Source organism: uncultured Microscilla sp. (genome assembly GCF_947493425.1).
In the GTDB taxonomy this organism is placed as follows: domain Bacteria; phylum Bacteroidota; class Bacteroidia; order Cytophagales; family Microscillaceae; genus Microscilla.
In genome coordinates this window covers 1-57,671 of sequence record NZ_CANLRP010000034.1, presented here as the reverse complement: position 1 = coordinate 57,671, position 57,671 = coordinate 1, and the positions used below count along the sequence as shown (strand labels likewise).

Here is a 57,671-nt window from a genome sequence, read left to right as displayed (position 1 = left end):
CATTGACCCTCAGGCAAACCTGTCGCAGTCGGTAGGTATAGAAGAGCCTCCCAAAAATATTTACCACGCATTGTGTGAAGGTGAAGTGTTACCTGTGCACAAAATAGCTACAGGACTCAACATCATTCCGGCAGACCTTGATTTGTCAGGGGCAGAAGTAAAACTCATTACAGAAGTAAATGGGTATTTTAAACTAAGAAACGCACTGGCAACTATAGCAAAAGATTATGATTTTATTCTAATCGACTGCCCCCCTTCTTTGGGTATTCTCACTGCCAACGCAATGATAGCTGCCAACGAAGTACTTATCGTGGTTCAATCGCAATACCTTGCCATCAAAGGCCTTGACACTATTATAGAATTGATAGAGGAGCTACGTCAAAACCTAAATCCAGCACTGGGACTTATGGGGCTACTGCTTACTCAAGTAAATCGTACAGTGGTAAGTAGAACCATTGTAGAGAAAGTTCAAACCGAATATCCCGATGCAGCTTTTCAAACCGTTATCAGGCAAAACGTGGCAGTGGTAGAGTCGTCTACTCATCGACAAGATATTTTTTCTTACGATAAAACCTGTGCTGCTGCCGAAGATTATTTAAACCTTTCAAAGGAGGTCATTAATGGCTAAAAGAGATAAACTGGCAAACCTATTAAGTGGAGCCGTAAAACAAAAAAGCGAAAGTGAGTCGCAGATAAAAGCAAAGATTCACATTGAGGATGAATTCAGGGATTTGATTCCTCCACTCAAGGAAGATGAATTTGCCCAACTTGCCCAAAACATCGCAGAGGAAGGGTGTCGTGAACCTTTGGTGGTATGGAAAGTACCCCATGACGCTGATGACGAACTTGCTGGAAAGTATGTACTTATTGACGGGCATAATCGCCATAAAATATGTACTACTTATAATGTAGACTTTAAGATTCATCTGGTACAATTCAAAACCAGGTTTGAAGCGCGAAACTGGATGATCAATAATCAACTAGGACGACGAAACCTTAGTAAAGAACAACAAGCCTTTTTACGTGGGTCGCGTTATAACTCTGAGAAATCGCAAGGGCAACGCACTGACCTAAGTAACAGTGAACAACCCAAAGAGTCTACCGCAAAGCGTATTGCTAAAGAATACAATGTAGATGAAAAAACGATTCGTCGTGACGCTAAGTTTGCCGAGGGGATGGACATTATTGGCAAATCAAACCCTGAACTGAAGCAAGAAATACTGAAGGGCAAAGTAAAAGTAAATAAGAGCCATGTACAAAAGCTGGGCGAAGTAGCCAAAGACTCTGATGAGGTACCCATACTTAGTGTAGAAGATATCTATAAAAGAGCTACCGAAATAGAAGAAGGCAAAGAAGAGCAAGCTTATCAAACCAAAGATGTACCTACGCCTCAGTATACTAACGAACAAATAAATGCTCAAATAGAACACTACCATGCCAGTATAAAAAAAGCATTGGAAGTAGCCATCAAAAATCGTGATCGGCTCGCTTTATCAAAAATCAAAGCCGACCTTAATCAACTAGAAAAGCTTTTGCTCAATAATTAAAGAGGTTCATTATCTCTTTGGTAAAAAACCGTTACTTTTGCAACATCATCATTAACTTTTAGAAGATTTGTATAAACAATTTGTCAGACCTGTTTTATTCCGTTTTGATGCCGAAAAAGTGCATCATACTACTTTTAAAATGATTAAGTGGGCATTTAAAATCCCTGGACTTTCTCACTTAATACGGAAACGGTATACGTATGAAAGCCCTGCTTTGGAGAAAGAACTGTTTGGGCTCACTTTTAAAAACCCGATAGGGTTGGCAGCAGGTTTCGACAAAAATGCCGTTTTGATTCAGGAAATGGCCAACTTTGGTTTTGGGTTTATTGAGATAGGCACGCTTACTCCTAAAGCTCAGGAGGGCAATCCCAAACCCCGATTATTTAGACTAAAAAAAGACCAGGCGATTATCAACCGGATGGGCTTTAACAATGATGGAGTAAGTACTGCCATTGGTCATTTGAAAAAACGTCCGGCAAATATTTTAGTGGGGGGTAATATTGGCAAAAATAAAGTAACTCCCAACGAAGAAGCAATCAGTGATTATGAAAAATGCTTTGATGCTTTATTCGATTATGTTGATTATTTTGTGGTAAATGTAAGCTCTCCCAATACGCCTAACTTAAGAGCATTACAGGATAAAGAACCACTGACCAAGCTTTTGGTAACATTACAAAATAAGAACAAACAAAAACCTCAAACCAAACCTATTTTACTTAAAATTGCTCCTGACTTGAGCAATGAACAACTTGACGAAGTAGTAGACGTTTTATTGGATACTAAAATAGATGGACTCATTGCTACCAATACTACCATTGACCGTGGGGGGCTTCAAGCTGACAAAACAGAAATAGAAACTATTGGTGCAGGTGGCTTAAGTGGTAAACCACTAAAAGACCGGTCTACTGAAGTAATTAGGTATATCCATCAAAAATCAAAGGGGGCTTTCCCAATCATTGGTGTAGGAGGCATAGCATCTGCTGCCGATGCTATAGAAAAACTGGAAGCTGGCGCATCGCTGGTGCAAGTCTACTCTGGATTTATCTATGAAGGACCTGCATTAATCAAAAACATAAAAAAAGCATTGATCAAAATGCAATCTAACAAAGGCACTCAAAAATTGGTGGCGAGCAAATAATACCCGCTTGAATCAATGCCTTTTTACCAATTAAATTTGCATATAATATGGCAAAGACTGTCCGAGAAAATACATACAAAAGAAAAAACGATTCGGGGCGATTGAGTCAAAATGAGTTTATGCAGATCATAAGCTTACTACTCAAAAACAAAAATGTAAGATTTACCCTAGGTCTGTTTTTTCTATTGCTTGCTATGGCAATGTTTGGCGCGTTTACCTCTTATTTTTTAGGAGGAACGGGCAAAGCTGACCAAAGCTTGGTAGAAGCATTTTGGAATAATAAACTTGCCCAAAGTGGCGCTGAAGTACAAAACTGGCTAGGGCTTACCGGGGCAATTCTTGCCCACACTTTTGTATTCAAGGGGTTTGGCATTGCTGCCTATATATTAGTTGTGATCTCTTTTGTATTAGGCTGGCGCTTTCTTAACAATGTCACGCTTATTAGGCTTCCCCGCTTAATGCGTGTATCTATATTTTTTCTTATTTGGATTAGTACTTTGGTGGCGCTTGCCGACCGAAGCGCTTTTGTAAGTGGTGCCTGGGGCTTCGAAATTGCCCATACTTTTTTAATTCCACTGTTTAAATCATTCTTTTCTGTAGTCATTACTTTTGCTGTATTAGCCTGGTTTGTAGTAAAAACCTTCGCTTATGATGATTACAAAAAGTATGTGTCAACCAATAATGGCATTGTAAAAACAATTTCTGATGCAGCCAAAAGTGTGCGATATGAACGGGTAGAAAAGAATAAAAAAACAGTTGAAACCACAGAAGCAGGCAACAATGAAGACCACAAAGATTTATTTTCAGACGAGGGTATTATTCTGGAAGTAACCGATGATGACCCCACGCTGGATAAAACTAAACCTATAGAAAGGGTTACCAAAATCACTGAAGATCCAACAGAAGCTATCAAAAAAGAGCGGGCAAGCAAACTAAGAACCACCCGCATGCCTAAGGTAGACACTGAAGATTTATCAGAAGATAATGATGAGGTAGTTCCTGATATGCCTCCGTTCAAAAACCCTACAAGTGAAACACCTCTGGAAATGCCTAAAGAGGTATCACCGAAGCGTACTCGCCGAAGCACAGAGAAATTATCTAAAAGAAAAACGGGCAAACTTGACCTTGAGCTTACTGATGAATCGGCACCAGTAACTCCTCAAACACCCCCTCCTTCTATAGATAAGGTGACTGAAAAAGTAAACCCATTCTTTGAAAAGGCAATCCAAAAAGACATTAACTTTAAAGAGGAAGCAGAGCATAACCGGGAAACAAAAGAAGAAAAAAAGCTGGAAGCTTATGACCCTACTCTAGACCTTAGTACTTATAAGTTTCCTACGGCTGACTTGCTCAATGAGCTCCCTGAAATGAAGAGACAGGTGTCAAATGAAGAACTGGAAGCCAATAAAGATCGTATTGTAGAAACCTTAAGCAACTATGGCATTGGCATTTCTCAGATTAAGGCCACCATTGGTCCTACAGTAACTCTGTATGAAATTATACCAGAAGCGGGTGTTCGTATTTCTAAAATTAAAAACCTTGAAGATGACATTGCACTAAGTCTTGCTGCATTGGGCATACGTATTATTGCCCCTATTCCTGGCAAAGGAACGATTGGTATTGAAGTACCCAACAAAAGGCGTGAAGTGGTAACTATGCGCTCTATTATGGAAGACGATGCCTTCAAAAACACCAAAGCAAGTTTACCAATTGTATTGGGTAAAACCATTGAAAATAAGGTGTTCTTGGCTGACCTTGCCAAGATGCCCCATGTATTGATGGCTGGTGCTACTGGTCAAGGTAAGTCAGTAGGGTTGAATGTTTTTCTTGCTACATTGATCTACAAAAAACACCCCGCCGAACTCAAGTTTGTACTGATTGACCCTAAGAAGGTAGAATTGGCTCTTTTCACTGCCATCGAAAAACACTTTTTGGCAACACTTCCAGACTCAGAGGAGGCCATTATTACTGATAATCAAAAGGTGATTCATACCCTCAATTCGCTGTGTCTGGAAATGGACAATCGTTATAACCTGTTGAAAGATGCACTTTGTCGAAATATTAAAGAGTATAACCAAAAGTTTACCCAACGCAAACTCAACCCCAAAAAAGGGCACAAGTTTATGCCTTACATTGTGTTGGTAATAGATGAGTTGGCTGATTTGATGATGACCGCAGGAAAAGAAGTAGAACAACCCATTGCTCGTTTGGCTCAGTTGGCGCGTGCTATTGGCATACACTTGGTGGTAGCCACCCAACGTCCTTCTGTAAACGTTATTACAGGGGTGATCAAGGCTAACTTTCCTGCTCGTTTGTCGTTTAAAGTTACCTCTAAAATTGACTCCAGAACCATATTAGACGCTGGAGGAGCTGAGCAACTAGTAGGTATGGGTGATATGCTGTTTTCTATGGGAGCAGAAATGATTCGTCTGCAAGGGGCGTTTTTAGATACTCCAGAGGTAGAACGTGTTTGTAACTTTATTGGTGATCAACAGGGCTACCCTGAAGCTTATCAATTGCCTGAGTTTCATGGAGAAGACAATAAAGGGGGTGGTAGTACTGGCGGTTCAGTAGGCGATCGTGATGAATTGTTTGACGAAGCAGCCCGTATTATTGTAATGCATCAACAAGGGAGTACTTCGCTCCTGCAACGCCGTTTGAAACTTGGCTATAACCGTGCAGGCCGTTTGATTGATCAACTAGAACAAGCCGGAATTGTAGGTCCATTTGAAGGAAGTAAAGCGCGTGAAGTACTTATTCCTGACGAATACAGTCTCGAGCGTTTGCTTAATGAAATCAGCAATAACAGTTAATAAAAAAACACGAAGTATAATATAATTTACTAGAGTGGGTTTTATTATTAGCATGAAATTAAACTAAATAAAAAAATAAGTGTCTAATGACTAGTTAAACAATTAGACCAGACAACAACATAATAACAAAGATCATGAAATTGAAAGCTACGATATTTTTATTGACCATCGGGTTATTCACATTTACTAATTTATCCGCACAACAAGACGCCAAAGCAAAAAGTATTTTGGATGCAGTGAAAAACAGGTATGAAAACATGAAAGCATTTGGTGCTTCATTTAAATATTCGCTTAAAAGTTCCGCTGGTGTAACCGATAACTTTAATGGAAGCATAACTATAGCCAAAAAAATGTTTCGCCTGAAAGCCAGTGGGCAAGAAATAATGACTGATGGTAAAACTCAATGGACTTACTTAAAAGAAACCAATGAGGCCAATGTAACCGAATACGAGCCAGACGAAGGAATTACCCCTGATAAAATTTACACTATTTATAAGCAAGGTTTCAAATACAGACTGTTGCCTGCCGAAAGCAAAGGGTCTTATCATAGCATAGAAATGGTACCACAAGATCGTAAAAAGTACCAATTGGTAAAGCTTAAACTAAGAGTAAAAAAAGCTGATAATACTATTATGGGTTGGGAAACTTATGAAAATAATGGTAACAGATATGTATATACGATATTGAAGTTTATAGAGCATAAAAATGGGATATCAAAAAGTTATTTTCAGTTTAACCCTAAGCAATACCCTGGGGTAGAGCTAAACGATTTGAGATAAACAACAATACTACTTGGTGTTGTAAGGGTAAGGAGGTAATCTTCTTACCCTTTTTCTTTGTCGTTTTTTGTTTCTGTGTTACAAGCTGTAACTTTGAGCTTGTAAACTAACGCGTTTTTACCATGACCAAAGAAGAACTTTACCAACAAATTCTCCAAAAACAATCTTACCTATGTGTAGGGCTCGACTCTGACATTGAAAAAATCCCTGCTCGGTTCAAATCTGAAACAGACCCTGTACTTGCTTTCAATAAATACATTATTGACCAAACGGCTGACTTTTGTGTAGGATACAAAATTAACACTGCTTTTTATGAAAGCAATGGAGCCGCAGGTTGGGAAACTATGCAAAAAACACTGGAACATATTCCTCAAAATATATTCACAATTGCTGACGCCAAGCGAGGCGATATTGGTAATACAGTAGACCAATATGCCAAGGCATTCTTCAAAACGCTTGATTTTAACTCCATTACAGTAGCACCATACATGGGAAAAGACTCTATAAGTCCATTTCTGGAATATGCACAAAAGTGGGTGATTTTACTGGCGTTAACCTCTAATCCTAGTAGTCAAGATTTTCAGTTTTTACCTATCAACCAAGATAAAAAAGCACTTTTCGAGGAAGTTCTCACCAAGTCGCAAGAGTGGACCAATGATGAGGCAATGATGTATGTAGTAGGAGCAACCCAAGCGAGTATGCTGCAAAAAATACGAAGCTTGGTTCCCAAACATTTTTTGTTAGTACCAGGAGTAGGAGCACAAGGAGGAAGTTTACAAGAAGTTTCAAAATATGGAATGAATTCTCAAATAGGATTATTGGTAAACTCCTCCCGTGGAATTATTTTTTCGGAAAATCCAAAAGAGGTAGCTCGTAAACTTCAGCAAGAAATGCAACAATACATTGAAGAATATCACAAAAAGTAGCCTAAATTAAAGGCTTTATCAAGGGGATAGATCAGTTCATAAAAAATTATTGCGAAATTATCGCCTTTATTTGGGTTAAAAATGCACTTTTTCACCCTTAAAATATAGCCCTACACTCTCTAAATACATTTTTTAGCTGATTTTACTACAGCACAAAAAAAGCAGGTTTTAGAAGAAAGAAAAAAAGAAAATAAACGAAAAAAACACGCAAAAACTACCTCTATAAGCTTTAAACAAGCTTTTCAGCCATATTTTCAAAAGTATCATTTCAACACCTATTTTTTAACGATTATGAACACTACTCAACAAACTCAAAAAAAACTCAATGAGCTCTTCTCTTACTATATCCAAGAGTTAGACCGTTATACAGACGAACAATTCGTATATAAGGAAACAGAAAGTACTTGGTCGTTGGCACAAATGTATCAACATATTTATACCGCCTCTACTTTTTTTGTATATAACATAAACAATTGTTTAAAACACAAAAAAGGAAGCCTTGAAGGAAAAAAAACTCAGATGGGAGAAATGCTTTATAAACATGGGGGGTTTCCTAAGCAAAAAATAAAGCAACCCAAAGAATGGACAAGTGGTGCACCAGAAGCTAAATCTCGTAACGAATGTAAGCAACAATGGACAACCTTGCTAAAACAACTCCAAGGCTTGGCAGCAGCTATTGCTGATGATAGTGACCACTACAAAGTCAAGCATGTTATTTTTGGTATGCTCAATTCACTAGAATGGTACCAACAAATAGAAATGCATACACGCCATCATTTACATCAAAAAAAGGAACTAGAGGCTTTTGTAAATATCAGTGTAAATGAATTTGCATATAAAAGCTCATAACGCTTTGCCGATTGGCACACAGTAATTTTAAATATGCATTATTATAATGCGTAAAGACTCATAAACATCAACCGAGAGTATATGATTTCTCAAAGACAACTTTTTTTAAACCACTTAGCACAAACCACCGATTTCCCTTTAATGCTGGAAATAGCCAGCGCATCAGGCATATATATGTATACTACTGATGGTCAAGCCATTATAGATTTAATATCGGGTATAGGAGTAAGCAATGTGGGACATTGCCACCCTAACGTAGTGAATGCCGTAAAAAAACAAGCAGAAACCTATATGCATTTGATGGTGTACGGAGAAGTAGTACAAACACCACAAAACCAATTGGCACAAGCCATTATAAATACCCTCCCCTCTTCTCTCGATAATATTTTTTTTATGAATTCGGGGAGTGAAGCCATAGAAGGAGCCATGAAACTTGCCAAACGTTATACAGGCAGGGCAGAGTTTGTAGCTTGTCATAATGCTTACCACGGTTCATCACACGGAGCAATGTCGGTAGGGGGCAGCGAAGAGTTCAAAACAAAATATCGTCCCTTGTTGCCAGGGATTCGTCATGTACAATTTGGCAATATTGATGACCTTCGTTATATCACTCCAAACACTGCTGCTTTTGTAGTAGAAACAGTGCAAGGAGAAGCAGGTATAAGGGTAGGCACAAAAGAATATTTTCAGGCATTGCGTCAGCGTTGTAACGAAACCGGAACATTGCTTATTCTTGATGAGATTCAAACAGGGTTTGGACGCACTGGAAAATTTTGGGGGTTTGAACATTACGACATCGTACCTGATATTATTACCTGCGCCAAAGGAATGGGAGGAGGAATGCCTATTAGTGCTTTTATAAGCTCAAAGGATAAGATGGCAGTATTCAAAAACAACCCTATTTTGGGGCATATCAGTACTTTTGGTGGTCATCCGGTAAGTTGTGCGGCCTCGCTTGCTACCATTCAAACCATCCAAGAAGAAGGCTTATTAGACGAAGTAGCACAAAAAGCTCACTTGTTTAAAACATTGCTGGTTCATCCCAAAATAAAACAGATAAGAAACAAAGGCCTACTAATGGCTGTAGAGTTTGAGTCGTTTGAGGTACTTAAACCAATTATAGATAAAGCCATGGAGCTAGGAGTGCTTACAGACTGGTTTCTCAACTGTGATAACTCTTTGCGCATAGCTCCACCTTTGATTATTACCGAAGAGCAGATAAGAGACGCCTGCAAACTATTGTTGCAAGCTATAGAAGAAGCTTAAAGCAAAAATCCCTTATTCTCTTTGCCGAAAATAAGGGATTTTACTTTTAAGACAGGTGAGCTATTATTACATCCGAAACCAAGGTCTTGAAGCTGCTCCAGCAAAAATACCGCCCACTATTAATACTATAGCAATAGTAAAAAAGATAAAGCTTGTTTTATGTTTTGCGGTAGAGTCAGTCAATTTCTTAGCCTTCGAACGACCTATTTGAGCTACTACCAAGCCAATAAGCATAATCAAAATATGCTCAACTGCCCAATAACGAACGGCTGAGTTTTTCATTGCTGCCCCAAAGTTTTTCATTGCACTTGTTGTAATAGGGCTTAGAAAAAAGTATAAAGTGAATCCCAATAAAGCCTGTAAGTGGATAAAACCCACAAAAGAAGCTGATAAAGCGTTATCGCCTTTGGTATAACTACCTTTGTTGAGCCAACCCATCAAAGATTTGAAAAGTACTACCACAGCAAGCACTAAAATAATGACACGAAGCCAGGAGTGTATAATTAGAACAGTATTGTACATAATAGATTTAGAGTCTTTTTTTATGCAGTAAATATAAAAGCTACGCTTTTCAGTTAATAATTTTCACAAGAATTATTGGGTGATAAACTCAAAGAAAGGAGAGAATGTTTGATTTACACAACAGGCTTTCAATAAAATCAATAGAAGTTTTTATTTAAAACCACAAAGAATATTGTATTTTTCCTATACATATATTGACTAACATACAGCTCTTATTTTGTATTAATTAAATATAAATAAATTATGTTAAATAATATTTTTAAAAGCAAAAACTAACTAAGAAAAGAGGTATGCAGTATAACAAAAAATAGTAGTAAACAAAAACACACAAAATCAAAACAAAATAATGTATCAAAGTTATAATTATAGTAAAAATTACTATAAACGAAGGGGTAAAAAGAATGACTATAAGTTATTCACAAGTTATCCACACACCAGCATGTGGATATGTGGATAACTTTGACTTATCCACATTTGTACTTAACAAACATGACAAATAACATTCAATTATACAATTTAAAGAATTTACCAAGGGAAGTTATTGTCCTCAGAAAATTTGATACACTTTCTATTTTCTGTAAATTTGTACTATACACGAATCCAATTATACTAACTTATGAATTTTGACCCTGTTGTAATTGCCATACCCATGTATTTTGGGTTAATGGGCTTAGAGCTACTTGTAGAACAATTCCAAAAAACTAAAAGATATCGTTTAAACGATGCCATTACTAACATCAGCTGTGGTATAGGACAGCAAGCAGTCAAAATATTTTTCCAACTCATTACTGTAGCCATTTACACCCTTATCTACGAAAACCTGGCTTTCTTTAAAGTTGAAAACACCGTATTAAATTATATAATCCTCTTTTTTGCCTGGGATTTTTGCTATTATTGGGCACACCGAATGAACCACGAAATCAACTTATTCTGGAGTGGGCACCAAGTACATCATCAAAGCGAAGATTACAACTTATCAGTAGCTTTACGCCAGAGTTGGTTCCAAATCTTTTTTACCTCTTTCTTCTTTTGGCCATTGGCATTGTTAGGCTTTGATCCTAGCGCAGTGGTGATTATATCAGGTTTTAACCTATTGTACCAGTTTTGGATTCATACTGAGGCCATTGGAAAAATGGGCTTTTTAGAATGGTTTATGAATACTCCCTCCCACCACAGGGTACACCACGGACGCAACCCCAAATACATAGATAAAAATCATGCAGGCACATTTATTATCTGGGATAGAATGTTTGGCACTTTTCAGGAAGAAGAAGAACAGCCTATTTATGGTATCACTACACCAGTAAACACTTGGAACCCTATTTTAGTAAACTTTACCCATTTTCAAGTCATTGGCAAACAACTCAAAGAAACTCCAGGTTTTATAAACAAACTTAAGGTGTTGTTTTACAAACCTGGCTGGCGCCCTGAAAGTATGGGAGGCATGCAGCACGCCCCAGAAGTAGACCGCAATCAATACCAAAAGTTTAACACCCAAACCCCTGCTATTGTCAATTGGTATGTGCTATTTCATTATGTCCTTACCCTGGCAGGTTCGGCTTATTTTATGTCTCAAATAGATAAGATGGATTGGATACTCAAAGGCATCGGAGTTGGTCTAACACTTTTTGCCATACTAACTCCGGGGGGGTTGTTTGAACGCAAAAACTGGGTAATACCTATAGAGTTTTCTCGCTTATTAATCACTTCATTAATTTTACTGTTTTTATTATATCAAACTCCACTGTTTGTTCCATTTTTAATAGGTTGTGCCACTATTTGCATTGTATCGGCTATATGGCTTATAAAAATAGCACATTGGTTTAAAAGTATACATCAACAACCAATTACACGCGCCAACCAAGCAATAATATCATAGTAAGAGCTAAAAAAAGCCTGTTTCTTGTCAGAAACAGGCTTCAATATTTATTCAATGCTGATAGTCAGCACTTTATTTTTTCTTAGCAATCACTTCTCCCTTAATAAATAATACAGTAGTGGGTTTTTCTGAGTTAGACATTACTGTAATCGTTTTACTAAAAGTTCCCATTGCTGCTGCATTATAACCTACTTTTATTTTTTTGGTTTGCCCTGGCATAATAGGAGTTTTAGGGTATTCAGAGGCAGTACATCCACAAGATGTTTGCACTTTAGTAATAATAATAGGAGCATTGCCACTATTTGTAAATTCAAACGCTGTTTTTACAGGCTTACCTTGCTCTATTTTACCAAAATCATGTATAGTTTTGCTCCATTTAAACTTAGGACCATCAACTTTATTTACAGTAGTGAAAGCAAAAACTCCGCTTACTACTACTGCAAGTGCTAAAAGAATAAATAGTTGTTTTTTCATTATAGTGTTTGAAATTCTTTTTTAAAATCTAAAATCAAAACGCATAAACTCTGTTTGAGTTGTAGTTTTGATACTGTAAAGTTACAAAATATAGCTTTTTTATTCGAAATTTTGACAATTAAATAATAACTACTACTTTTGTGGCGCGTGGCAGTGCGACTAGCTCCTTGTAACTCCCCCAGGGTCGGAAGACAGCAAGGGCATCCGGTTGTAGCAGTGCGATACTGTCATGCTTTTTTCTTCTCCCTTCTTTTCTCCTCTAAACAACCACCCATCATCACATATTTTTGTATATAATTGCCAACTATCTATGATAAAGCATTATACCTCTATATTACTATTGATTGTATTGATACTTTCAGGCTGCAAGTCAATACAAACACCCTCTTCACAAAAACAGTTTGGTATTTTCAAAGTATTAGACAACAACACAAGCGTAGAAATGAACGGAGAAGTTAACAGTCAATCGCTTACCAACTTTACTTCATTGATTACTGCTTACCCCAATATTACAATCATTCATATTAAAACTTGTGATGGTTCATCAGATGATGATATAAATTTGCAATTGTCTGCATTGGTTCACCAAAAAAAGATCAACACTCACATAGAGGATGGAGGTTTGGTAGCCTCTGGAGGTACTGATTTTTTTCTGGCAGGAGTAGAAAGAAGTAAAGGAAGTAATACCAAAATAGGCGTACATTCATGGGCAGGCAATGATCAAGAAGCCACTGACTTTCCTGAAGGGCATATTGAACATCAAAAATACATTAAATACTATGTATCTGTAGGCTTTAGTCAAACACAAGCTAAAAGCTTTTATTACTTTACAATTAAGGCTGCACCAGCGTCTTCTATACACTGGATGACAGACGCCGAAATTCAACAATATGGCATATTGACCAAATAAGTCACTAATAATCAAATATTTATTTTAAATTTTTGAAATTTCAAATTTTGCTTTACCTTTGCAGTGCAATGTGGGTACGACGGCTCCTTGTAACCCCCCAGGGTTGGAAAGCAGCAAGGGCATCAAGTCGTAGCCTCGTGACTCACTTGCTTTTTATCTCCCTTCCCCTTTTCTATAATCCCTATTTAAATTTTCAATTCATTACTTCTTTTTAATTAAAAACTTAAAGCTTTCAGGATAAATCATTCCTTAATTCAGGCTTTTGCTTAATTTTGCTTCCATTAACTACTTAAGGTTTCCAAATTAAGACCGTTTTCGTTGTATGAAGTTTTTTATAGATACTGCCAACCTGAAAGAGATTCAGGAGGCACAGGATTTAGGTGTTTTAGATGGTGTAACTACTAACCCTTCGCTTATGGCAAAAGAGGGGATCAGTGGGAAGCATAATGTAATGGCACATTACGCCAGAATTTGCGACATTGTAGATGGAGATGTAAGCGCAGAAGTAATAGCCACTGACTATGAAGGAATGGTAGCAGAAGGCGAAGAACTGGCCGCTATTCATCCCCGTATTGTGGTAAAAATACCTATGATTAAAGATGGGGTGCGTGCACTGAAATATTTTTCTAAGCAAGGCATCAAAACCAATTGTACTTTGGTATTTTCATCAGGACAAGCATTGCTTGCTGCCAAAGCTGGTGCTACTTATGTATCTCCTTTTATTGGCCGTTTAGACGATGTAAGTACTGATGGTTTACAATTGATAGACCAAATTGTACACATTTATAATACTTATGAATTTAACACTCAAGTATTGGCTGCTTCAGTTCGCCATACAATGCACCTTATCAAGTGCGCTGAGTTAGGCGCTGATGTAGCAACTTGCCCTTTAAATGTAATTTTGGGCCTATTAAAACATCCATTGACTGATATAGGCTTGAGCAAGTTTTTGGCAGACCATAAAAAAGCAGAGTCTACTGCCCAAAACGCTTAGGAATGGTGAGAAATTAAATTACCATTCTTGAGGTAGAAGTTTTGTTTTGAGACGAGGCTATTTTTTGCGCCCATAGCAGCGCTACGGGCAATAAAAATAACGAAGTATCAAGGCGAAAGATCACCTCTCAGAGTGTAAATTTATTTTTGAACAATTCCTTAGTTTTGCATAAAATATCCTAAATAATAAAAGCAGCCTGTAGATTTTCTATAGGTTGCTTTTGTTTTTTAGAAATAGCACTCAACTTGACTTTTAATATCTAGATGACCAACAAGGGGCAAAATAGCTGCATTTGCCTATAGACCAAAAGGCAAAACGAGACCATATAATTTACTCCTGTCCCAAAAATGCTTTATTTTTGATACAACAAACCTAAACAACTTATGTCATTCTTAGCTCCTGACAACATCATTGAAGTAAACAATGCCAACATTTACCAACAGGCATCCCTTGTACTTTCAGGTTTAAACTTTACCATACAGAAAGGGGAGTTTGTATACATTATAGGGAGAACAGGCACCGGAAAGAGCTCTTTATTGAAAACGTTGTATGCCGACTTGCCACTACGCAAAGGACAAGTACATGTGGCGGGTTTTGAGGTAAACCAGTTGCTTCACAGAGAGATACCCTTTCTCAGGCGTAAGCTAGGCATTGTTTTTCAGGATTTTCAACTACTCCCCGACCGCAACATTGCTGATAACCTGGCTTTTGTAATGAGAGCTACTGGCTGGAAAAACACCCAGAAAATACAACAACGCACTACTGAACTCTTACAACAAGTAGACTTGCCTGGAATCAACAAAAAATTTCCCCATCAACTCTCAGGAGGTGAACAACAACGGGTGGTGATTGCCCGTGCTTTGATCAATGAACCTATGGTACTCTTAGCTGACGAACCCACCGGAAACCTTGATCCTGATATGTCGGAAGAGATTCTGAAACTATTTCAAAGAATTAATAACAGTGGCACTGCTATACTCATGGCAACACACGACTATGAGGTACTAGAAAAATTTCCTGCCAGGGTATTAAAGTGCGCCAATGGGGTGATAGAAGACTTAAAAGTTTTTCCTTGAAAATTTCTTTCATTTTTACTGTTTATTAGACAACAAATGGGTTGGCTTTTATCGTTGACAAGGCACCAAACTTTATGTAAAGTTTTGCTATTTATTTTGGCAATACTACACCTGAAAGCATTTTTATGAAAAAAAATAAAATAAAGATTAAGTTTTGAAATTTTCTCTAAAATTTTTTATTTGCTGTATATTAGTATAGAAAATCTAATTTAAACCATCTTATAATGCTTAAATGGTTACGCAACTTGTTTGGTAGTAAAAAAGAGAAACCTGACGAAAGATTAACTTATGATCCAACCAATGTCCAAGTCAAAGACTTAAGGAAGGGTGCTTTTTTGGATTATGATCTCCAAACCTGGGAAGTCAAGGCTCAATATGAATACGATTGGGGTGATAGGTACTTTACTTTTGAATTTTTGCTGGCAACAGTAGAAGAAAAAAGATTCTTACATTATGAAGAAGATGATGGAGAACTGGAATGTACCCTCACTGAAAAAATCAGAGTAAGTTCAATTGATGCTGATATTCCTGAAGAGATTCACCGAAATGGTACTCCTCCCAAAGAAATCACTCACAAAGGAATTACATATTATAAAGAAGAAGAAGGTACCGCACGTTTTAGAGATGTGGATACACGTAATTGGGAAAAAGTGGTTTCTTGGAGTTATTACGACGAAGCAGAAAAACATGTACTTTCTATTGAACAATGGGGAGAAACAGAGTTTGAAGCGGCAGTTGGTTTGGTGGTAGACGAAAGTGAATTTAGTAACATTATTTTACCTTAAAATTATGAAAAACTACTCTATTTATCTATTTGCCTTAATGATGACTTTCATGTTAACCTCCTGTGGTGGTGGCAGTGAAAAGTACATTAAGTATCCAGTAGACGACATTGTTAGACAAACACCTAAGGACAAATTGCCTTTATCGGTAATATTGTATGACATGGATGTAAAAGGTTCACGTCGTTTGAACAAGTACAAGGTGATTACTAACGTAGATGATCCAGCTAAAAAGAAGGAAACCATTACTCCCTGGACACAAGTTAGTAAGCAAGATTTTGCCAAAAACTACAATAACATGGGAATGGAGCTTGCTTCTAAGCGTATAGATTCTACTACTGGTAAAGAAATAGTAAGCAAGATTCCAGCACCTCCTGGTTATTCTAACTATGTAGGTAACAAGCAATACGGACAATGGAAGACCAACAGTAGTGGCGAGTCTTTCTGGTCTTTCTACGGAAAGTACATGTTTTTGTCTACTATGTTTAACATGGCTACCTACCCTGTGCGCAGAAACTCTTACAACAGGTACCAGCGCAGCTACGCCGGCAGACGTCCTTATTATGGAGGAACTGGCTCTCGCCGTAGATATGGTACTGGTAGCAGCTACTCTCGTGGTGTTTCTTCTCGTTCTTACTACAGCAGTGGCCGCTCTAGTCGTACTCGCTCATCTTATAGCAAGTACCGTTCTAGCAGTCGTTCTTCTCGTTCAAGCGGTCGTAGCGGTTACAGCTCAAGGTCAAGAAGTGGAAGCTCTGGAAAGTAATTTCCTTGCTTTTAATATAATAGCATTTAATTTCTCAAATATATCAAAATCAAAACAGTTTGGATGCAATATTCAAACTGTTTTTTTGTTGCCTACACTCCAATAGTTGCCCCAAAAATCATTAACTTTAAGCATCACAATATTTTATCAACTATGAAAAAATCTACCATATACTTTGTTGCTGCGATTATGCTTATAGGTTTAATGTCTTATGTGGTCATTCACAAAAATGAACATGCCAATCCACTGAAAGATATTTTAGACAAAACACCTGAAAGCAAACTTCCAATGTTTGTAATACTCTATAATATGGATGTAGAAGGATGGTCAGAATCAGCCCCAAACAATGCCCGCTTTAAACACAAGTATAAGGTAGTAACCAATGCTGATAATCCTCGCCGGATGAAAGTAAGCGTTACTGATTTTTTACCAGTTGGTAAAGACATGTTCTTTGAGCATTATCATAACCTGGATATGCAAATAGCTTCTAAAAGGGTTTCTCCACAAGGTGATCAGGTTTCATTGATTGTTTCACCACCAGGTTATGCTTATTACATAGGAAACAAAAGAATGGGTAGATGGGTAACCAAACAAGATCAAATTACCTGGAGGTTTAGAAGAAGGTACCGCAATATGGCAAGGATATGTAATATCCAGGCTTATCCTGTATCTAAAGCCCGTTTCATGAATTACTTTCATAATTACCGGGAACGTCAGTCTTATTACGGCAAAAGTAACGAAAAGAACCTGTATGGAACAGGCAGCACATTTTCGAGAAATAGCAGACGTACTTCACTGTTTTATGACGATGAGCGAGAAAATAAGGTAAGGGCTTTTTATCGATACCAAAGTCGTACTGGACGTAATGGTCAAAATATTCGTTCAAGAAGTGGAAATGCCGGTAAGTAACATTTACTGTTTTGCGCTATCAATTTTAAGCAAAAAATAAATCTTAATTCCATAGCCTAAAACGAAGACTTTCCCTGCTGTTTTTTCAGTTTAATTAGTATCTTCAAATGTCAAAACGAAGGTTTTAATCAAAATCACCTACATTTATCAACCTTATGAAAACCCTTACCAAAGATGCTGTAAAAGAAGCAGCCGAAGACCTGATAGAAGCATTTGGTACCACTACCACTTTAGATGTAAAAAATAAACTACGTCAACAGGGGTTTCAGGCGCTTCAGGCAGAAGTTTCCACTTTGATGGATGCCGTAACTGCTGAAGAAAGCTGGCAGTTTAACCATAACGGACGTTACCGTGTGTATAGGTTTGGGCCTGATAGCAACGATACCTTTCATAAATACCTGGAAAATGGGCAACAATTTTGGGAGGTACTTGCTTCTGACAAAGAGTTGGTTGTAAATGAAGGAGTGGTAGGCACCAACGGACAAATGCAAAAACAAGCCTTTCCTACCAATCGTAAAACGATTGCACAAAGCAAGAAGCTATACCAAGAACAAAAGCAAGCCGGATATGCTGAAGCAACTGATCAACGCTTGCCTTTTGTACTTAGAAAAAAGTATGCTCACTACTTAAGCAAAAAACCAACGGGCTATACCATTGGCTTCTTTGATGTATCAGCCTTAGAAAAACAAGCCGCAGAGTTTACACTTCCCAATCAACAAACCACTGAGGGGTATATCATTCAATCCAAAAATGTAGGTTACGACTTTACTTGGGAACTACCTCAATCAATAACAAGTCTTTCTGATATTCTAAAAAATACTCAAATAATTGATCAGCCTTTTAAGCATGATAAAAGGAGTATTACAGGCGAAAAGATCAAAACAACCAAGGCTTACCAACAAAACGAAGAATCATTGATAGCTTATGAAGCCTACAAACCCAAAGCAGCAGCTTCTCTTATAGAAATAAAAGCATCAATGGATAATGTATACAAAATTGACATTTCGTTTGAGGGAGGCGATCAAATTAGCCTTAGCAAGTTTGATTTAAACCTACAGCAAGAGCTATTGCCTGTAGCAAGACAAATTCTTATGCAAGCAAGTTAAAAAGCCCCATGCGATAATGAATAAAAGCGGTTAATTGATTTTCCTCGTCTCATTCTAACTAACCGCTTTTTATTTGCTAATCAAACTCTATTAAAAAGCCTGACTTTTTCAAGTACTTTTTCACTTTTGCCCTGTGCCTATGGGGAATTAATACATTATGAAATTCAGCTTTAATGATATGTTTGCGCAAAAACTCATCTTTAGCAATCAAGCGTATCAACTCAGGATTTTCGGGGAGTTTATAGATCAAATATTCATTGTTTTGATTACCCAAGCGATATGACTTTTTAGTCAAGGCATCAAAGAATTCTTGCCAGATTTTAGGGGGATTTTTAGATAACAATTGTTTAAACACACTAATTTGACTTGTTACTTCTTTGGTGTTACTACAGCTCCCCAATACCGACTCAAAAGAGACCTTATATAACTTATCAGATACTTTTATGGCAACACTGTCTATCATAGACATCAATGGTTTGTTGTCGCCTTGATACAGCAAAAACAAATTCTCTTGGTCTAATATCACTTGTTCTTCTTTTACCTCAGGGGGAGTATAACTATCTGTTTTGCCTAATAAAGAGGCTCCCAAGGCTGTCAAACGTATGTACTGAATATTATCACCAGGTACCACATACTTTATATCATACACATCATCTTCATCATCCAAGGCTTGATTGGTAGAAAAAGGATATTCGTAAGCCACCTCGAGTATGCCCAGTGCTGCCAACAAAAATAAGCAGTTTTTGATATAAGGTTCTCGCAATAATGGGTTATAAGTACTCTCGCTTATCCTTACATTTTCAGTATAACCATCTTGTTTGATGCCATAATGTATAAAGTTATAATAATAACTAGATGGTAAAAACTCAAAATATATTTGACGGTAAATAAAGTATCGGTTCAAGTTCTTATAGGTTACCCAACCATCCGTTGGAAGCTCTTCTAAGGCAGCAAAAATATGTGCACTTACTTGATGATTTATATTTGTCACATTATGCCAGCTTTTAGTATGGTTAAGCAGATCTGGAACTTTAATACTTCCTCTTTGCAGGTATTGAAATAATACTTCTATCATTTCTAACAAGGACACTTCCTTAGATGATGAATGCTTCTTCCAACATAAAGTCAGTAAAGACAGCATTCGAGTACGATAAGTAGTAATAGTTTTGTCTTTGCTCTCAGGAAAAAACTCTTTGATATTACAAAACTTACGCATTTTGTTAAGTGCCGCGTCAGTAACTTTACCAGTTTTGGTTTTGGCTAAACGGTCTTGTTTGATATAAGCATTTACAATGGGCAGCTCCTGAAAAATGGCTTGCTCAGCACTAAACTTATAAGCTACCTCTCTGAGTTTTGCAACAGGCTCTAAATAATACTCGGCTGGCTTATCTAAAAATTGTTTAAGATAAATAGCCAAATTTGGGTGAATATACAAGGTATGGTCATAAGAACTTTTATGTCTGCCATCATCCCAATAGTAGCGCTTATACTCACTATGCGTGCTAAATAACTGATATTCTGCTTTTATTTCATGATAATACTGTCTGTCATAGCCACCATATCTTTGATCGACAATAATATCAATTTTATAATCTTCTTTAAGCGTTTCCTGAGAAAACGACAGCCCCCAAACAGCTTGTTTGAATATAGATTGTGCAGAGTTTGACAAAAGCCTCAGCATTGCATGAAACAATTCTTCATTGTAAAAAAAAGTAGCATATATGGCTACAAGTTCCCTTTTCTTAGGTACTTTGGTGGCAAAACCTGGTATTTTATATTTTTCGACTAACTCAGGATTATCATCAACAAAACTTTTGAGATAAGCTTTCCAAAACTCATTCAATTTGTAAAGTACATAATGACTATCTATGATACTTCTGAGCTGATCTATTGACATATTTCTTATATTACTCATAACAACAATCAGGGTTAGGCTAAAATAAATTCAATATCATCTTCATTCAATGATTTGATAGAGGCACTATCGCTGGTGATAATGCTATCAAATAGCTCTTTTTTCTTGTTTTGCAACTGCAAAATCTTCTCTTCGATGGTACCTTTAGTAATTAGCTTATAACTGAACACAGTTTTGTCTTGTCCCATTCTATAGGTTCGGTCAATGGCTTGGTTTTCGGCAGAGGTGTTCCACCAAGGATCATAAATATAGACCATGTCGGCCGCAGTCAAATTAAGCCCCACCCCACCCGTTTTAAGGGTCATAAGAAATACCCTGCATTTTTTATCATTCTGAAAACGATCTACCAACCCCTGACGATTTTGGGTAGCTCCTGTCATACTTACAAACTCGATTCCTGCACTTTGTAAATCTTCGCTGATGCTTTCTATTGCCTGTAAAAAATTCACAAAAATAAGAATCTTGTGCCCATTGGCAGCAGCGTCTAGCACTTGTTCTATCAACATTTCTCGTTTTGCCGATACCACCATTTGGTCGGTTTTAGCTTCAGGTACAGAAGCCAACTGCCGCAGCTCGGTTAACGCTTGTAAAATATAGAATTGAGTGTTGGCAATCCCTTCTTTTCCTATTTGTTGTTTTACATATTCATAATAATGTTGACGGCGTTGATGATAAAGCGTTTTCTGATCATCGCCCATATCTACATATAGCACTTGTTCTACTTTTGGGGGCAACTCGGTTAACACATTCTTTTTCAAACGTCGCAAAATAAAAGGATAAATCTTTTGGCGCAGCTCCTTTGATACCTCTTTGTCGCTATTTTGCTGAATGGGGGCAGTATAGTGTTTATTGAAATCATCAACAGAGCCAAACATAGAGGGGTTTAAGAAACGAAATAAAGCATACAATTCAGTCAAGTTGTTTTCTACAGGTGTGCCACTCAAAGCCAAACGATGTTCGGCGTTGAGCAACATTACCGCTTTGGAGGTTTGAGACTGAAGGTTTTTAATGTTTTGAGACTCATCGAGCACCACATAATAAAACTCTTGCTCTTTAAAAGTTTCAATGTCATTTCTGAGCGTGGCATAAGTAGTAAAAATCAAGTGATGTTTTACAGCTTCTTTCAAGTCACGATTATTGGCATAATAAGTATAATACGACAATGAAGCATTAAACTTGTCTATCTCGTTTGCCCAGTTGAATAACAAGGTACGTGGCATTACAATCAATGTGGGCCTTTTTTGTTTAGGGTACACCTGAGAGAGCAAAGTAATAGTTTGGAGGGTTTTACCCAAGCCCATATCATCTGCCAAACATCCGCCCAATTGGTGTTTGTGTAGATAACTCAACCACTTCACTCCCTGTTGTTGATAACTACGCAAGGTTGCCTTTACTTTGGTAGGTTTCTTATACTTCTGTTGGCTCAACTTATTGAAGCCTGCAAACACCTCTCTCGATTTTTGCATCACTCCATCTACTATCTTTTCTTCAATAAGTTCGTCTATCATAGGCAAGTCAAAAAACGACACTTTGACTTTACCATCTTTTTGCTTTTTAAACAGACGTTCTAAACGCTGAATATATTTCTCGTTCAAAACAGCTTGTGTACCATCATTGAGCTTAAGATAACGCTGTTTGTTGTATTGTTTAATCACATCAAACAACGAAAACTGTTCATTGTCTACCTCCACAGAAATGTCTCCTTCAAGAAAATCAATGCCTGAAGAAAGGTGTATATTTAATTTGGGTTGAACCGCCTTTATTTTGTAGGCTTTCAGTTTTTCGGCACCAAAAACCTGATAAGTGTTGAGCAAAGCAGGTAAAGAACTACGTATAAACTTTTCGGCTGTTTCTTGTGGAATGACAAACAAGTTATTGTCTTGATAAAAGAGGTTTTTCTTTTTGCTCCTACCAGATATTTGCTTGGTAATATCTTGTAACAAAACTACATAACTACTATACTCAATGGTTCGCAAGACAATAGTCTCCTCTACCTCGTTAACCTGAGCTAGTTTATTCACATCATAATTTTCAAGGAAATCTGTTTCAAGGTTGGGCAACACTTGTGACACCCTTAAGTAAAGTGCATGTTCTTCGTCTATTTTTTCAAAAAATAACGAAGGTTGAGGTTTTACAAGCTCTTTGCTGGTTTTTAACTTGTAGTCCTCATACTCTAGGTCTATATTTTGAAAATAAGAAAAGAATAATGACAGGTATTTCTCCAAGTCGGCAACATTGAAAGTAGTGTCAAAAAGGCTCAAATTATTGAAGTGATTGCCAATAGGCTCTACTGAATAAATGGTGTTATTTGCCAGCAAATAGTTTTCACTCAATGTTTTGCCGTTTTTTAATATTTGCTCATCAGCTTTAATTACACACTCCCCTCGAAGTTTCTGTTCATCCACAGTAGTTATCTCCAGTATTAGCTTCGTGTTATTTGGATAAAAGCTCAGTTTGTTCCTATCAATATCTATCACATTGTCGCAGTACTTCAACTGCCAAAACAGATAGTCGTGCTCGAACAAGTAAATAAATTCTCCGTTTTTTTCCCAGTCAATATTAAAAGCTTGACGCTCTTCTATTTGTTGTAAACTACGTAATATATCGCGGGTATAACCAGTATAATGCGTATAGTCATAATCTACCGATAGCAAGTCTTTGCCTACTACCGCCAAATAAGCGCCATACTCATCAAAGTCAATCAAAAAAAACACTTCTGGCATTTTTTTGTCTACTACACTAAAAGTGCGTTGCTGTTTGAGCTTGTCAAATAATTCCATTTTACTTTTTTTAAATGCTGCATGAGACCTTTCAGGGCAAAATTAACTATTTTAAGTAAATTCACAGCTTCAAAAAACATTTTTGGGCAGGTACAAATAAATTTGTATCTTATCAACTATTCACTCTTGTCAATTATTTAATACTGAAAATATATGAACTCAAAAATTAGCTATAAACAAGGGGACCTAACCATTGAAGTAGTAGATGCTATTGTAAATGCAGCCAATACTTCATTGCTAGGTGGTGGTGGCGTAGATGGAGCCATTCACCGTAAGGGTGGCGAAGATATACTAAGAGATTGTTATAAAATAATTGCCCGACAAGGAGGCTGCAAAGTAGGAGAGGCAGTAATTACAACTGCTGGAAGACTCCCTGCTAAACATGTCATTCATACAGTAGGACCTACTTGGTCGGGAGGCCATAATAACGAAAAAGAATTACTAAAGAGTGCCTATTTAAACAGCCTTAAGCTTGCGGTTGCTCAGGACCTTAAAACGGTGGCTTTTCCTAATATAAGCACAGGTATTTATAAATTTCCTAAACATAAAGCTGCAAATATAGCTATTCAAACAGTCTGCGATTTTGTAGAAAGTGACGAGGGGGCAAGTCTTGAATCGGTTATTTTTGTTTGTTTTGACGAAGAAAACCTGCAAATCTATAAGGATGCTTTTAAGGCAAGTAGCAATGCTCAGCAAAGGTTATTTTAATGCCTTTCTTCCCCTGATTCTTCAGGCTAACTTATTGCTTATCAACACTAGTTTTACTTCTTACCCTTTATGTTGCCCAAGTTTATTTCTTTGAGATTCAAGCTTTTGACTACGTTTTTATTTTTTGGCATTATCATCATAGTAGTTGCTAGTATAGGCTTTTGGTTTCATAACAAAAGCAGTAAAATATCTACCATTGCTGTAAACCTTGAAAATGTGTTAGTAAATACTTTTAAGGTGATTAAGTTGGAACAAGATTTTTTTGACTATGAAACCAATAATCCCAATTTTTATGCACAGGGCAGCAGCAAGTACATTACAAGGCACAAAAACCTGGTAGCAGATGTCAACAAACATTTATATACACTGGTAAGCTTTGAAGAAGTACAAGCGCTTGACATAGATCAGGCAGTAGTAGAAACTGAAGCCAAGAAAATTCTACACGAGTTACAAAATTATGAAACATCTTTTGATCAAATAGTACAGCTTACCCGCCGTTTGGGTTTCAAAAATTACGGCATCAAAGGTGAAATGCAGCGATACACTGAGGCATTAGAAAAACTCACTTCTCTCAACCAAATCAAACTGTTAACCCTTAAACAGTATGAGCGTGATTATCTCATATTAAAAGATATAAAATATGCCCAACAGTTAGAAAAGCTTTGCCTGCAGTGGCAAACAGATGTAGTACTTAACCCACAAGTGCGCCACAATGACAAAATTAGGGCACAACAACTACTAAGCGACTACCTAAAAACATTCAAAGAAATGGTAGCGCTTAAACAACGCATAGGAGTAGGAGCTGGCAAAGGGCTCATGCACGAGTTACGAGCTTACGCTGACAACCTTTCAAGGTTTACCCAAAACTTTGTAAGTAAAATTAACCAACGAGCAGCCAATATAAGCGCCGATTTCGAGAATATATTTATTGCAATGGTTATTGCAACAGTAGTATTGAGTATTGTCATGAGCATTTACTTTTCAACTGTGATCACTCGCCCTATTGTGGGTTTGTCTCGGTACATTAACAAAACTGTCAACAGTAATTTTTCAGAAAACCTCTCTATCAAAGAAAGCAATTCACAGGATGAGGTAGGACAGCTTACCCGTAACTTTAACCGCATGTTGCAAGAAATGCAGCGCCAACTTACTGAAATAAGGGAGCAGTCGCTCATATTAGAACATCAAAACGAAGAACTTAACAATGTAAACGAGCTGTCGCAAGCATCAGAAGAGCACCTTATGAAGCTTAATGTAGTAAAAGACAAGTTGCTTGCAATACTATCGCACGACCTGCGTAGCCCTTTCAATACAATCAAAGGCTTCTTACAGGTATTGCTACATCATATAGATGGTTTTTCAAAAGATGAGATTCGGTACTTTGCCGAAGATATGGACAAAGCTGTACAACGCGTAATAGATTTATTGGAAAATCTCTTGCAGTGGTCACTTGTTCAAACCGACGACTTTGAATATGTGCCAGAAGAGTTTAACCTTGCTCCTGTTATTCAAGACAATGTAGTACTGTATGAAAAAGCAGCCCTTGAGAAACAAATAAGCCTAATGATTCATACTGAACCTCAAACTTATGTAAAAGCAGACAAAAATATGCTTGATTTTGTTTTACGCAACTTATTATCTAACGCCATCAAGTTTACCTACCCTGAAACCCAAATAAACATTTATACAAAAAAAGAAGGGGGCTTCGTTAAAGTAAGCATTGTTGATAAAGGTGTAGGCATCAAAGCAGAAGCGTTAGCAAAAATATTTTCACCTGAAATTCACTTATCTACTCATGGTACTGCCAATGAAAAAGGCACTGGATTTGGGCTACTGTTATGTAAAGAGTTTGTAGAAAAAAACGGTGGACAACTTAAAATTGAAAGCGAAGAAGGAGTAGGTACCCAGGTAATGTTTCAACTCCATGCCATTGACCAACCTGAAGTGTAATTGACTAAACCTGCTCCCTTTCTCAGTAAACTCAACCCAATATATACTCATTAATCAAACGTAAACCGTCCATTGTAAGCATTGGCTCTATAGCATCAAACTGCTGTTTGAGAGGAATAATGACCGATGATAGTCCTCCAGTAGCTACTACCTTACAGTTTCCTCCTAACTCTTGGCGAATATGAGCAATCAAGTGCTCTACCAACCCCACATACCCTAGCAAAACCCCTGCTTGTAAAGCGTGTTCAGTGTTTTTGCCAATGGCAGAGTCAGGCAACTCAAGTGGAATTTCTATATCAGGCAATTTGGCTGTGTTTCTATACAATGCATAAATCGAAGTTTTAAGTCCTGGAGCAATGGCTACGCCTAAAATATTGCCTTTTGTTGATACTGTAGTAAAAGTAAGGGCAGTACCAAAATCGACTACAATACAATTATCTTTAAACATATCATAGCCTGCTACTGCGTTTGCTACCAAGTCGGAGCCTATTTCGTGGGGCTTTTGTACGCCTACTGGTAGTTGCTTAATTACCTCAGGGGTAACCACTAATGGTTCTTTACCAAACAAATGCCACAACATATTACGCACTATGGGAATAAGCTCTGGTACTACACTGCTCAGAGCAATATGATTTACATCGCTGATTGCCAGATTTTGTTCAAGAAAATAGGTACGAAGGTTCATTTCGTACTCAGAGGCACTTTTTTCGGTAATGGTTTGTAAACGCCAGTGGTACATCCATTCGTTCTGATCATAAAGCCCTAATACAATATTAGAGTTACCAATGTCTACAGCTAACAACATAACTTTTTAGGGGTGTTTTTGGTAAAGGTAACAAGAGTATATTTAAATTTCATTTTTTCACTACATAATTGTTATCCTGAGTAAGTTGCGGCATATCGACAATTTTAGTGTCGAGTGTTAACAAAAGTTATCCACACTCTGCATTGACTATTGTGCATAACTTTACTTGTTACCCACTGGTTCAATCAATTTTGAGTCAATCAGCATTGTTATATATCAAGATATACTCCTTATTATCAGCAAGTTGAAAATAACAGCTTGATATATCGACAATTTTAGCATCAAATGTTAACAAAAGTTATCCACAATCCCTGTGGATGATTGTACATCATTTTTGGTAGCCTGCTGTGCTTTTTAGTATATCTTTGTCAAGAATATACAAGCAGGTTACAAAATTTTGTAACTTGAATTTAAGTTTTGACAACATAGGGGATTTACCTTTTTGTATGATCATTAAAATAGAGTGTACCCTAACCATTCATCCTACTTGCTTGTTAGATTTAAGGATAATACAACAAACCAATAAATACAATGAAAAAAAGATTGCTGTTCATGTTTTTTGCCATTGTGCCCCTTTTCTTGCCTTTGCAAGGGTGTTTGCTTAGCACTGGGCAGAAAGCGTCTAATAAAAAGACAAACTCTACCTCGAAACCCAAAGCGATTGCTACTACCCGAAAAAGACCCTCTATTGCCAAGCCTATGACTATGCTACACCGGGTAATGGCAAAAGATGAACGTTTACATATTTTTTTACAGCTTAACATTCCACGCTTAAGAAATGCTTCAAACCTGATAGAAATGCTACAGGATATCTCGTTGAAGTACGGGATTTTACCTAATTACCGTAGTAAAGAATTCATAGAAACCCAAACTCTTAAGCTTACTCCAGAAACAGTAACCAAACAAGGAGCCGATTTTTATTACAACTTTAGCATACCTAAAAAAACAATGCCCAGTGCTGTAATGTTGATAGAAGCCAATGACAGCAAAACCGGGCAAAGAATCACTTTGGATGTACCACTAGAGTTTGTTATAAATAAAATACGTCAAAGCTTTAGTATTTTCGACGCTCAAGGCAAGCAACCTCTTTTTCGCAATTACTTTTTAAATAAAGCCAGCATTCAAATCAAGGACTTGGCTGGTACCAACAAAACCCTCCTTGTGAAACACTACCAGCATAATTTTAAAGCGGCTCGCCCACCTATGTCATTGTCGCGTCGTAACATTAAGAAAAAAATGGAAGTGGATAGCACATTTAAAGTACAAACCAATACTCAGTTGAACCTTAAAAAACCAGGCTTGTACATAGTACAAGCAGACACTAACCAATACTATGGCATTAGCTTTATTGTCACTGAACACCGTTACCCTAAATTTAGCAAAATAGTAGACTTGATAGATCCATTGACATACATTACTACCAAAGGTGAGTTGAACAAGCTCAAGCAATCGTCGGAAAAGAAAAAAGATTTAGACAGACTTTGGCTTGAACTAATGTCAGGCAATATAAAGGTAGCCAAACGAAGTATTCGTGAATATTACCGCCGGGTAAAGCTTGCCAACAAGTTTTTTACTACTTATAAACCAGGCTGGAAAACTGACAAAGGAATGGTTTTTATTGTATTTGGCAACCCTACCAGAGTAGTACGCACTCGTAACAAAGAAATGTGGACTTATGCCCAAAGCGCCAGTTTCTCAGACATTCATTTTACATTTTTACGCAATCCTAATCAATTTGTAGACAACCATTACACTTTGGTGCGTTACCCCGAATATGAGCAGGTGTGGTACCCCAAAATAGAACAATGGCGGGAAGGCAAAATAGGGTCATAAAGGTAATAAGTAGTGAGCAACAAGCTAAAAGTAAAAATAATGATAACTTGTTGCTCCACCTCATTTATTTTATCACAATATCATAAGGCAAACGTGCCTGAACTTGTGGAGTTTCTTTAATTTTTTTGAGTATTTCAAGGTAAGGGTATAATTCTCCCAACTCTTGTTTTAACATTCGTTGCCGGGCTTTTACAGACACTCCCAAATTATCCTTAATTTTATCTATAAGAGGCTTTTCTACAGGCAAAAACCATAACCTATAGTCTTTTCTGTTGAGTTTTGCTTTTTTTGCTGCAATTGCCAACGCATCGTTAAAACTACCCAAAACATCTACTAAACCATTTTGTTTGGCTTCGTTGCCTGCCCATACCCTGCCTGAAGCAACACTTTTGAGCTCGGCTAATGACATACCACGGTCTTTGGCAGCCTTAGAAGTAAAAGATTCATAACCTCTTTCTACGCTACGCTGCAAAATCTGGCGGTCTGCTTCAGTAAATGGGTAAGAAGGGTCGCCCAAAGCCGAAAACTTGCCAGTATTTACATAATCATTGGTAATGCCTAACTTATTTTTCTGAAACGCTGCAAGATTAAAATAAATACTAAAAATGCCAATAGACCCCGTAATTGTATTAGGCTGAGCCACTATAGTATCGCACGCCATGGCTATATAATACCCTCCCGAAGCTGCTACATCAGACATAGAAGCAATTACAGGCTTTACCTTTCGGGTAAGATGAATTTCACGCCACATTATATCAGAAGCCAAGGCACTACCACCAGGTGAGTTTACTCTCAAAACAATGGCTTTTACACTTTTGCTTTTTCGTGCCCTACGCAAAGCTTTTACTATTTTGGTAGCTCCTACCACACCATCGCCTCCATTTCCTGAACGAATCTCTCCATCGGCAACAATGACTGCAATTCGGTGGTTAGACTTTTTTTGTTGTTTTTCCCATTCGGTTTCTACTTCACGGTATTTGCCCAATCTTACCCATTTTATTTTTTGATTTTCTTTCAAATCAAGTCGTTTTTTTATTTCTGCCTCTAATTCGTCGTAGTAACCTATTTTTGTAATCAATTGATACTTAAGTGCATCTGCTGGACTTTGTACCAAGCCACTGTCTGATGCTTGAGTAAGCTGAGCAAGAGAGACTTTACGGGAAGCCGCGATATCCTTTAGGTATAAATCATAGATACTATTGAGGTAAGACTGAGTTTGTCTTCGGCTTGCCTCACTCATTTTGTCAGTCATATAGGGCTCTACAGCACTTTTATAAGTACCTACCCTGAAAATCTCTGGTTTTATGTCTAATTTATCAAAAGCTCCTTTGTAAAATGTACGTTGCGCGCTCAATCCATTGAACTCAAGCGATCCTGTGGGATTCAGGTAAATTTTACTGGCAACAGAAGCCAGGTAGTAAGCCCCTTCACTGAGGTATTCGCCATAAGCCCAAACAAATTTTTTACTCTGCCTAAAGTCATTCAAAGCCTCTCTTAACTCTTTCAATGAGGCAAAACCAGCCCCTATGCTTTGCAAGTGCAACACTATGCCAGCAATGTTAGGGTCATTTTTAGCTTTTTCTATGTTGTGCAAAATTCCCATCAAACCTGTGCCATCAACCACCGGATTCAAAGGATTGTTAAGGTTAGGTACAGGGTTATTTATGTCTAGTTCGGTAATATTACTATTTAACTTAAGCAACAATACACTCTTTTGGTCAACGGTGACAGTACTGCTACTACTTACAAGGGTAAATATGAAAAAAATGACCAGCCCGGTAAACAAACTAATGCCAATGAATGTAGCTAAGACATTACCTAAAAATCTACGAATCATAATATTTAAATTTGGATGACTATCAATGATTGCAAACAAAAATAGAAAAAAACAAACAGAGTTAATTTAAGATAGCAACAGCAATGTTAACTTTGCCCAATAAATTACAATTAATTATTTTATGTCTATTACTTATTTATTGCTGGGGACCAATCTGGGAGACAAAACCCAAAACCTGTACACAGCCACACAAATGCTGGCAAGTCAAGCAGGCGTGGTACAAAAGCACTCTGCTATTTATGAAACAATGCCTTGGGGCATACCAGATCAACCCGTGTTTTATAATCAAGTATTAGTAATCGATACTTCTCTAGAAGTAAGGGAGTTGCTGAGGGTAACCCAAAGCATAGAAGTAGCCATGGGGCGGCAAAAATACAGGAAATGGGGTGAACGACTAATTGATATTGATATTTTATACTATGGTCAAATGATGCTAGAGAGCGAGGATTTGAATGTACCACATAGCCAAATTGCCCTACGCAGGTTTACTTTAACACCTTTGGTAGAAATAGCTCCTTTGCTGGTGCATCCAGCACTGCGGCTTACCCAAACCCAACTGTTGGCACAATGCCCTGATAAACTCGAGGTAAAAAAAGTAAAACACTAAACAGCTGCTTTAGACAGTCAAACTGTATTACTGCTTGCGTTTGGGGGCATTAATTAGTTGAATCTCAATGCCTTTTTTTGACTGACTAGTTTTTACACCAAATGTATTTACCTCAATGCGTGCCGGATCAATGCCTCGATTGATGAGTTGTTCTACCATAGTGCGCCCCCTTGCCGCTGCCAACATCCAACGACCTGCATCTATTCCGTTTCTAACAGGAACAGCAATTGCCAGGCGAACTTTGACAGAGCTTTTGAGGGTTTTTGCTAACCTTACCAAAATATTTTGCCCTAGCGATGAAATCGCAGTTGTACCCTTGGTAAATAATACCCCCCTACGAAAATTAATTTGTACACCCTTGCTGTTGCTGGTTACTGCCATTCCTTTAGAGTTGACTTCATAAAGGAGTGATTTCACGTTTCCGAGGGTAACTTGTAACACAGGGCGAAACCTGATTTTGGGCAATACATCATTTACTTTATAACCAAAATAAGCCAATGTATTTCCCTTTTTTACCCATTGCCCTGGTTTGTTGCAGCTATAATCGACAAACTCATAATCTTCGGGTAGCACCCACACATAAGTAAGCTGTTTGTAATATCTAACAGTAGTAGATAGACCATAGTGTCTCCCTCCTAACCTTGGTATGGAATCAAACCTAAAGGTAAAAATACCTTCTTTGTTTACCTTCAACTCTTTATCAGTAAAACGTTCTTCGCTTATTAAGGCAAAATTTCCGGTAGGAAACACAATTCTCTTGTAACGAGAGTTTTCGCCTACAGTATATTTTTCAGGGTTGATGTAAAGGTATTTTTTTGTAATGTTGGTAGACTTAGGTAATATTTTAGAAAATGTACCAAAATTAGAGCGGGTAGTAGTATACAACAGATAATCTTGCGCATTGGGTTTGATATACAAGATATCTTCCCGAACAAGTTGGGCATACGCATAAACCAATGTGGTACATAGATATACCAAAGTGAGTAATGCTACACGTTTTACTATCATAAAAAAAAGGTTGGATGAAAAACAGTTACTAAAAATACCTTTTCGTTGGATGCTTTCAAAAATATGAGCCTATAAATCTGCTACTTCTTTATTTTACCTGCCAATTGTTCCTCTGGAAAACACACTCTAAACTTAGCTTTTATTGCATTTTCACAATTATGGCAAAGGTTTTCGGGTTCGGTATCTATAGTCACCATTGTTTCACGAGCACTTTGCATGACACACTGACGGCTGGGGCAATGAGCAAGACCAAAGTTATGCCCTAACTCGTGAATGGCAATTTTTCGCAAACGTGTATGCATAAGCTCAAGGGTAGCATAACGATATAAACGAAAAGTGGATACAATACAGCTAGGTCCAGGGCGATAGCCCAATCCAAAAATCCCCCAATCGGTATACAACCACTTAGGCTTTTTGTCTTTAGTAACTGAAATATCTTGATTGGTAAGCCCTATGATATAATCAAAATCATTGGATTTGGTGCGCCTCAAGTAGGCAATCAGGCTATCGGCTCGATAGCGAACAGGAAGCCTTAAGTGGTGTTTTTTCAGAATATGGGTGTTTTTGGCCTGTGGTGGTAATATTATCAAAGGCAATACAGTTACTTGAATACCATAGTAACGTTCTATGCCTTTTTTTGCTTCTTTAACTGAAGCATCATCCATGCCTAAAAACGGTTGAATAGCTACCTTAGGGATGACAAGTGAGGTAGTTAAAATATAACTTTTATATGTTAACCAACTTCCAACGACCAACAATGATAAAACAGTCAAGTAAAGAATGATCCTTTTCATAGCATGTGTTTTTTTAGAAAAAGACCACTTTTTATTGAAGGAGTTGCAAACGGTTTTGACGCTTGTATACTGAAAAGGTGGAGGGCTTAATACTTATATTTTTAAGGATAAAGCAGTGCCTGGTTGACTTCGTCAAGCAAAACAATGATCATTTTTAATTCTAAAGACAATCCCTTGAAGCAATGCTTAATTTTATAACAGAAAATTTGGGAAAGCAAACATAAGATGAGCAACTTTGGGGTATTTATAGACTTAAACCTATTAGCAATGCCTCATAACGCACAATACTTTATCGACCAACTAGGTATGACTCCTCACCCAGAAGGAGGTTATTACAAAGAAACTTATCGTTCTGAAGAGTTTTTTTCACAAGAAGAGCTTCCTGAAAGGTACCCAAGCAAACGCTGTCATGTTACCAGCATTTATTTTTTGTTAGAAACTAAAGAGTTTTCAACATTTCACCGTTTACGCACCACCGAGCTATGGCATTTTCATACGGGCACCACCTTAGAGCTACACATGATAGATACTGAGGGCAACTTGACTACCCAACACATTGGTAGTGATATAGCCAATGGCGAGTTGCTACAAACAGTAATTCCTGCTGGATCGTGGTTTGCCATTAGAGTGATTGCGCCTGATAGCTTTGCCTTGATAGGCTGTACAGTAGCCCCAGGATTTGAATTCGAAGACTTTGAACTTGCCAAAAGGGAGGAACTCATCAAACTATACCCACAACACACACAAGTAATTACTCAATTCACCCGGTCTTAGCCTTGACATAAAAAAGCCTGTAAGAAAGGTTCTTACAGGCTCATTAAACTCTTTATTTATATTTGGAGTACCGGAGGCTTATCTAAGCAACCAGGCTAACAAAATCATTCCTAACGGGTAAATCCAGGCAATAACACCACTGGTTACCGATGTTTTGTAGTTTAGATCACTGAAAGCTTTCCACGAACGTCGTACATGACGCAAGCTAATAAGTACATATCCAACAAGAGCCACACTACTAAAAATACCTGGACCTGTTAGAATGGTACCTGCAGTAAGTAAGCTATAAAATAACATACCTACAAAGTACACAAAGAAAACAGATGAAACAATGAATGCCAATGTGTTGAAACTCATCATTTTGCGGGCATTCTTATGCGATTCGCTACTCATAATATTAGGTTTTTAGTTTATAATGTTTGATAAATATAACGATTTTTAGAGTCAAAAAGGTTACATTTTGCAAAAAAATCGTTCATAAACAGCTTCTTGTTGTGAAAAAACAAAAGCCTGCTCAGCAAATGTTGAACAGGCTTTTGTATATCTTAAAAAAACGTGCTTTACACGCCAAACATTAATCTTTCGGGCTCTTCAAGCAATTGCTTTAATCTTACCAAAAAGGTGACTGCCTCACGTCCGTCTATAATTCGGTGGTCATAAGACAAGGCAAGGTACATAATTGGTAATATTTTCACTTCACCATTTACAGCCATTGGTCGGTCTACAATATTGTGCATTCCTAAGATTGCCGATTGAGGTGCGTTGATAATAGGTGTAGACAACATAGAACCAAATACTCCTCCATTGGTAATAGTAAATGTACCACCTTGCATCTCTTCGATAGACAGCTTATTGTCGCGTGCCTTAAGCGCCAAGTCTTTAATGCCTTGCTCTATACCCTGAAAACTCAAGCTCTCAGCGTTGCGTAACACAGGTACTACCAGTCCTTTGGGTGCTGATACAGCCACCGAAATATCACAAAACTCGTTATAAACGATTTCGTTGCCATCTATCATAGCGTTTACTCCTGGAATCTCTGTCAATGCAGTACAACAAGCCTTTACAAAGAAGCCCATAAACCCTAAACCTACCCCGTACTTTTCTTTGAACTGCTCTTTGTATTTGGCTCGTAAGTCTTTGATAGGCTGCATATTTACCTCATTGAAGGTAGTAAGCATGGCTGTTTCGTTTTTTACAGACACCAAACGGCGAGCAACTGTTTTACGAAGCGGAGACATACGCTTACGGTTTTGGTTGCGGCTACCTGGTACAGGTGTAGGCGCGGTAGCTTTGGGTGCAGGCGTTTCTTTTTTGTTTTGGGCAGGAGCCTCAGCTTTAGGCACCTTCTTTTGAGCGTTCATGGCATCTTCTTTCGTGATGCGTCCTCCTACGCCAGTACCTTTTACATCTGCAGGATCAATGCCTTTTTCAGCCAGTATTTTGCTTGCTGCAGGTGATGGATGTCCTGCCGCTGACGAAGTTTCGCTGTTGTTTGATGCTGCACCATTAGAAGGTTGAGTAGCCACTCCGTTTTCGGCAGAAGCATCAGTTTCCTTGATAGTACAAATCAAATCTCCTACATTCAAGGTTTCGCCTTCTTTTGCCACCATCTGCAAAATACCAGTAGCTTCGGCAGGCAACTCCTGAGCAGCTTTGTCGGTTTCTACCTCACATATAGGCTCATCCAAGGTAACAAAATCACCATCTTCTTTCAACCAAGCCCCAATCATTACCTCAGTAATAGACTCTGCAAGTTCAGGTACACGCATTTCTACCTCTTTGCCAGTGGTAGTGGGTGCATCAGTAGTAGTAGCAATTTTAGTAGCAGTATTGTCAGACGCATTAGCCGCAGTTTTTGAAGAACCAGCCGAAGAACCATTTTCGCTTGCTTCGATACGACATATAACATCACCCACATTCACTGTTTCGCCTTCAGGAACCACAATACGAAGAATTCCTGCTGATTCGGCGGCAAGTTCCTGAGCAGCTTTGTCAGTCTCTACCTCACAAATCATTTCATCAAGTTCTACGTAGTCTCCATCCTGTTTCAACCATTGCGAAATAACAACTTCTGTGATAGATTCCGCCAAATCAGGAATTTTCATTTCTACGGCCATAATATTTTTCCTTTCAATTTATTTTTAAATTATAGGATCGATTCTGTATTTTGAGTAAATAATGTTGCCATCATAATTTCTACATTTTAATTATAATGATATAACTAAACCTGATGACTTTATTTTAGCACATTTCATAAGTAGTAAAAGAATAAAGATTTGGTGTTGTCAATGTTCCAAATATCTATATTATGTTGGCTAATTTAAACATTTTTTTTGGTTATTCCACAACTACCAAATATCTGTGTTTTTGAGTGGCTGGTTTGCCCACAAAAGTAGTATATCTTATTTCTTTTTGGAACTTTACCTTAGTTATTTGCTATAACATTTGACACAACTTATTTATGTTTTTTTGGGTACCTGTATTATATCTTGTATTTTTCAATGTAGAACTAACAAGTACTTTACATTTTTTATCAAAGTATGACTTTTTTTAGCTTGTTTTTTGTGTAAAAAAGTTTGCTAATCCAAGTTGTATGTTACTTTAAAACTGCCAGCATTCAGGGAATTATTTGGGCATATTCTATTCGCCAGACACATAAGCCATTTATTATACAAAGCATCTGCTCATCCAGTCAATTGATAAATTATAGCCCAAAAACAACAAGTACATTTACTCGATTATGATTACACGCTACCTTTTTTTATTTACTTGTTTACTATCAACCATCCAACCTTCTTATTGTTGGGCACAGATCAAAAACAAAGGAATACCTTTTATTAAAAATTATACCACAGATGATTACCACGCTCACGACCAAAATTGGTGTATCAGCCAAGATAAACGAGGGGTTATTTATGTAGGAAACTCTTCGGGTTTGCTAGAGTTTGATGGAGTAAAGTGGCGCTTGATGGAGATACCTAATAAATCTACAGCAAGAAATGTTAGAATGGGCAATGATGGAATCATGTATGTGGGCGCACAAAATTTTATTGGTTATGTAGGCACTGACTCTACTGGTAAAACCTATGTAGCTTCACTCATGAACCAAGTCCCCAAAGACGTTGCCGGATTTAAAGACATTTGGGATATGGTAGTAACTAACGAAGGGGTGATATGCCGTAGTCACGCAGCAATGTTTGTTTTAAATAATAAAAAATTAACCACGATTCGCCCTAAAAATAGGTTCTCCACACTTTGCCTAATTAATAACCAAGCACATTTTAGAGATTTTAAAGTGGGTACATTCAAACTAGTACAAGGTAAGCTAGTGAAGGTACCTCAGTTTAACAAAAAAATACCAAGGGACGGATTTCCGTTTGGTAAAGGCAAAAACTTGCTCAATATATTTAGCCGCTTATATATTTACAACGAAGACACGCTTAAACCTTTTGCTCCTCATATCAAACAGTTTTTATTGGACAAAGAACTGTACTGCTCTACTCAAATAGATAGTAACCATTATGCCTTTGGCACTTCAAGTGCAGGCATTGTGATTGTAAACAAGGCTGGGCAAGTAATACAACACCTACACAAAGGCAATGGTTTACAAAGCAACTCAGTGTATAATTTATATATAGATCATCACCGTAATTTGTGGGCGGGGCTTGCTAAAGGAATTGCTTTTATCGAGCTCAACTCACCATTTAGTGTATTAAATGCATCATCAGGATTGGAAGGCTCTACTTATTACACCCATGTACATCAAAATAAGCTATTGACAGGCACTTCACAAGGAGTTTTTTTTAAAACCTGGCGTAATTATGAAAACCCTCTACAGGACTCTATTTGGTTTAAAACCATTCCAAATTTAGTGAATCAAACCTGGCAATTTAAAACCTTCAAAAACCAACTCTTAGCAGCATTCAATCCAGGCATTTTAAAATTTGCTACTTCTCGTAAGTCTTTCAAAGCTCAGTCATTACAAAAGACGAATGGCAATATATGGACAATTATTTCTCTAAAAAACCACCCAAATTTGTTGATGGCTGGAGGTAAAAGAGGCTTACTTTTACTAGAATGGAAGAACAAACAGTGGCGGGTAAAAAATGTGGTCAAAGGATTTTCAAAAAACTCGCGTTATATACAGGAAAGTAAAAAAGGCATTATTTGGATGAGCAGCGACCAACATGGAGCCTATAAACTCACCCTTAATACACAGCTTGACAGCGTAGTAAATATTAAGTTTTATGACAAAACCAAGGGGTTTCCTTCCAATACATTCAACCGTTTGTTTAAAGTCAACGGTCAGAATATGTTTGCCACTGAAAACGGGGTATACTTACATGATGAAACCCAAGACAAAATGGTGAGAGAAACCAGGCTAAACAAATTAATTGGTGATCATAAAATGTTGATTTATCTACGCAGTGATGCCCAACAAGGAATTTGGTATGTGGCACAGAAGGTGCATAACGAGGTAAAAGATAAATACCTGGAAGTGGGTTTGTTACAAAAACAAGTAAATGGCAACTACAAAAAGATAAATGCTCCTTTTAGAAAGTTACGAGGTTCGTTTATAGAAAAACTTGCCCCCCATTTAAACCCATTAGATGACAAAAATATATTGTTTGCCACCAAGGAAGGGGTAATTCATTATGCGCCCCAACAACCTCGTATAAAACAACCTTTCAAAGTATTATTACGCGAAATAGCGCTTACTGGTGCAAAAGACTCTATAATATTTGGAGGCACTTTTGCCAATGCGCAAGGGCAAATGATAAGTCTGCCCAAACAAGGGTATCAGTACCCCGTATTTGAATACACTTATAATAGTTTTAGGTTTAATGTAAGCAGTACCTTTTATGCTGATAACCACAAAAACGAGTTTCGTTACCGCCTGGCAGGACTAGACAAAGAATGGTCGCCTTGGACTAAGGAAAGTTATAAGGAATACACCAACCTAAGAGAAGGTAATTATACATTGCATATTCAAACCCGTAACCTATACCAAGAAAAAAGTCCAGCGTTAACCTACATGTTCCAAATACACCCTCCCTGGCACCGTACAATATGGGCTTATACAGGATATACATTCATGAGCATCATATTGATAGGTGTTACCATCAAACTATATACTCGAAGGTTGGAGCAACAAAAAGATAAACTGGAGAAAACAGTGGAAGCCCGTACTACAGAGATTCGCCATAAGAACGACGAAATCTTGCTAAAAAACTCAGAACTTGAGCAACAAAAAGAAGAAATACAGATACAAGCTGAAAACCTCAAAGAAGCTAATACTGCTATTGAGCATAAAAATTCGGCACTGGAACAACAAAAAGAAGAAATACAGATACAAGCTGAAAACCTGAAAACAGTCAACAATGAACTAGTAAATAAAAGTGATGAAATAGAGCAAGCTTATCAGAATGTAAAACTATTGAGTGAAATAGGGCAAGAAATCACTTCAAAGCTATCGTTAAGCCAGATAGTAGAGACTGTGTATAATAATGTAAATAACTTGATGGACGTTGCAGAGTTTGGAATAGGCTTATATGATCCAAAAGCACACACGATTACTTTTAACGACTACATACATCTAGGCGAGAAAATGCCCCAACTAACAGTACCTGCTACCGATGAAAACAGGTTTGGGGTGCTGTGTGTACTTCGCCAAAAAGAAATCATAGTGAATGATGTGTATAAAGAGTATCACAATTTTGTGGAGTCACTGGATAGTTACCAAGAAGATGAATTGTTAAATGCTTTCATTTGTATACCACTTATTGTCGAACAAGAAGTAATTGGCTTGGTAAGTGTACAAAGTTTACAAACCAACGTATATACAAATTATCACCTCAACTTGTTGCGTAACCTTGCAGTATATATTACCATAGCATTACAAAATACGGATAGTTATACTAAAATAGAGTTACAAAAGTTTAAAATAGAAACCCAAAACCAGGAAATTACAGCCAGTATTCGTTATGCCCAAAAAATTCAAGCAGCCATTTTGCCCAGCAGCAAAAGCTTTGAGAAAATTTTTAATGATCATTTTATTATCTACGAACCCAAAGATATTGTTTCTGGCGACTTTTATTGGATGAGCCATGTAAAGAAGCGCGTCATAATTGATAGTGTCCCTTCTTTTGAAGTATATAGTTTTGTGGCAGCTGTAGACTGCACCGGACACGGGGTACCAGGAGCTTTTATGAGCATGATTGGCAGCAGGCTTTTGAGCGAAATAGTCAATGAAAAGAAAATTTTTGATCCCAAAAAGATCATATCTAAAATACAAGAGGGCATTCGTAAAGGCTTGCATCAGAAGGAATCAGATAATAATGATGGTATGGATATATGCTTGTGTAGGGTGCAATATATAGATGACTCGGACAAGGTAGAGCTGACATACAGCAATGCCAAACGTCCATTGTATTATACACATCAAAAAAAGTTGCATCAAATCCAAAGAAATAGGTTTTTTATTGGTGGTTGGATGCCTAAGCAAGTAACACAAGAGTTAGAGAACCATGTGGTTCAACTCAAACGCAATGACATACTTTATTTAAGTAGTGATGGATTTGTAGATATCCCTAATAACAAACGTAAATCTTTTGGAACCAAGCAATTCATTACATTATTAAAAGAAATCATGCATGAACCACTAAACGTACAACGTGCACGGTTGTTGAAAGCTAAAACTGAACACCAAGAAGAGGCAGACCAACGTGATGATATTGTAATATTGGGCATTCAGCTATAGCGCTCCTTACCCGTTGTGTACTTTGTAAAGCAACACTGCATGTTGCTTTGTTATAACATTAACTATAACTCACGCCAAGGGCAATCCTTGGTTTACACGACTATACTATATGAACTATGATGAAGTTGTTCTTAATTATCAATGTTTTACTTGTTTATGCCGCTACTGTCTCTCAGGCACAAACTCCCTACGTAACCAAACACCTACCCAAAGACTATAAAGGAGGGTATCAAAGCTGGGGGGTGGCGCAAGATAAAACAGGGATGATATATGTGGGCGATAACTTTGGAATTCTACAATATGACGGCAAAAAATGGAGTAAATTTCCAATAAAAAATAAAGGTTTTGTGTTTGCTATTGGTTATTATAACGACACCCTATTTGTGGGTTCCGACAATGAATTGGGTTATTTGGGGTATGACTCTACTGGACAAAACCGTAAGTATGTATCCTTGATGCCATCAATCCCTAAAGAACAGAAAAAATTTAAAACAATTCGTAATATAACCCCCTTAGATAAAGGTGTTGCCTTTATAGATTGGTTTAAAAACACATTGATTTATCAAAACGGTAAGTTTACTTATGTAAGTCCTAATGACTCAACAATTTATAATAAAGAGCAATTTGCCCCTATTGCAAAAATAAGAAAACAAGTCTTTCATTTTAATAATCAAGTATATGTACAAGCAGGCAATAGTTTATTTGTTTGGAATGGAAAAAAACTAACAAAAACTAATCAACTTCAAGGAGTAAAGAACCTATCTAATATATGGCATATAACCAATTATAGCCAAGATACTTTGGTTGCATTTGATGCCAAAGCCCATCAAATGCGTTGGTTGTACTTAAAAAACGGTAAATTTCAGAGAGAAGAAGCCTTCGAGACTGAACTCGACAGCACTTTTGCCAAATTAGACATAATTGCTACAGTATATTATGTCAAGGTACTCAACAATGGCTCTATTGCGCTTACTATCAAAAACAAAGGATTATATATATTGGGCAAAGATGGTAAAATTCAACGCTTTGTTGCTTCTAATCGAGACACTCCCACCCTCTGGATCTACAATTTTGATTTTGATAAAGAAGGTAACATCTGGACCTTGGGTGAAAAAGGCATTGGGCAGATCCATAATAATAGCTCTTTTACCTATTGGGACAAAAGGCATGGCTTTTCTGGGCAAATTCTAAGGATGACATATCATAACCAAACGCTCTATGTAGGTACTATGAATGGGCTTTCATTCTTAAACAAAAAAGGTCGTTTTGAAGAAGTAAAAGGAATCAAGGATGGAGTATGGGACTTTTTGGAACACCAAGGTAAATTCTACCTGGCACATACTGCTGCCATTTATGAAATGAAAAATGGGAAGCCTAAAAAACTCATAGATCAAAACTACGTACAATGCCTTATCGCACTAAAAAACGATCCTTCTAAACTACTGATAGGTACCTATAACCAAGGGCTGTTTTTGATGACTCAGGAAAAAGGGAAATGGATAAAGAAAAAGGTAAAAGGCGAAAAAATAACCGCAAAAATATACTCTATTATAGAAGATAAAGATGAAAGTTTATGGATTCATGACTTTCAGTTGGGTATTTTTAGGGTGTGGCTCAATGCCGCAAAAGATAGTGTGGTAAAACAAGTAGTATATACAGCCAAGAATGGCTTACCTTCTACTACAGGTAATATAGTATTTCGCTTACAAAATGACCAGCTAATTTTTGGTACAACAGATGGTATATATGCACTTGATAGGGCAAAAAAACGTTTTCACCCTCATCCTGTTTTACACCCACTCACAAAAGGCAAGCAAACATATTACATATATGAAACAAAAAAAGGAGACCTCTTTATCCAGATAAAAAAACCTGATGAAGTCAAGTTGATCATGTTAAAAGCAACCCCTGACAAAGGGTATACACTCGTAGAAAAACCATTCAGAGCTATACAACATTCACTCGATAGTGAATCCATCATAGAGTTAGAAGATGGGCGGGTGGCAATAGCCAAAGATCAAACTATGATAGTATATGATGGTCAATGGAAAAAGAGTTCTCCCAGCACTTATCAAACCATTATTAGGAAAGTATTCATTAATAATGATTCTCTTCTTTTTACCGAAAACAACCTACGTCCTGTCTCCCTTGATTATCGATTCAACACACTCAGGTTTGATTATGCTTCTTTGTTTTATGAACATAGTAACAAAAACCAGTACCAGTTTAGGCTAAAAGGTTTTCAAGAAAAATGGTCTAAATGGAGCACAGAACGCAATACTAATTATACCAATTTGCCTGAAGGCAATTACGTTTTTGAAGTAAAGGCCAAAAATGCGCATGGTGATCTAAGCCAAGTTGCACGTTTCAAGTTCAAGATTTACCCTCCCTGGCACCGCACCTGGTGGGCTTATACCTTGTATGTGGTATGTGCCATATTGTTTGTATTAATAGTTTTACGCATCAATGCCAGTCGGTTGCTTAAACAAAAAGCCAGTCTTGAAAAAAAGGTGCAACAACGTACTGTTGAGCTTCAGCACAAGCAAGAAGAGATTATGGTACAACACGAAGAGCTTCAACAACAACACGAAGAAATTACTGCTCAACGCGACTTTATCGAACAAAAAAACCAACAACTTTATCAGAAAAACCTTCAGGTAAAAAAGAGCATAGAGGCGGCCAAGCTTATTCAAGATGCTATATTGCCTTTTAATGACAGAATGCAGGGAATATTTAAGAACTATTTTGTGCTTTTTCGTCCCCGTGACATTGTATCGGGAGATTTTTACTGGGCAGATAAAACTAAAGATGGCAAGGATGTAAGGCTAGTAGCTGCTATAGATTGTACCGGACATGGAGTGCCAGGGGCTTTTATGAGTATGATGAGTTATACTTTGATGAATGAGATTGTACACCAAAAAAATATCATTCAACCTGCCCAAATACTAGAAACACTAAAGTTTGAGTTAAAGCACGCTTTACAGCGAGAAAAAACAGGGAATCAATCAGGCATGGATATGGCGCTGTGCAATATACAGTATTTGCCTGATGGCGCTGTAAAGGTTATTTTTGGGGGAGCCAAACGCCCTATGTATTATATCAAAAGCAGCACCCAGGAATTTGGTGAAGTCAAAGGTAGTAGAATTTCTATTGGAATAGTGCCCAGAAATCACCAGGTTTTTGAAGAACACACACTTACTTTACACAGAGATGATTTAATATTTTTGACCACCGATGGATATGGCGATCAGAATAATGCAGCAAGAAAAAGCTTTGGTTCACAAAAACTCAAAAAGCTCTTGGCAGAACATGCATTGAAGCCAATGGCGGAACAACAACAAATACTAGAGAAAAATTTGGATGAGCATATGAACAATACCACTCAAAGGGATGATATTTTGGTGATGGGGATAAAACTATAAAACCCCACTCAACTTAATGTTAAATGGGGTTTATTTTATAAATGCTCTCTTTGCTTATTTAAAAGCCGCCTCTATGATGGTTGCTTGCTCTTGACTATGCACCGTATGATAACCTGTAGCAGGTGAAGCACTTGACTTACGGGCAATTACCTCTATTTGGTCGTAACGGTATACTCGCTGAATGTAGCTCCAGGCTCCCATATTTACTGGCTCTTCCTGTACCCAATAAGTTTTGGCATTGACATATTTACCCAATTTCAAATGGATAGACTTGGTAGGGAATGGGTGCAATTGCTCTACACGAATAATTGCTACATCTTTGCGTTTATCGTCTTGTTGTTTTTTAAGCAAATCGTAATAGATTTTACCAGTACACAACAATACTTTTTTCACTTTCTTGGCCTCTACATAATCGTCCCCGATTACCTCGTGGAACTGCCCATCGGTAAACTCAGATACAGAGGATACTACTTTCTTGTCACGCAATAACGACTTAGGCGACATAATCACCAATGGCTTGCGGAACTCCCAGGCTAACTGGCGACGCAAAATGTGGAAAAGATTGGCGGGGGTAGTCAGGTTAGCTACAATGATGTTGTATTCTGCCGACATTTGCAAGAAACGCTCTAAACGGGCGCTTGAATGCTCAGGTCCTTGACCTTCATAACCGTGGGGCAACAACATAACCAAACCATTCATTTTTTGCCATTTAGACTCAACAGCTGTAATGAACTGATCTATGATAATTTGTGCACCATTGGCAAAATCGCCAAATTGAGCTTCCCAGATAGTAAGCGCATGAGGGTTTGCCATTGCATACCCAAACTCAAAACCTAATACACCATACTCAGACAAGAGAGAGTTATAAATACGCATTTTCTCTTGCCCTTCCTGAATATAATCAAGGCTATAAAATGGCTCGCTTGTGTTAGCATCGTGTAATACAGCATGACGATGTGAGAAAGTACCACGTTTTACATCTTGTCCGCTAAAACGTACAATCTTACCTTCAGCAAGTATAGACCCATACGCCAGCAATTCGGCAGAAGCCCAATCAAGTATTTTGCTGTCAAAGAACATGTCTTTGCGTTTTTCGAGCAATTTTTCTATCTGACGAATAGGTTTGAAGCCTTTTGGCAAAAAGGTCAATGCTTTCCCTATTTTATCCACCATATCAGCCGTGATTTTGGTATCATATACCCTGTCAAAGTCGGTAGGAGTAGACCAACGCAACTCTTCCCATTCTTTCTCTACAGGTTGTAATTTATATGCGACGGCTTTTTGCTTGACCATATTGAGCCTATCCTGTAACATTTGCTTAAACTCCTGCTCCATTTCTTTGGCAATACTTGCGTTCAAGTCACCACTTTCTTTGAGACGACTCAAGTATAGTTCACGTGGGTTGGGGTGCTTAGAGATCAACTTGTACAACGCAGGCTGGGTAAACTTAGGCTCGTCGCTTTCGTTGTGTCCGTGCTTACGGTAACACACTAAGTCGATGAAAATGTCGCGGTTAAATTTCTCACGAAACTCAGCTGCCAACCTACAACAAAATACTACTGCCTCAGGGTCATCACCGTTTACGTGTAACACAGGGGAGTCAGTCATTTTTGCCACATCGGTACAATAAATACTAGAACGGGCGTCTTCAAAATTGGTGGTAAAGCCTACCTGATTATTAATCACAAAATGAATAGTTCCTCCAGTATGGTAGCCTTCCAGTTTCGACATTTGGGTGATTTCATATACCAAGCCCTGCCCGGCAATTGCTGCATCTCCGTGAATCAGAATGGGCAATATTCGGTCTACATTACCATCATACATACGGTCACACTTCGCACGTACATATCCTTCTACCAAGGGGTCTACTGCCTCAAGGTGCGATGGATTAGGGGCTAATTGTAAATTTACTTTATGCCCTTCAGGAGTGTCTATTTCGGTGGCAAAACCCAAGTGATATTTTACGTCACCATCTCCCATTGCTTCTTCGGGCATTTCGCCTTCAAATTCGTTGAAAACATCTTCGTAGGTTTTACCCATAATGTTTACCAACACGTTGAGACGTCCCCGATGTGCCATGCCTATCACTACTTCTTTTACTCCTAGCTCTGCGCTACGGTTGATCACTGCGTCTAAGGCTGGAATAGTACTTTCACCCCCTTCTATCGAGAAGCGTTTTTGTCCAATGTATTTGGTATGTAAAAAATTCTCAAAGGCTACTGCCTCATTGAGTTTAGATAAAATTCTTTTTTTGTAGTCAGACGATGGGTTGAAGTTGAGCGACTCGCTCTCAATTTTTTGTTTGAACCACTCCAATACTTCTGGCTCACGAATATAGGCATACTCAAAACCAATAGTGCGCTCATAAATGTGCTTAAGGGCGTCAATGATTTCTTTCAAAGTAGCCGGACGGTCAAAAATAGTACGTCCTGCCTCAAAGGTAGTATTGAGGTCGGCATCAGTCAAACCAAAATCTTTGAGTTCAAGCCGAGCCCTACGGTCACGGCGAGGTCTTACTGGGTTGGTTTTAGACAAAAGGTGGGCACGTGAACGGTAAGCCGAGATCAACTCACGAACACTTATTTCTTTCTCTATATCGGCTTTAGAGGCTTTACCTTTGGTTGTAGCAGCAGCTCCGTTTTGTCCATTGGTACTTTCACCTGGTTCACCATACTGCTCTACCGAAAAATCAAATCCTTTAAAGAAATATTGCCAAGTACTGTCGACCGATTCGGGGTCGTTTTTATATTGCTGATACAGCTCTTCTACATAAGCCACATCAGCGTTTCCGATATAAGAAAATTTATCCATTTTGTGTGTTCAATTCAATATTAATAATCAATCTGACTAAGTATAGATAACTGTACAACTATACCTTACCTAAATTAAAATTCAATACTAATTTACACTTTTTAAATTAAAAAGCAGGAGAGGGTTTATTTTTTTTAAAAGTGTCGACTTCAGAGGCAATATTGGGGCAAAAAAGTAGGGTAAATTGCCTTACCCAAAACGTTGGGGTAAGGCAATGAAATAATTATTTTTATAAAACTAAGGCAACACATCAATTTTAAGTTTTTGCAACAACTTTAATTCGTTTATCAAATAGCTCATTTCTAACATGCACAACTCCAAATGGCTCGTCATTCTTTCGATGCTGTTGGGGTTTAAACTTTGTCCAGTTTGGCTATAATTTTCTAATGGTGTATCTGCCAATAATGAAAGATGCTCTAAACGAGCACGAATGCCTTGCTCAAACCAATCAAGCGAATAAGGGCTTTGGGCAACGTCAAAGAAATTAGTACCTTGCATATTGTTAAGTTTTTATATTTAGCAAAGCCTCTGGGGTAAGACGGTCAAATCTGGTACCTCAGGGGCATCTTTGTTTTTCAAAGATAAACAAAGATAGTAAAAATCGTTTATTTTAAAAATCTACGACTTTTGTTTTTTATTATTTACACGGAAAATATTTTCAAAATCACTAAATTCATTCAAAAACCTATTCATACGGTTAACCGATACTTTCCTACCTTCTGCATAGAAATCGTACCTTACGTCTTTTAATCGCCTTTTTTGTTCAGAAGAAAGTTGAGGATACACGTTTTCAAGAAACCATTCAAAGGCGTCGTGGAGGGTTTTAAATTCAGGCATATTTGTTATTTTTAAGACAGTATTATATAATGGAATCTAAATTTAAGCAAAATGTGTTAATTTTAATTATAAAGAAATGCAACAACTAACCAAAAAAGAACGCCAACTGACCAGAAAGTATATTGCAAACAAAAGTAGTAATTTACCTTTTTATAAATGCTATGCCAGTGCTGACTGGTTTTCGGGACATGAGCTGGTATCAGTATATGTAAGTAAGAAAATGCCCAGCGGCAAAATTTGCTGTTGTGTTTACCTGATAGATAAGGGATGTTTGGGGCTAAAAAGCACCTTATACTTTATCAATATGGATGCTGACGAATACGAAGATTTTGTCGATGAAAATTTTGTGAGAGAAGGACGTGAATATGAACAAATTAATGAGCAAACAGCTCATAACATTATTTTTGGGGGCATTGACCACGCAGCGAGTTGTGGTTTTGACCCTATGGATAAGGACTGGGCAATTACTCAAAGGTTTTTGGACGAAGACTTGATTACGGATGGAATAGACGAAATAGAGTTTGGCAAAGATGGTAAGCCTATCTATTTGGCAGGGCCTTATGATGATGTAAAGAAAAATCTTAGGATTTTGACTAATAACTTAGGAGAAGACGGCTTTACTTATATAGCTCCTCCTTTTTAATTTACTACAAAAAAGTTTTACCTCTACCTTTAGGCAAAGCGTTCAACAAGTCCTCAGTAAATTTTAAAGCCAAAAGTTATCCACATTTCACTTTGTTTTTTTGTGGATAACTGGTGGATAACTTTTTTAGGCCGTTTCAAAGATTAGGTGACCGAGTCATAGGCTACTCAAGTTCACCCACAGCTACTTTTAAGGCTCGCCAGAGAACACAACCCACCAAAATTAAGTCAAATCACTAAAGTATAAAAACCGATTTGTTGGGTACATTATCTAAAGGCTGATAAGGCTGAATGATAAGCTTATATTTATAGTCATCAGGGTTTACTTCACTGTATTTTTTGTAAGGCAAATCAGGGGCATTTTTTTGAATCAAGCTAAAAAATTCACCCGTAAGTTTTGACGAAAATTCACCCGAAAAAATATCTTGAAAAACCGCCTCATCAGAGGTAAACAAACCATAGGCAGTCTCAAAACCACTATTAACAACTCCCCAAAAATTACACTCGCACCAATCGTAATATGACTTAAACTTGATGTGTATACCTGTGTCCTTAAAGGGAATATGTAAACGTGCATCGACCAATGATTTATCCTCTGTATTAGCTTCTAACAATTCACCTGTTTCCTCCTCAGTAGTCGTCGCTTTTACCTGCCCTTCTTCCTCAGGTTTTTCGTTCTCGTCACTAACTTTCTCTTCACCTTGAGAAGCCAACCATTGATGTGGCAATACAAAAGACTTAAAAAAACGGGTATGATTGCCTACCACCCAATCTTTGCCATAAGCATTCATTGGATAGCCTTCTAGGTGATTGGCTTGCAAATCGGTCAAAAACTCATCAAAATACGCATATTGCTCTACATTTACAATCAACACTTGTGCCTCTTGAAAAGATTCATCGTGGTATACTGTACTGATCAGGTCTTCGGCTGTGGTAGGGGTATCAGCATCGATTATAATAAATACAGTACTGTGCTCAGGTAGTACATAGTCTATGTCAAACTTATTAGGCATGGGAGCTATGCTTGGCTCAGCTACTTTTTCGGTCGTCTCTTCTATATTGTTTACTATTTTGAGCAAACTATGGCACAAATTAGTTTTTATTTGCGAGTGGATTTCTTCGCTCATTGACAGGTCGTCAATACGGTTAAGGTAGTCATTGTAATACCTCTGTTGGATACTCAAAACATTGTGCATTTCCTGACGTTGCTCTTCGACAAACCCACTGAGTTTTTGAAGAGCATCACCAATATTTTCGTCTTGAATCAACCCCTTTACTTCGTCTAAAATAATATTTTTCATAGTTCTGTTTAGATGGTGTGTGTGCAAATATTGTACAATAGGGAACGACTATGCCTTTCACCTCAAAACACCACCTCACAGCCTTAAATTTTGTCCTATACCAGCCACTAATCTATAGCCCTGGTACAACACAAAACATTAAATCCCTTTTTGTTTTTTTCGATCCGCAAAATATTTACCTAAAGTGTCAACTCCGAGTGTATTTAACGTCATTTCTTTTGTTAACCCACCTTTTCGCCCTACACACACACCATAATATACATGATCAATGGTGCCAACCTCGTGCGAATCAGGGTTGATACTTAATTTTACACCTTTCTCTATAGCATAGTGTACCCATTGCCAGTCTATATCTAATCGCCAAGGACTGGCATTTATTTCAATGCTCACATTGTTTGCAGCACAAGCATCTATTATTTTTTTGTGATTTACAGGGTAGCCCTCACGCCTTAATAATAAACGCCCGGTAGGGTGCCCCAACATCGTAGTATAAGGGTTTTCTATAGCTTTGATTAATCTCGATGTAGCTTTTTCTTCTGCCATTTTCAATCCTGAATGAACAGAAGCAATGATAAAATCAAATTTGGCCAAAATATCATTGTCATAATCAAGCCCACCATCGGCTATAATGTCCGACTCCATTCCTTTAAATATTTTGAAAGGAGCCAGTTTTTCGTTCAGCGCATCTATTTCTTTGATCTGGTCAAGTACTCTGCCCACTGGTAAACCATTGGCATAAAAAGCCGACTGAGAATGATCAGTAATGCCTAAGTACTCATACCCGGCATTTTTTACTGCAAGCGCCATTTCTTCTAAAGTATTTTTGCCATCACTATAGGTAGAGTGGGCGTGTAGAATACCTTTCAAATCGCTCACTTCCAGTAATTTAGGAAGCTTACCTGTTTTGGCAAGCGCCAGCTCAAAATCACCTTCACGCATTTCGGGTACCACATAAGCAAGGTTGGCTTTTTGATAAATAGCTTCTTCGGTAGGGAGTTTATGCTCGCGAGCTATTTGGTATAATGTGGGCATTCCAGCTTCGGCATACTCCAGATGTGTAGGACTAGCCGAATGAATAAATACTTCTCCAGCAAACTCATTGGCAGTACACCAACGAGCTTCTACCCTAAGTGGGCTATTGGCAAATTTACCTCGCCAAGCATACAAACCTGTATTTTTGAGATTTTGCTCCAAAAACTCACAGTTTGTCAAGGCTGTAAATAACTCTTCTTGTGGGGTAGTAGCAATTACCTGTACCTGGTCTACCAGATTGAGCTTACGTCTGATTTGCCCTACTACTTCAAACTTACCTGAAAGAGATTTTTCCTGTAAATAATCCTTGAGTTGTTGTGCCAATGTCTCGGCTTGGGCATAATGCAAGCGTTGTGCATTAGCCTTGCGAAACAAAAGCGAGTTTTTAATGTTTTCCTGGGTTTTTTGTCCAAAGCCTTTGACCTGAGCAAGTTGATCAGTTTCGCAAGCCAGCAACAAAGCCTCTATATCTTCAATGCCTAACTCTTCCCAAATTACCTTTATTTTCTTGATTCCCAATCCGTCGATCCCCATCATATCTATCAACCCTTCAGGGGTTTTTGCTCGATATTCCTCCAACTGCTTAAAGGTGCTGGTTTGATTGATGTCGTCTATTTTGGTGGCTATAGCCTTGCCCACTCCATCTAACTCCTGTAGCTCTTTGAGCGACATGTCAGACAAAGGCTCAGTCAAAGCCTCCATATTAAAAACTGCGGTGTGATACGAACGTACTTTAAAGTTATTTTCGCCATGTAGCTCTAGCAAAGATGCGTGTAACTTAAGTAAATTAAAGATTTGTTGATTGGTCAAGACTTTAAGGGTTTTAGTTTTACTAAACAAAACTACAGCATATTTATGTTTAATTACAGTATTTGAGTCATAAAAAACAGGTAGTCAAATAAATTTGACCTTTACAAAAAAAGCACCCTCAAATGAGGGTGCTTTTTATATACATTGATAGTAATTATTTTTTATTCAAAGGCATTGCTAAATCGCCCCATATTGTTCTTCTGAACTTGGTCATATTTTTTATGCAATGCTTGAGCTTCTTTCCCTTTTTGACCTTGCAAAGCATTTACTAAAGAGTAAAGATTGTACATGGCATAACGCAACGAGTTAGGGTTCCTTTTTCTCAAATTATTATCATAAATATAGTTGAGTTTTTGCTCTACCCTTTGCCCTATTGTTCGTGCCATTTCAAGTGCTTCTTTTTCCAAACCTACCTTAAACAACTCATCGATAAAAGGTGTAAAGAACATACTGTAAGGAATTGCTTCATCAGTAATTGCCTCTAAACAGAATTTAGCTGCTTTTTTAGCTTTATCCATTTTACCCTCTTTGATCAACTGCTGCACCAGACGTCGGAAAGAAGAACGGGTAGTAGTAGGAAAGCGCCTTGCGTTTTCATCATGGTATGCCTTGGGGTCATCTAGTCCACGATAGAAAAATCCCTTGTTTTTACCATCGCTTATGCCACCCAGCTTTACAGGCATCATGTTTTTATACATCAGTTCAGCATTTACAAAACCATCTTTTGCTCCCGGTACACGTACAGGCAACAAGCGATAAGCCAACCCTTCGAGCTGCATAAACTCTTTAAGATTCAATGAATTATTACCACTAATATTACTGGTAAAATATATGGGTCGCTTCCAGCCGTTTTTGGCGTTGGTAGCAATAATATCCAACATCAACAAATGGTGCTTATAAATGTATTGTTTACCCATATTCCAAATCATTACAGATGGAATCTTATCGTGTAAATCTTTAGGAACAAAATCTTTTTGCTTGATAATAGCTGCCTTGTTTTGATTAATAGCCAATAGTTTAGAAGGGTATGTATAAATACCATCATTCCCCCTTGATTGATACAATCGTTTATCTTGTTTATTCAACAAACCAATGTAGCTATTTAGGTTTAAGCCTTGTTTTAGCATGCCATTTGCTACTCGCTCGTTGAATCGACTTCCCTGATTTGCCGCCCAATAAGTAAGGTAGTCGTTAGTACCAGTCTGGTAATTTTCAGGCTTCAACGTGATAGGTAAAGCCTCCGATTCGTAAGTTTTACGAGTCATTTGGCGGGCATACCAGGCAGTACCCAATAAACTCAGGTTACACACCCTTACATCGGTACGGAAGCCTTCTACTTCTTGTATATACCACAACGGAAATGTATCATTGTCGCCTTCGGTAAATAAAATAGCATTGGGGGCACACGAATTCAAAAGGTTTTTGGCAGACTCAATAGATTGATATTGGCGCGATCTATCGTGGTCATCCCAACCTTGCTGAGCCATGATCACAGGGGCAACTAACGAGATAGCAGTTGCCAATACTGGTGCAGCCAATCCTTTTTTGAGCACCCCTTGCAAGACTTCTGCCATGAACATGACCCCAAAACCTACCCAAATGGCGAACACATAAAAGGAACCTACATATATATAATCGCGCTCGCGAGGCTCTACCGGGGGCGAATTGAGGTAAAGTACTAAGCCTATTCCAGTAAGGAAAAATAACATTCCAGTAACTAACCCTACCCTTTGGTTACGCATGAGCATAAATAATACCCCCAATAATCCTAATATAAGTGGTATGCCATAAAACTTGTTATGTGCTTTGTTTTTAGCAATCCCTTCGGGCAAATCGCTACGGCTGGTAAAGGTAGCTACACCAGCATCTTGAATGTCGCTTTCTCGTCCGATAAAGTTCCAGCCAAAGTACCGCCAATACATATGCCCCAACTGATAAGAAAACATAAACTTCAGGTTATGTATAGTTCTGGGTTTTTGTCCTTTAGCTAAACCAGTACGTTCACGGTACAAGTCGGGGTGATTGGACTGTTTACTGTACATGCGAGGAAACCACATCGTATTGTCATAAGTATTTTTAATCTTATAATCATAAATCTCATAACGCTTACTTTTGTCATCCTTGCGGTATTTTGCCTCTCCTCTGTCTTGCTTAGTAATTTGAGACATAAAAGTGCGCCCATGTACCAAAGGCCGATCACCGTATTGTTCACGTTTCAAATAAGATACATAACGTACAATATCGCTGGGGTCGTTTTCATTGATAGGAGGGTTATAGTTGGCTCTAATCAATACAATGCCGTAAGACGCATACCCAAACAAAACAAATGTAAGGCACAACATGGCAGTGTTTGCCAATACTTTTTCTTTTTTCTGCGTGTAGTACACACCAAAGGTAACGCCTCCCAATAGTACTACCATAAAAAACAAAATACCTGATCCAAAAGGCAAACCAAAACTATTGACAAAGGTGATTTCAAGGTTACCCGCCAAGGTAGGTAAACCAGGGATAATGCCGTACATAATCAATATAATCAAACCACCGCCTACAGCCAATGCAGCCACAATACCTAGCAGGTTGTAGGTATTGTAACGTTTATAATAATATACCAAACCCAAGGCTGGAATTGCCACCAGGTTCAACAAGTGTACCCCAATAGACAAGCCCATCATATAGGCAATTAAAATCAACCAACGGTTAGAACTACGAGGGTCGTCTATACGCTCCCAGCGAAGCATGGCCCAAAAAACAAAGGCAGTAAAAAACGAGGACATCGCATATACTTCGGCTTCTACTGCCGAAAACCAAAACGAATCGGAAAAAGTATATACCAATGCTCCTATAGCGCCTCCTCCCATTAACATAATAATTTGGCTGGGAGATAAATCTTGCTCGTTTTTAACTGGTAAAAGCTTAAGCCCTAGCATAGTAATAGACCAGAACAAAAACAGGATAGAAAAGCTACTTGCTAAAGCTGAGATGGTATTGATCCAAAAGGCTACCTGTGTTACATCGCCCAGAGCCAAGAAAGAAAACATGCGCCCAAGCAACAAAAAGAAAGGAGCTCCTGCCGGGTGAGGAACCTGTAATTTATATGAACAGGCAATAAATTCGCCGCAATCCCAATAACTGGCTGTTCGCTGAACAGTCAGCATATAAACTATGGTAGCAATGGCAAAAATAGCCCAACCTACCATATTGTTAATTTTCTTAAACTCAAACATAAGTCTTTGGTTTCTACTATCAATGATAAATTACTCTACATGCATTCTCCAACATGTAGGATAGAATATGCTGCGAAAATAGAAAATTTTAGGCGATAAGTTCAAAACTCACTCTAGTTGTTTTGATTTAGGTCTCAAAACTCCCCCCTAAGCACCTGCAAAGTGGGTAAACTTGGGTAATTTTTCTATCAAATATTTACAATATAAAATTTCCTGTTTTACCACTACTTTGGGTTAGTTGCTGCCTTATGCTTTTTGGTGAATAAATAACAAATAGTGTGGTCATTATTCAAAAAGGTGAAATTTTTGTGTAAATTCATTCAACTATAAAGCAGTGTTGATTATACTAAATATAACTGCTCAAAAACCAGATACCGAACAATCAAAAGACGAAACAATATGTCAGACTCAAACCGCGAGCGCGACTTGGTGCTCACCCCCAATGAATTTGCTTTTATTTCTGACCAAACCAAAGGGAATATCAACGTATATGTTGGTCCCTACAAAACCAGTTTGGCGAATACTGATAAACCTGTGATATTTGACGCTCAAAGCAAGAAATTTGACCGTTGTACCCTGGATAAATCTCTGCAGACTTTTACAACTGCACCTGAAGGCTGGTATGTGGTCATGAAAAACCCACCTCAAGATGGCACCCAACCCAAAAATGGTACAGTAAGTAATTTGGTTGCATTAAATGTAGGACGTAAAGTAAACATTCCTGGTCCTATCAATTTTGCGCTTTGGCCAGGGCAAATGGTAAAAGTACTGAGGGGGCACAACCTCAGGTCTAATCAATACCTGGCTGTAAGGGTATACGACGAAGACGAAGCCCATAAAAACTGGGCAAAAGCAGTGATAAAAACCAAAAGTTCAGCAGAACACCCCAAAGATGAAGAAGAAAACAGTGATGGAAGCGAAACTGCTGAGGTAACCAACATTGAAGATATGCCCGACTTGACTATGGGCAAAATGCTTATTATCAAAGGGGACTCTGTTTCTTTTTATATTCCTCCTACTGGCATAGAAGTAGTGCGTGATGTCAATGGCAACTATGTGAGAGAAGCTGTTACATTAGAACGATTAGAATATTGTATTTTGCTGGATGAGGATGGCAATAAACGTTATATACAAGGACCTGCCGTGGTTTTTCCTCAACCCACCGAGGAGTTTGTCTACCGAAATGGCTCACGTAAATTTAAGGCAATAGAGCTCAACGAAATGAGCGGCTTGTATATCAAAGTGATTGCACCTTATGAAGAAAACGGGCAGGCCTACAAAGAAGGAGAAGAATTATTTATTACAGGTAAAGAACAAATGATTTATTACCCTCGCCCTGAACATGCCATTATAAAATATGGGAATAAAGAAAGGCATTATGCCATAGCTATCCCAGCGGGTGAAGGACGTTATTACCTCAACCGTAAAACGGGTAAAGTATCGCTTAAAAAAGGACCTGCTATGTTTTTGCCCGATCCTCGCGAAGCCGTTTTTGTGAAACGGGTGCTTGATCCTAAAAAAGTAAAATTGTGGTTTCCGGGCAACAGCGAAGCACTGGAGTATAACAAACACCTCAAAGGTGAGCTTGAAAGACGAAAATCTACCGAGGGTTATCTTGAGGTATCGGCTGAGCCATCAGCAGCAGTAGAAGCAGAAGCACTTGATGAAGAAATTGCTGAAAAGCCTCGCCGAAAAAAGAAAGAAAAAGTATCTAAAGAAATGGCCGGGGATGAGTTTACCCGTGACCAAACTTTTACCCCACCTCGTACCATTACCTTAGACACAAAGTATGATGGCGCAGTAACCATTAATCTATGGACAGGCTACGCTATTTTGGTGGTGAGTAAAACTGGGCAACGAAAGGTTATTGTAGGACCTCAAACTTACTTATTGGAGTATGACGAAAGTCTGGAAGCCATCACACTTTCTACAGGTACTCCCAAAACTACCGAAAACACCATAGACACTGTATATTTACGCGCTTTGCACAATAAAATCTCTGATATAGTAAAAGCCGAATCTTCTGATTTTACTCAGGTAAGCATTACTTTATCTTATAGAGTAAACTTTACCGGCGATCCTGAGAAATGGTTTAATGTGCAAAACTACGTCAAGTTCTTAACTGACCATATGCGTTCGTTCATTCGCAATTTGGTGAAAAAACATACAATTATGGATTTTTACGGCAATGGCATTGATATCTTACGAAATGGAGTATTGGGCGCCTCAAGTAAGAGCAATAAACGTCCAGGGAGGTTGTTTGAAGAAAACAATGTACACATCTATGACCTCGAAGTACTTGACATTCGCCTAAGCGATATTAGCATTGAAAATTTGCTCATTTCTGCCCAACAAGAAGTAGTCAAACAAACTTTGCGCATAGACGCTGAAAAGCGAAAACTAGAATTCACCCAAAAGAGTGAAGACATTAATCAAAAAATTTCAGCTACTAAATCTGTCACTGTGCAGAAACAATTTGAACTAGAGAAAAAAGAAGCCGAAAAAGAACTGGAACTGATACTAAGTCGCATCAATACTGAAATTCAGTCGAAAAGACGTAACCTGGAAGCCAACCTGGAAGAGCAAAGCCTGCTCACTCAAATAAATGATGCAGAACTGGAACGAAAGCAAAAAGAAGAAGATTTACTACTGGACATTGCCCAGAAAGAATTACAACAAGAGTTGGAGCTTTTGCGTGCTGATGTAGAAGCTGTAGTACAAAAGGCTGAAGCCGTATCGCCTAAACTCATTGCAGCGTTACAATCTTTTGCTGACAAAGCCCTGGCCGAAAAAGTAGCCCAATCTATGTCTCCACTTGCCATATTGGGAGGTAAAAGCGTAGCCCATGTATTTAGCAATATGCTTAAGGGTACTAAGCTTGCCCACGTGCTCGAAAACGAGGCTGAAAGCGATGAAATAGAAGAAAACGAAGACTAGACCAACTACTACCCAGCAAAAAAATCAATGGTTTCCAAAGTCATTGATTTTTTTGTTTTTCACCATTCCTCCTCACTTAGGAATGGTGAGAAATTAAATTACCATTCTTGAGGTAGAGGTTTTGTTTTGAGACGAGGCTATTTTTTGC

41 protein-coding genes and 1 other RNA gene (1 of these 42 running past the window's edge) are annotated in these 57,671 nt (G+C 37.9%); 26 read left to right on the top strand and 16 right to left on the bottom strand.

What is annotated here, in order from left to right:
- From Q0954_RS11570 to Q0954_RS11535, 8 genes are all read left to right on the top strand, one after another.
- Positions 1 to 628, top strand: the 3' portion of a protein-coding gene (locus Q0954_RS11570) for a ParA family protein (protein WP_299456960.1). The gene continues 116 nt to the left of window position 1, outside the view; 628 of the gene's 744 nt are visible here — the last part of the coding sequence; the start codon falls outside the window, past its left edge; its stop codon occupies positions 626 to 628.
- Positions 621 to 1,547 (top strand): ParB N-terminal domain-containing protein, encoded by a 927-nt coding sequence (locus Q0954_RS11565; RefSeq protein WP_299456958.1) that lies wholly within the window; start codon positions 621 to 623, stop codon positions 1,545 to 1,547. The genes Q0954_RS11570 and Q0954_RS11565 overlap by 8 nt, the downstream gene beginning before the upstream one ends.
- Before the next feature lie 67 nt (positions 1,548 to 1,614).
- The gene (locus Q0954_RS11560; protein WP_299456957.1) at positions 1,615 to 2,685 is read left to right on the top strand and encodes a quinone-dependent dihydroorotate dehydrogenase; all 1,071 of its coding nucleotides are present in this window, start codon (positions 1,615 to 1,617) and stop codon (positions 2,683 to 2,685) included.
- 47 nt (positions 2,686 to 2,732) lie between these two features.
- Complete coding sequence (locus Q0954_RS11555; RefSeq protein WP_299456956.1) at positions 2,733 to 5,498, top strand: DNA translocase FtsK; 2,766 nt, start codon at positions 2,733 to 2,735, stop codon at positions 5,496 to 5,498.
- Positions 5,499 to 5,632: 134 nt separating this feature from the next.
- Positions 5,633 to 6,277 carry an outer membrane lipoprotein carrier protein LolA gene (locus Q0954_RS11550; RefSeq protein WP_299456955.1) on the top strand — a complete coding sequence of 215 codons (645 nt, stop codon included), beginning with the start codon at positions 5,633 to 5,635 and terminating at the stop codon, positions 6,275 to 6,277.
- A 122-nt stretch (positions 6,278 to 6,399) separates the two neighbouring features.
- Positions 6,400 to 7,203, top strand: a complete 804-nt coding sequence (pyrF, locus tag Q0954_RS11545) for an orotidine-5'-phosphate decarboxylase (RefSeq protein ID WP_299456954.1) — start codon at positions 6,400 to 6,402, stop codon at positions 7,201 to 7,203.
- Positions 7,204 to 7,494: 291 nt separating this feature from the next.
- Entirely contained in the window at positions 7,495 to 8,052 is a 558-nt protein-coding gene (locus Q0954_RS11540; protein WP_299456953.1) for a DinB family protein, read from the top strand.
- 84 nt (positions 8,053 to 8,136) lie between these two features.
- Positions 8,137 to 9,318 carry an aspartate aminotransferase family protein gene (locus tag Q0954_RS11535; protein WP_299456967.1) on the top strand — a complete coding sequence of 394 codons (1,182 nt, stop codon included), beginning with the start codon at positions 8,137 to 8,139 and terminating at the stop codon, positions 9,316 to 9,318.
- A gap of 66 nt (positions 9,319 to 9,384) precedes the next feature.
- Here the strand turns inward: Q0954_RS11535 and Q0954_RS11530 are convergent, their stop codons facing one another.
- The gene (locus tag Q0954_RS11530; RefSeq protein ID WP_299456952.1) at positions 9,385 to 9,840 is read right to left on the bottom strand and encodes a hypothetical protein; all 456 of its coding nucleotides are present in this window, start codon (positions 9,838 to 9,840) and stop codon (positions 9,385 to 9,387) included.
- A 616-nt stretch (positions 9,841 to 10,456) separates the two neighbouring features.
- On the opposite strand from Q0954_RS11530, the gene Q0954_RS11525 reads away from it, so the two are divergent.
- On the top strand, positions 10,457 to 11,719 hold the full coding sequence (locus Q0954_RS11525; protein WP_299456951.1) for a sterol desaturase family protein: 1,263 nt from the start codon (positions 10,457 to 10,459) through the stop codon (positions 11,717 to 11,719).
- A 72-nt stretch (positions 11,720 to 11,791) separates the two neighbouring features.
- On the opposite strand, the gene Q0954_RS11520 is transcribed toward Q0954_RS11525, so the two are convergent.
- Complete coding sequence (locus tag Q0954_RS11520) at positions 11,792 to 12,193, bottom strand: DUF1573 domain-containing protein (RefSeq protein WP_299456950.1); 402 nt, start codon at positions 12,191 to 12,193, stop codon at positions 11,792 to 11,794.
- 142 nt (positions 12,194 to 12,335) lie between these two features.
- Here Q0954_RS11520 and ffs point away from each other — a divergent pair.
- The 8 genes from ffs to Q0954_RS11480 all read left to right on the top strand — a co-directional run bounded on the left by ffs (position 12,336) and on the right by Q0954_RS11480 (position 18,736).
- Positions 12,336 to 12,432, top strand: an RNA gene (gene ffs, locus Q0954_RS11515) — signal recognition particle sRNA small type.
- 71 nt (positions 12,433 to 12,503) lie between these two features.
- Positions 12,504 to 13,103, top strand: coding sequence for a hypothetical protein (locus Q0954_RS11510; protein ID WP_299456949.1), 600 nt, complete (start codon positions 12,504 to 12,506; stop codon positions 13,101 to 13,103).
- Between the two features lie 322 nt (positions 13,104 to 13,425).
- Positions 13,426 to 14,097, top strand: a complete 672-nt coding sequence (gene fsa, locus Q0954_RS11505) for a fructose-6-phosphate aldolase (RefSeq protein WP_299456948.1) — start codon at positions 13,426 to 13,428, stop codon at positions 14,095 to 14,097.
- A 383-nt stretch (positions 14,098 to 14,480) separates the two neighbouring features.
- Complete coding sequence (locus tag Q0954_RS11500; RefSeq protein ID WP_299456947.1) at positions 14,481 to 15,173, top strand: cell division ATP-binding protein FtsE; 693 nt, start codon at positions 14,481 to 14,483, stop codon at positions 15,171 to 15,173.
- Positions 15,174 to 15,397: 224 nt separating this feature from the next.
- Positions 15,398 to 15,958: a DUF4178 domain-containing protein gene (locus Q0954_RS11495; protein ID WP_299456946.1), complete on the top strand. Its 561-nt coding sequence runs from the start codon at positions 15,398 to 15,400 to the stop codon at positions 15,956 to 15,958.
- Positions 15,959 to 15,962: 4 nt separating this feature from the next.
- Positions 15,963 to 16,721: a hypothetical protein gene (locus tag Q0954_RS11490; protein ID WP_299456945.1), complete on the top strand. Its 759-nt coding sequence runs from the start codon at positions 15,963 to 15,965 to the stop codon at positions 16,719 to 16,721.
- Between the two features lie 153 nt (positions 16,722 to 16,874).
- Positions 16,875 to 17,630, top strand: a complete 756-nt coding sequence (locus Q0954_RS11485) for a hypothetical protein (protein ID WP_299456944.1) — start codon at positions 16,875 to 16,877, stop codon at positions 17,628 to 17,630.
- A 155-nt stretch (positions 17,631 to 17,785) separates the two neighbouring features.
- Positions 17,786 to 18,736: a WGR domain-containing protein gene (locus Q0954_RS11480; RefSeq protein WP_299456943.1), complete on the top strand. Its 951-nt coding sequence runs from the start codon at positions 17,786 to 17,788 to the stop codon at positions 18,734 to 18,736.
- A 76-nt stretch (positions 18,737 to 18,812) separates the two neighbouring features.
- Here Q0954_RS11480 and Q0954_RS11475 read toward each other — a convergent pair whose 3' ends face one another.
- Positions 18,813 to 20,651: a hypothetical protein gene (locus tag Q0954_RS11475; protein WP_299456942.1), complete on the bottom strand. Its 1,839-nt coding sequence runs from the start codon at positions 20,649 to 20,651 to the stop codon at positions 18,813 to 18,815.
- Positions 20,652 to 20,665: 14 nt separating this feature from the next.
- Complete coding sequence (locus Q0954_RS11470) at positions 20,666 to 23,431, bottom strand: DEAD/DEAH box helicase (RefSeq protein ID WP_299456941.1); 2,766 nt, start codon at positions 23,429 to 23,431, stop codon at positions 20,666 to 20,668.
- A 153-nt stretch (positions 23,432 to 23,584) separates the two neighbouring features.
- On the opposite strand from Q0954_RS11470, the gene Q0954_RS11465 reads away from it, so the two are divergent.
- Positions 23,585 to 24,139, top strand: a complete 555-nt coding sequence (locus Q0954_RS11465; RefSeq protein ID WP_299456940.1) for an O-acetyl-ADP-ribose deacetylase — start codon at positions 23,585 to 23,587, stop codon at positions 24,137 to 24,139.
- 105 nt (positions 24,140 to 24,244) lie between these two features.
- Complete coding sequence (locus Q0954_RS11460) at positions 24,245 to 26,089, top strand: ATP-binding protein (RefSeq protein ID WP_299456939.1); 1,845 nt, start codon at positions 24,245 to 24,247, stop codon at positions 26,087 to 26,089.
- A 31-nt stretch (positions 26,090 to 26,120) separates the two neighbouring features.
- On the opposite strand, the gene Q0954_RS11455 is transcribed toward Q0954_RS11460, so the two are convergent.
- A complete protein-coding gene (locus Q0954_RS11455) occupies positions 26,121 to 26,894 on the bottom strand; it encodes a type III pantothenate kinase (RefSeq protein WP_299456937.1) in 774 nt (257 codons plus the stop codon).
- 531 nt (positions 26,895 to 27,425) lie between these two features.
- Here Q0954_RS11455 and Q0954_RS11450 point away from each other — a divergent pair.
- Positions 27,426 to 28,727, top strand: coding sequence for a GWxTD domain-containing protein (locus Q0954_RS11450; RefSeq protein WP_299456935.1), 1,302 nt, complete (start codon positions 27,426 to 27,428; stop codon positions 28,725 to 28,727).
- A gap of 64 nt (positions 28,728 to 28,791) precedes the next feature.
- On the opposite strand, the gene sppA is transcribed toward Q0954_RS11450, so the two are convergent.
- Complete coding sequence (sppA, locus tag Q0954_RS11445; protein WP_299456932.1) at positions 28,792 to 30,564, bottom strand: signal peptide peptidase SppA; 1,773 nt, start codon at positions 30,562 to 30,564, stop codon at positions 28,792 to 28,794.
- A gap of 121 nt (positions 30,565 to 30,685) precedes the next feature.
- Between sppA and folK the strand changes: the two genes are divergently transcribed.
- Entirely contained in the window at positions 30,686 to 31,171 is a 486-nt protein-coding gene (gene folK, locus Q0954_RS11440; RefSeq protein ID WP_299456930.1) for a 2-amino-4-hydroxy-6-hydroxymethyldihydropteridine diphosphokinase, read from the top strand.
- A 27-nt stretch (positions 31,172 to 31,198) separates the two neighbouring features.
- Here folK and Q0954_RS11435 read toward each other — a convergent pair whose 3' ends face one another.
- The gene (locus tag Q0954_RS11435; RefSeq protein WP_299456928.1) at positions 31,199 to 32,179 is read right to left on the bottom strand and encodes a hypothetical protein; all 981 of its coding nucleotides are present in this window, start codon (positions 32,177 to 32,179) and stop codon (positions 31,199 to 31,201) included.
- Positions 32,180 to 32,259: 80 nt separating this feature from the next.
- Positions 32,260 to 32,973 (bottom strand): archaemetzincin, encoded by a 714-nt coding sequence (locus Q0954_RS11430; RefSeq protein WP_299456926.1) that lies wholly within the window; start codon positions 32,971 to 32,973, stop codon positions 32,260 to 32,262.
- Positions 32,974 to 33,240: 267 nt separating this feature from the next.
- Between Q0954_RS11430 and Q0954_RS11425 the strand changes: the two genes are divergently transcribed.
- Positions 33,241 to 33,747, top strand: a complete 507-nt coding sequence (locus Q0954_RS11425; RefSeq protein WP_299456925.1) for a cupin domain-containing protein — start codon at positions 33,241 to 33,243, stop codon at positions 33,745 to 33,747.
- Between the two features lie 78 nt (positions 33,748 to 33,825).
- Here the strand turns inward: Q0954_RS11425 and Q0954_RS11420 are convergent, their stop codons facing one another.
- Both Q0954_RS11420 and odhB read right to left on the bottom strand, forming a co-directional pair.
- Positions 33,826 to 34,140 (bottom strand): hypothetical protein, encoded by a 315-nt coding sequence (locus tag Q0954_RS11420; RefSeq protein ID WP_299456922.1) that lies wholly within the window; start codon positions 34,138 to 34,140, stop codon positions 33,826 to 33,828.
- A 167-nt stretch (positions 34,141 to 34,307) separates the two neighbouring features.
- Positions 34,308 to 35,864 carry a 2-oxoglutarate dehydrogenase complex dihydrolipoyllysine-residue succinyltransferase gene (odhB, locus tag Q0954_RS11415; RefSeq protein WP_299456920.1) on the bottom strand — a complete coding sequence of 519 codons (1,557 nt, stop codon included), beginning with the start codon at positions 35,862 to 35,864 and terminating at the stop codon, positions 34,308 to 34,310.
- A gap of 623 nt (positions 35,865 to 36,487) precedes the next feature.
- Between odhB and Q0954_RS11410 the strand changes: the two genes are divergently transcribed.
- Both Q0954_RS11410 and Q0954_RS11405 read left to right on the top strand, forming a co-directional pair.
- Complete coding sequence (locus Q0954_RS11410; RefSeq protein WP_299456919.1) at positions 36,488 to 40,507, top strand: SpoIIE family protein phosphatase; 4,020 nt, start codon at positions 36,488 to 36,490, stop codon at positions 40,505 to 40,507.
- Between the two features lie 116 nt (positions 40,508 to 40,623).
- The gene (locus Q0954_RS11405; RefSeq protein ID WP_299456918.1) at positions 40,624 to 43,929 is read left to right on the top strand and encodes a SpoIIE family protein phosphatase; all 3,306 of its coding nucleotides are present in this window, start codon (positions 40,624 to 40,626) and stop codon (positions 43,927 to 43,929) included.
- 54 nt (positions 43,930 to 43,983) lie between these two features.
- Here the strand turns inward: Q0954_RS11405 and Q0954_RS11400 are convergent, their stop codons facing one another.
- The 3 genes from Q0954_RS11400 to Q0954_RS11390 all read right to left on the bottom strand — a co-directional run bounded on the left by Q0954_RS11400 (position 43,984) and on the right by Q0954_RS11390 (position 47,577).
- Positions 43,984 to 46,740, bottom strand: coding sequence for a 2-oxoglutarate dehydrogenase E1 component (locus Q0954_RS11400; protein ID WP_299456917.1), 2,757 nt, complete (start codon positions 46,738 to 46,740; stop codon positions 43,984 to 43,986).
- Between the two features lie 237 nt (positions 46,741 to 46,977).
- Positions 46,978 to 47,238, bottom strand: coding sequence for a hypothetical protein (locus tag Q0954_RS11395; RefSeq protein WP_299456916.1), 261 nt, complete (start codon positions 47,236 to 47,238; stop codon positions 46,978 to 46,980).
- A gap of 120 nt (positions 47,239 to 47,358) precedes the next feature.
- On the bottom strand, positions 47,359 to 47,577 hold the full coding sequence (locus Q0954_RS11390) for a hypothetical protein (RefSeq protein ID WP_299456915.1): 219 nt from the start codon (positions 47,575 to 47,577) through the stop codon (positions 47,359 to 47,361).
- Between the two features lie 76 nt (positions 47,578 to 47,653).
- On the opposite strand from Q0954_RS11390, the gene Q0954_RS11385 reads away from it, so the two are divergent.
- On the top strand, positions 47,654 to 48,220 hold the full coding sequence (locus tag Q0954_RS11385; RefSeq protein WP_299456913.1) for a hypothetical protein: 567 nt from the start codon (positions 47,654 to 47,656) through the stop codon (positions 48,218 to 48,220).
- 235 nt (positions 48,221 to 48,455) lie between these two features.
- On the opposite strand, the gene Q0954_RS11380 is transcribed toward Q0954_RS11385, so the two are convergent.
- From Q0954_RS11380 to Q0954_RS11370, 3 genes are all read right to left on the bottom strand, one after another.
- Positions 48,456 to 49,520 (bottom strand): hypothetical protein, encoded by a 1,065-nt coding sequence (locus Q0954_RS11380; RefSeq protein WP_299456911.1) that lies wholly within the window; start codon positions 49,518 to 49,520, stop codon positions 48,456 to 48,458.
- Between the two features lie 138 nt (positions 49,521 to 49,658).
- Positions 49,659 to 51,362 carry a DNA polymerase/3'-5' exonuclease PolX gene (locus Q0954_RS11375; protein WP_299456910.1) on the bottom strand — a complete coding sequence of 568 codons (1,704 nt, stop codon included), beginning with the start codon at positions 51,360 to 51,362 and terminating at the stop codon, positions 49,659 to 49,661.
- Between the two features lie 161 nt (positions 51,363 to 51,523).
- Positions 51,524 to 54,586, bottom strand: a complete 3,063-nt coding sequence (locus Q0954_RS11370; RefSeq protein ID WP_299456908.1) for a DUF2723 domain-containing protein — start codon at positions 54,584 to 54,586, stop codon at positions 51,524 to 51,526.
- A 399-nt stretch (positions 54,587 to 54,985) separates the two neighbouring features.
- On the opposite strand from Q0954_RS11370, the gene Q0954_RS11365 reads away from it, so the two are divergent.
- Positions 54,986 to 57,523: an SPFH domain-containing protein gene (locus tag Q0954_RS11365; RefSeq protein WP_299456907.1), complete on the top strand. Its 2,538-nt coding sequence runs from the start codon at positions 54,986 to 54,988 to the stop codon at positions 57,521 to 57,523.
- Positions 57,524 to 57,671: the final 148 nt, after the last annotated feature.

What these genes read in the sequence shown, in the direction of transcription:
- Q0954_RS11565 (WP_299456958.1), top strand. Translation starts at nt 621, where the DNA reads ATGGCTAAAAGAGATAAACTGGCAAACCTATTAAGTGGAGCCGTAAAA.
- Q0954_RS11555 (WP_299456956.1), top strand. Translation starts at nt 2,733, where the DNA reads ATGGCAAAGACTGTCCGAGAAAATACATACAAAAGAAAAAACGATTCG.
- Q0954_RS11550 (WP_299456955.1), top strand. Translation starts at nt 5,633, where the DNA reads ATGAAATTGAAAGCTACGATATTTTTATTGACCATCGGGTTATTCACA.
- pyrF (WP_299456954.1), top strand. Translation starts at nt 6,400, where the DNA reads ATGACCAAAGAAGAACTTTACCAACAAATTCTCCAAAAACAATCTTAC.
- Q0954_RS11540 (WP_299456953.1), top strand. Translation starts at nt 7,495, where the DNA reads ATGAACACTACTCAACAAACTCAAAAAAAACTCAATGAGCTCTTCTCT.
- Q0954_RS11530 (WP_299456952.1), bottom strand. Translation starts at nt 9,840, where the DNA reads ATGTACAATACTGTTCTAATTATACACTCCTGGCTTCGTGTCATTATT.
- Q0954_RS11525 (WP_299456951.1), top strand. Translation starts at nt 10,457, where the DNA reads ATGAATTTTGACCCTGTTGTAATTGCCATACCCATGTATTTTGGGTTA.
- Q0954_RS11520 (WP_299456950.1), bottom strand. Translation starts at nt 12,193, where the DNA reads ATGAAAAAACAACTATTTATTCTTTTAGCACTTGCAGTAGTAGTAAGC.
- Q0954_RS11510 (WP_299456949.1), top strand. Translation starts at nt 12,504, where the DNA reads ATGATAAAGCATTATACCTCTATATTACTATTGATTGTATTGATACTT.
- fsa (WP_299456948.1), top strand. Translation starts at nt 13,426, where the DNA reads ATGAAGTTTTTTATAGATACTGCCAACCTGAAAGAGATTCAGGAGGCA.
- Q0954_RS11500 (WP_299456947.1), top strand. Translation starts at nt 14,481, where the DNA reads ATGTCATTCTTAGCTCCTGACAACATCATTGAAGTAAACAATGCCAAC.
- Q0954_RS11495 (WP_299456946.1), top strand. Translation starts at nt 15,398, where the DNA reads ATGCTTAAATGGTTACGCAACTTGTTTGGTAGTAAAAAAGAGAAACCT.
- Q0954_RS11490 (WP_299456945.1), top strand. Translation starts at nt 15,963, where the DNA reads ATGAAAAACTACTCTATTTATCTATTTGCCTTAATGATGACTTTCATG.
- Q0954_RS11485 (WP_299456944.1), top strand. Translation starts at nt 16,875, where the DNA reads ATGAAAAAATCTACCATATACTTTGTTGCTGCGATTATGCTTATAGGT.
- Q0954_RS11480 (WP_299456943.1), top strand. Translation starts at nt 17,786, where the DNA reads ATGAAAACCCTTACCAAAGATGCTGTAAAAGAAGCAGCCGAAGACCTG.
- Q0954_RS11475 (WP_299456942.1), bottom strand. Translation starts at nt 20,651, where the DNA reads ATGAGTAATATAAGAAATATGTCAATAGATCAGCTCAGAAGTATCATA.
- Q0954_RS11470 (WP_299456941.1), bottom strand. Translation starts at nt 23,431, where the DNA reads ATGGAATTATTTGACAAGCTCAAACAGCAACGCACTTTTAGTGTAGTA.
- Q0954_RS11465 (WP_299456940.1), top strand. Translation starts at nt 23,585, where the DNA reads ATGAACTCAAAAATTAGCTATAAACAAGGGGACCTAACCATTGAAGTA.
- Q0954_RS11455 (WP_299456937.1), bottom strand. Translation starts at nt 26,894, where the DNA reads ATGTTGTTAGCTGTAGACATTGGTAACTCTAATATTGTATTAGGGCTT.
- Q0954_RS11450 (WP_299456935.1), top strand. Translation starts at nt 27,426, where the DNA reads ATGAAAAAAAGATTGCTGTTCATGTTTTTTGCCATTGTGCCCCTTTTC.
- sppA (WP_299456932.1), bottom strand. Translation starts at nt 30,564, where the DNA reads ATGATTCGTAGATTTTTAGGTAATGTCTTAGCTACATTCATTGGCATT.
- folK (WP_299456930.1), top strand. Translation starts at nt 30,686, where the DNA reads ATGTCTATTACTTATTTATTGCTGGGGACCAATCTGGGAGACAAAACC.
- Q0954_RS11435 (WP_299456928.1), bottom strand. Translation starts at nt 32,179, where the DNA reads ATGATAGTAAAACGTGTAGCATTACTCACTTTGGTATATCTATGTACC.
- Q0954_RS11430 (WP_299456926.1), bottom strand. Translation starts at nt 32,973, where the DNA reads ATGAAAAGGATCATTCTTTACTTGACTGTTTTATCATTGTTGGTCGTT.
- Q0954_RS11425 (WP_299456925.1), top strand. Translation starts at nt 33,241, where the DNA reads ATGCCTCATAACGCACAATACTTTATCGACCAACTAGGTATGACTCCT.
- Q0954_RS11420 (WP_299456922.1), bottom strand. Translation starts at nt 34,140, where the DNA reads ATGAGTAGCGAATCGCATAAGAATGCCCGCAAAATGATGAGTTTCAAC.
- odhB (WP_299456920.1), bottom strand. Translation starts at nt 35,864, where the DNA reads ATGGCCGTAGAAATGAAAATTCCTGATTTGGCGGAATCTATCACAGAA.
- Q0954_RS11410 (WP_299456919.1), top strand. Translation starts at nt 36,488, where the DNA reads ATGATTACACGCTACCTTTTTTTATTTACTTGTTTACTATCAACCATC.
- Q0954_RS11405 (WP_299456918.1), top strand. Translation starts at nt 40,624, where the DNA reads ATGATGAAGTTGTTCTTAATTATCAATGTTTTACTTGTTTATGCCGCT.
- Q0954_RS11400 (WP_299456917.1), bottom strand. Translation starts at nt 46,740, where the DNA reads ATGGATAAATTTTCTTATATCGGAAACGCTGATGTGGCTTATGTAGAA.
- Q0954_RS11395 (WP_299456916.1), bottom strand. Translation starts at nt 47,238, where the DNA reads ATGCAAGGTACTAATTTCTTTGACGTTGCCCAAAGCCCTTATTCGCTT.
- Q0954_RS11390 (WP_299456915.1), bottom strand. Translation starts at nt 47,577, where the DNA reads ATGCCTGAATTTAAAACCCTCCACGACGCCTTTGAATGGTTTCTTGAA.
- Q0954_RS11385 (WP_299456913.1), top strand. Translation starts at nt 47,654, where the DNA reads ATGCAACAACTAACCAAAAAAGAACGCCAACTGACCAGAAAGTATATT.
- Q0954_RS11380 (WP_299456911.1), bottom strand. Translation starts at nt 49,520, where the DNA reads ATGAAAAATATTATTTTAGACGAAGTAAAGGGGTTGATTCAAGACGAA.
- Q0954_RS11370 (WP_299456908.1), bottom strand. Translation starts at nt 54,586, where the DNA reads ATGTTTGAGTTTAAGAAAATTAACAATATGGTAGGTTGGGCTATTTTT.
- Q0954_RS11365 (WP_299456907.1), top strand. Translation starts at nt 54,986, where the DNA reads ATGTCAGACTCAAACCGCGAGCGCGACTTGGTGCTCACCCCCAATGAA.